At 35.3% G+C, this 57,671-nt stretch carries 57 protein-coding genes and 6 pseudogenes (2 of these 63 running past the window's edge); 37 read left to right on the forward strand and 26 right to left on the reverse strand.

All coding sequences use genetic code 11. The features are described from left to right. From ABWU72_RS01205 to ltrA, 7 genes are all read right to left on the reverse strand, one after another. A protein-coding gene (locus ABWU72_RS01205; RefSeq protein ID WP_155969448.1) for an NADH-quinone oxidoreductase subunit N crosses the window boundary here: on the reverse strand, positions 1-288 show its start. It extends 1,089 nt beyond the left edge of the window; the window shows 288 of its 1,377 coding nt (coding positions 1-288); the start codon lies at positions 286-288; its stop codon lies beyond the left edge, outside the window. Then, positions 285-1,727 carry a NuoM family protein gene (locus ABWU72_RS01210; RefSeq protein WP_353283808.1) on the reverse strand — a complete coding sequence of 481 codons (1,443 nt, stop codon included), beginning with the start codon at positions 1,725-1,727 and terminating at the stop codon, positions 285-287. The genes ABWU72_RS01205 and ABWU72_RS01210 overlap by 4 nt, the downstream gene beginning before the upstream one ends. A gap of 3 nt (positions 1,728-1,730) precedes the next feature. After that, complete coding sequence (gene nuoL / locus ABWU72_RS01215; protein ID WP_353283809.1) at positions 1,731-3,578, reverse strand: NADH-quinone oxidoreductase subunit L; 1,848 nt, start codon at positions 3,576-3,578, stop codon at positions 1,731-1,733. Positions 3,579-3,582: 4 nt separating this feature from the next. Beyond that, positions 3,583-3,891: an NADH-quinone oxidoreductase subunit NuoK gene (gene nuoK / locus ABWU72_RS01220; protein WP_006012916.1), complete on the reverse strand. Its 309-nt coding sequence runs from the start codon at positions 3,889-3,891 to the stop codon at positions 3,583-3,585. Next, positions 3,882-4,469, reverse strand: coding sequence for an NADH-quinone oxidoreductase subunit J (locus tag ABWU72_RS01225; RefSeq protein WP_006279581.1), 588 nt, complete (start codon positions 4,467-4,469; stop codon positions 3,882-3,884). Before ABWU72_RS01225 ends, nuoK begins: the two co-directional genes overlap by 10 nt. 73 nt (positions 4,470-4,542) lie before the next feature. Beyond that, positions 4,543-5,271, reverse strand: a complete 729-nt coding sequence (locus ABWU72_RS01230) for a hypothetical protein (protein WP_353283810.1) — start codon at positions 5,269-5,271, stop codon at positions 4,543-4,545. A 106-nt stretch (positions 5,272-5,377) separates the two neighbouring features. Next, entirely contained in the window at positions 5,378-6,682 is a 1,305-nt protein-coding gene (gene ltrA / locus ABWU72_RS01235) for a group II intron reverse transcriptase/maturase (protein ID WP_017531706.1), read from the reverse strand. Between the two features lie 822 nt (positions 6,683-7,504). On the opposite strand from ltrA, the pseudogene ABWU72_RS01240 reads away from it, so the two are divergent. From ABWU72_RS01240 to ABWU72_RS01260, 5 genes and pseudogenes are all read left to right on the forward strand, one after another. Continuing rightward, a pseudogene (locus tag ABWU72_RS01240) lies at positions 7,505-8,493 on the forward strand (IS630 family transposase). 73 nt (positions 8,494-8,566) lie between these two features. Beyond that, positions 8,567-8,896: a hypothetical protein gene (locus ABWU72_RS01245; RefSeq protein WP_246165590.1), complete on the forward strand. Its 330-nt coding sequence runs from the start codon at positions 8,567-8,569 to the stop codon at positions 8,894-8,896. Positions 8,897-8,973: 77 nt separating this feature from the next. Then, positions 8,974-9,321 (forward strand): IS630 transposase-related protein, encoded by a 348-nt coding sequence (locus tag ABWU72_RS01250; protein ID WP_155968342.1) that lies wholly within the window; start codon positions 8,974-8,976, stop codon positions 9,319-9,321. Positions 9,322-9,349: 28 nt separating this feature from the next. Next, positions 9,350-9,832, forward strand: a complete 483-nt coding sequence (locus tag ABWU72_RS01255) for an IS630 family transposase (RefSeq protein WP_231115908.1) — start codon at positions 9,350-9,352, stop codon at positions 9,830-9,832. 112 nt (positions 9,833-9,944) lie between these two features. Continuing rightward, the gene (locus ABWU72_RS01260) at positions 9,945-11,861 is read left to right on the forward strand and encodes an ATP-dependent helicase (RefSeq protein ID WP_155969319.1); all 1,917 of its coding nucleotides are present in this window, start codon (positions 9,945-9,947) and stop codon (positions 11,859-11,861) included. Positions 11,862-12,015: 154 nt separating this feature from the next. Here the strand turns inward: ABWU72_RS01260 and ABWU72_RS01265 are convergent, their stop codons facing one another. The 6 genes from ABWU72_RS01265 to ABWU72_RS01290 form a co-directional block, all read right to left on the reverse strand. Then, entirely contained in the window at positions 12,016-12,228 is a 213-nt protein-coding gene (locus ABWU72_RS01265; protein WP_065094389.1) for a hypothetical protein, read from the reverse strand. A 251-nt stretch (positions 12,229-12,479) separates the two neighbouring features. After that, complete coding sequence (locus ABWU72_RS01270) at positions 12,480-12,701, reverse strand: transposase (RefSeq protein WP_155969599.1); 222 nt, start codon at positions 12,699-12,701, stop codon at positions 12,480-12,482. Further along, entirely contained in the window at positions 12,644-12,772 is a 129-nt protein-coding gene (locus tag ABWU72_RS01275) for a hypothetical protein (RefSeq protein ID WP_255317429.1), read from the reverse strand. The genes ABWU72_RS01270 and ABWU72_RS01275 overlap by 58 nt, the downstream gene beginning before the upstream one ends. Before the next feature lie 33 nt (positions 12,773-12,805). Beyond that, on the reverse strand, positions 12,806-13,009 hold the full coding sequence (locus ABWU72_RS01280) for an IS5 family transposase (protein ID WP_007549940.1): 204 nt from the start codon (positions 13,007-13,009) through the stop codon (positions 12,806-12,808). A gap of 91 nt (positions 13,010-13,100) precedes the next feature. Next, a complete protein-coding gene (locus ABWU72_RS01285) occupies positions 13,101-14,267 on the reverse strand; it encodes an aspartate kinase (protein ID WP_155969028.1) in 1,167 nt (388 codons plus the stop codon). Positions 14,268-14,671: 404 nt separating this feature from the next. Beyond that, positions 14,672-16,117: a hypothetical protein gene (locus tag ABWU72_RS01290; RefSeq protein WP_155969030.1), complete on the reverse strand. Its 1,446-nt coding sequence runs from the start codon at positions 16,115-16,117 to the stop codon at positions 14,672-14,674. Between the two features lie 135 nt (positions 16,118-16,252). Between ABWU72_RS01290 and ABWU72_RS01295 the strand changes: the two genes are divergently transcribed. Next, entirely contained in the window at positions 16,253-17,527 is a 1,275-nt protein-coding gene (locus ABWU72_RS01295) for an APC family permease (RefSeq protein ID WP_010082345.1), read from the forward strand. 213 nt (positions 17,528-17,740) lie between these two features. On the opposite strand, the gene ABWU72_RS01300 is transcribed toward ABWU72_RS01295, so the two are convergent. Both ABWU72_RS01300 and ABWU72_RS01305 read right to left on the reverse strand, forming a co-directional pair. Then, positions 17,741-18,253, reverse strand: a complete 513-nt coding sequence (locus ABWU72_RS01300; RefSeq protein WP_353284053.1) for a transposase — start codon at positions 18,251-18,253, stop codon at positions 17,741-17,743. 21 nt (positions 18,254-18,274) lie between these two features. Continuing rightward, a pseudogene (locus ABWU72_RS01305) lies at positions 18,275-18,442 on the reverse strand (IS110 family transposase); the annotation flags it as partial. A 137-nt stretch (positions 18,443-18,579) separates the two neighbouring features. Here ABWU72_RS01305 and ABWU72_RS01310 point away from each other — a divergent pair. Beyond that, positions 18,580-18,927 carry an IS630 transposase-related protein gene (locus ABWU72_RS01310; protein ID WP_155968342.1) on the forward strand — a complete coding sequence of 116 codons (348 nt, stop codon included), beginning with the start codon at positions 18,580-18,582 and terminating at the stop codon, positions 18,925-18,927. Positions 18,928-18,955: 28 nt separating this feature from the next. Then, positions 18,956-19,438: an IS630 family transposase gene (locus ABWU72_RS01315; protein ID WP_231115908.1), complete on the forward strand. Its 483-nt coding sequence runs from the start codon at positions 18,956-18,958 to the stop codon at positions 19,436-19,438. A 510-nt stretch (positions 19,439-19,948) separates the two neighbouring features. Here ABWU72_RS01315 and ABWU72_RS01320 read toward each other — a convergent pair. Further along, a complete protein-coding gene (locus ABWU72_RS01320) occupies positions 19,949-20,401 on the reverse strand; it encodes a hypothetical protein (protein ID WP_015589289.1) in 453 nt (150 codons plus the stop codon). Between the two features lie 140 nt (positions 20,402-20,541). Here ABWU72_RS01320 and ABWU72_RS01325 point away from each other — a divergent pair, with 140 nt between their 5' ends. Then, positions 20,542-21,576 (forward strand): aspartate-semialdehyde dehydrogenase, encoded by a 1,035-nt coding sequence (locus ABWU72_RS01325; RefSeq protein WP_010962945.1) that lies wholly within the window; start codon positions 20,542-20,544, stop codon positions 21,574-21,576. A 401-nt stretch (positions 21,577-21,977) separates the two neighbouring features. Beyond that, positions 21,978-22,109 (forward strand): hypothetical protein, encoded by a 132-nt coding sequence (locus ABWU72_RS01330; protein WP_255356250.1) that lies wholly within the window; start codon positions 21,978-21,980, stop codon positions 22,107-22,109. A gap of 279 nt (positions 22,110-22,388) precedes the next feature. Here the strand turns inward: ABWU72_RS01330 and ABWU72_RS01335 are convergent, their stop codons facing one another. Further along, positions 22,389-22,883, reverse strand: a complete 495-nt coding sequence (locus ABWU72_RS01335; protein ID WP_155969325.1) for a Smr/MutS family protein — start codon at positions 22,881-22,883, stop codon at positions 22,389-22,391. A gap of 92 nt (positions 22,884-22,975) precedes the next feature. On the opposite strand from ABWU72_RS01335, the gene rlmB reads away from it, so the two are divergent. The 4 genes from rlmB to ABWU72_RS01355 all read left to right on the forward strand — a co-directional run bounded on the left by rlmB (position 22,976) and on the right by ABWU72_RS01355 (position 26,227). After that, complete coding sequence (gene rlmB, locus ABWU72_RS01340) at positions 22,976-23,740, forward strand: 23S rRNA (guanosine(2251)-2'-O)-methyltransferase RlmB (RefSeq protein ID WP_155969327.1); 765 nt, start codon at positions 22,976-22,978, stop codon at positions 23,738-23,740. 79 nt (positions 23,741-23,819) lie between these two features. Then, a complete protein-coding gene (locus ABWU72_RS01345; protein ID WP_155969329.1) occupies positions 23,820-24,542 on the forward strand; it encodes a Bax inhibitor-1/YccA family protein in 723 nt (240 codons plus the stop codon). Continuing rightward, on the forward strand, positions 24,543-25,079 hold the full coding sequence (locus ABWU72_RS01350) for a cytochrome c oxidase assembly protein (protein ID WP_006279376.1): 537 nt from the start codon (positions 24,543-24,545) through the stop codon (positions 25,077-25,079). Between the two features lie 170 nt (positions 25,080-25,249). After that, entirely contained in the window at positions 25,250-26,227 is a 978-nt protein-coding gene (locus ABWU72_RS01355) for a quinone oxidoreductase family protein (protein ID WP_264723920.1), read from the forward strand. Positions 26,228-26,575: 348 nt separating this feature from the next. Here the strand turns inward: ABWU72_RS01355 and ABWU72_RS01360 are convergent, their stop codons facing one another. Beyond that, the gene (locus ABWU72_RS01360; protein ID WP_196770142.1) at positions 26,576-26,983 is read right to left on the reverse strand and encodes a transposase; all 408 of its coding nucleotides are present in this window, start codon (positions 26,981-26,983) and stop codon (positions 26,576-26,578) included. Positions 26,984-27,308: 325 nt separating this feature from the next. Further along, positions 27,309-28,248, reverse strand: a pseudogene (locus ABWU72_RS01365) (IS110 family transposase). 216 nt (positions 28,249-28,464) lie between these two features. On the opposite strand from ABWU72_RS01365, the pseudogene ABWU72_RS01370 reads away from it, so the two are divergent. The 5 genes and pseudogenes from ABWU72_RS01370 to ABWU72_RS01390 all read left to right on the forward strand — a co-directional run. After that, positions 28,465-28,872 (forward strand): annotated as a pseudogene (locus ABWU72_RS01370) (IS4 family transposase); the annotation flags it as partial. A 156-nt stretch (positions 28,873-29,028) separates the two neighbouring features. Then, positions 29,029-30,642, forward strand: coding sequence for a hypothetical protein (locus ABWU72_RS01375; protein ID WP_155969333.1), 1,614 nt, complete (start codon positions 29,029-29,031; stop codon positions 30,640-30,642). A gap of 177 nt (positions 30,643-30,819) precedes the next feature. Further along, positions 30,820-30,921, forward strand: coding sequence for an IS630 transposase-related protein (locus ABWU72_RS01380; protein WP_353283811.1), 102 nt, complete (start codon positions 30,820-30,822; stop codon positions 30,919-30,921). Between the two features lie 49 nt (positions 30,922-30,970). Continuing rightward, a pseudogene (locus ABWU72_RS01385) lies at positions 30,971-31,159 on the forward strand (IS630 transposase-related protein); the annotation flags it as partial. A gap of 167 nt (positions 31,160-31,326) precedes the next feature. Then, positions 31,327-31,662, forward strand: a complete 336-nt coding sequence (locus tag ABWU72_RS01390; protein WP_049973597.1) for a transposase — start codon at positions 31,327-31,329, stop codon at positions 31,660-31,662. Positions 31,663-32,277: 615 nt separating this feature from the next. Here the strand turns inward: ABWU72_RS01390 and ubiB are convergent. Both ubiB and ABWU72_RS01400 read right to left on the reverse strand, forming a co-directional pair. Further along, positions 32,278-33,708 carry a 2-polyprenylphenol 6-hydroxylase gene (gene ubiB, locus ABWU72_RS01395; protein WP_155969335.1) on the reverse strand — a complete coding sequence of 477 codons (1,431 nt, stop codon included), beginning with the start codon at positions 33,706-33,708 and terminating at the stop codon, positions 32,278-32,280. Beyond that, on the reverse strand, positions 33,705-34,445 hold the full coding sequence (locus ABWU72_RS01400; RefSeq protein ID WP_155969337.1) for a metal ABC transporter ATP-binding protein: 741 nt from the start codon (positions 34,443-34,445) through the stop codon (positions 33,705-33,707). Before ABWU72_RS01400 ends, ubiB begins: the two co-directional genes overlap by 4 nt. On the opposite strand from ABWU72_RS01400, the gene ABWU72_RS01405 reads away from it, so the two are divergent. Then, positions 34,437-35,318: a zinc ABC transporter substrate-binding protein gene (locus ABWU72_RS01405; protein WP_353283812.1), complete on the forward strand. Its 882-nt coding sequence runs from the start codon at positions 34,437-34,439 to the stop codon at positions 35,316-35,318. The two genes, ABWU72_RS01400 and ABWU72_RS01405, sit on opposite strands and share 9 nt — an antisense overlap. Before the next feature lie 383 nt (positions 35,319-35,701). On the opposite strand, the gene ABWU72_RS01410 is transcribed toward ABWU72_RS01405, so the two are convergent. Then, on the reverse strand, positions 35,702-35,977 hold the full coding sequence (locus ABWU72_RS01410; protein WP_010082632.1) for a helix-turn-helix domain-containing protein: 276 nt from the start codon (positions 35,975-35,977) through the stop codon (positions 35,702-35,704). A 25-nt stretch (positions 35,978-36,002) separates the two neighbouring features. Beyond that, a complete protein-coding gene (gene rpmG / locus ABWU72_RS01415; RefSeq protein ID WP_010082633.1) occupies positions 36,003-36,203 on the reverse strand; it encodes a 50S ribosomal protein L33 in 201 nt (66 codons plus the stop codon). 149 nt (positions 36,204-36,352) lie between these two features. On the opposite strand from rpmG, the gene ABWU72_RS01420 reads away from it, so the two are divergent. The 14 genes and pseudogenes from ABWU72_RS01420 to ABWU72_RS01485 form a co-directional block, all read left to right on the forward strand. Beyond that, entirely contained in the window at positions 36,353-38,116 is a 1,764-nt protein-coding gene (locus ABWU72_RS01420; protein ID WP_155969341.1) for a ribonuclease E/G, read from the forward strand. A gap of 86 nt (positions 38,117-38,202) precedes the next feature. Further along, the gene (gene dnaK, locus ABWU72_RS01425) at positions 38,203-40,125 is read left to right on the forward strand and encodes a molecular chaperone DnaK (RefSeq protein ID WP_174515971.1); all 1,923 of its coding nucleotides are present in this window, start codon (positions 38,203-38,205) and stop codon (positions 40,123-40,125) included. 70 nt (positions 40,126-40,195) lie between these two features. Further along, positions 40,196-40,480 (forward strand): BolA family protein, encoded by a 285-nt coding sequence (locus tag ABWU72_RS01430; protein WP_155969345.1) that lies wholly within the window; start codon positions 40,196-40,198, stop codon positions 40,478-40,480. Between the two features lie 7 nt (positions 40,481-40,487). Further along, positions 40,488-41,729 carry a cystathionine beta-lyase gene (gene metC, locus ABWU72_RS01435; RefSeq protein ID WP_155969347.1) on the forward strand — a complete coding sequence of 414 codons (1,242 nt, stop codon included), beginning with the start codon at positions 40,488-40,490 and terminating at the stop codon, positions 41,727-41,729. Continuing rightward, positions 41,704-43,131 (forward strand): Mur ligase family protein, encoded by a 1,428-nt coding sequence (locus ABWU72_RS01440; protein ID WP_174515972.1) that lies wholly within the window; start codon positions 41,704-41,706, stop codon positions 43,129-43,131. The genes metC and ABWU72_RS01440 overlap by 26 nt, the downstream gene beginning before the upstream one ends. Before the next feature lie 165 nt (positions 43,132-43,296). Then, positions 43,297-43,626, forward strand: coding sequence for a transposase (locus tag ABWU72_RS01445; protein ID WP_007548762.1), 330 nt, complete (start codon positions 43,297-43,299; stop codon positions 43,624-43,626). 1 nt (position 43,627) lies between these two features. Further along, positions 43,628-43,810: a transposase gene (locus ABWU72_RS01450; protein ID WP_167347183.1), complete on the forward strand. Its 183-nt coding sequence runs from the start codon at positions 43,628-43,630 to the stop codon at positions 43,808-43,810. A 19-nt stretch (positions 43,811-43,829) separates the two neighbouring features. Next, positions 43,830-44,171 (forward strand): transposase, encoded by a 342-nt coding sequence (locus ABWU72_RS01455; RefSeq protein ID WP_353283813.1) that lies wholly within the window; start codon positions 43,830-43,832, stop codon positions 44,169-44,171. A 48-nt stretch (positions 44,172-44,219) separates the two neighbouring features. Then, positions 44,220-44,567: an IS630 transposase-related protein gene (locus tag ABWU72_RS01460; RefSeq protein ID WP_155968342.1), complete on the forward strand. Its 348-nt coding sequence runs from the start codon at positions 44,220-44,222 to the stop codon at positions 44,565-44,567. 28 nt (positions 44,568-44,595) lie between these two features. Then, positions 44,596-45,078 (forward strand): IS630 family transposase, encoded by a 483-nt coding sequence (locus ABWU72_RS01465; protein ID WP_231115908.1) that lies wholly within the window; start codon positions 44,596-44,598, stop codon positions 45,076-45,078. An 87-nt stretch (positions 45,079-45,165) separates the two neighbouring features. After that, positions 45,166-45,504: a hypothetical protein gene (locus tag ABWU72_RS01470; protein WP_231115842.1), complete on the forward strand. Its 339-nt coding sequence runs from the start codon at positions 45,166-45,168 to the stop codon at positions 45,502-45,504. A 12-nt stretch (positions 45,505-45,516) separates the two neighbouring features. Further along, a complete protein-coding gene (gene rpsO, locus ABWU72_RS01475; RefSeq protein ID WP_006279944.1) occupies positions 45,517-45,789 on the forward strand; it encodes a 30S ribosomal protein S15 in 273 nt (90 codons plus the stop codon). Between the two features lie 14 nt (positions 45,790-45,803). Next, complete coding sequence (gene pnp / locus ABWU72_RS01480; RefSeq protein ID WP_155969351.1) at positions 45,804-48,077, forward strand: polyribonucleotide nucleotidyltransferase; 2,274 nt, start codon at positions 45,804-45,806, stop codon at positions 48,075-48,077. Between the two features lie 205 nt (positions 48,078-48,282). Beyond that, positions 48,283-48,666, forward strand: a pseudogene (locus tag ABWU72_RS01485) (IS66 family transposase); the annotation flags it as partial. A gap of 28 nt (positions 48,667-48,694) precedes the next feature. Here ABWU72_RS01485 and ABWU72_RS01490 read toward each other — a convergent pair. Both ABWU72_RS01490 and ABWU72_RS01495 read right to left on the reverse strand, forming a co-directional pair. Continuing rightward, a protein-coding gene (locus ABWU72_RS01490) for an IS630 family transposase (RefSeq protein WP_353283814.1) occupies positions 48,695-49,554 on the reverse strand; the annotation gives its coding sequence in 2 pieces (ribosomal slippage) (positions 48,695-49,230 and positions 49,230-49,554; 861 coding nt in all). Between the two features lie 89 nt (positions 49,555-49,643). Beyond that, a protein-coding gene (locus ABWU72_RS01495; RefSeq protein ID WP_094189578.1) for an IS5-like element ISWpi1 family transposase occupies positions 49,644-50,476 on the reverse strand; the annotation gives its coding sequence in 2 pieces (ribosomal slippage) (positions 49,644-50,107 and positions 50,107-50,476; 834 coding nt in all). A gap of 257 nt (positions 50,477-50,733) precedes the next feature. Between ABWU72_RS01495 and ABWU72_RS01500 the strand changes: the two genes are divergently transcribed. After that, the gene (locus ABWU72_RS01500; RefSeq protein ID WP_196770142.1) at positions 50,734-51,141 is read left to right on the forward strand and encodes a transposase; all 408 of its coding nucleotides are present in this window, start codon (positions 50,734-50,736) and stop codon (positions 51,139-51,141) included. Between the two features lie 116 nt (positions 51,142-51,257). Here ABWU72_RS01500 and ABWU72_RS01505 read toward each other — a convergent pair whose 3' ends face one another. Continuing rightward, on the reverse strand, positions 51,258-54,056 hold the full coding sequence (locus ABWU72_RS01505) for a WPE palindromic element domain-containing protein (protein ID WP_353284054.1): 2,799 nt from the start codon (positions 54,054-54,056) through the stop codon (positions 51,258-51,260). 99 nt (positions 54,057-54,155) lie between these two features. Here ABWU72_RS01505 and ABWU72_RS01510 point away from each other — a divergent pair, with 99 nt between their 5' ends. Next, positions 54,156-57,251, forward strand: coding sequence for an AIR synthase-related protein (locus ABWU72_RS01510; RefSeq protein WP_155969433.1), 3,096 nt, complete (start codon positions 54,156-54,158; stop codon positions 57,249-57,251). A 95-nt stretch (positions 57,252-57,346) separates the two neighbouring features. Beyond that, a protein-coding gene (locus tag ABWU72_RS01515) for a hypothetical protein (protein WP_155969435.1) crosses the window boundary here: on the forward strand, positions 57,347-57,671 show its 5' portion. The gene runs 188 nt beyond the window's last position; only the first 325 of its 513 coding nucleotides appear in the window; its start codon is at positions 57,347-57,349; the stop codon falls past the right edge of the window.

Genomic DNA, 57,671 nt, shown 5'->3' on the forward strand with positions numbered 1-57,671 from the left:
TTCATATTTATAGTCATATTTTGATAAATTCAGCATCAAAAGTATTAAAATTCCTGTGCTGAGAATTAACCCTTGGGCTGACCTGATGTATAAATTGAGTTTTAACAACGAATTAAAGAGAAAAATTTCATTGTTTTCTGCCGAAATAATTAAAATAATCAAAGTTACCACTGTGCAGCCAAGTGCTAATAAGTTGATAGTTCGGCGGTTAAATATAATTCCAAGCAGTAGCAACACTAACGAGGAGATAATAGAGAACGTTTCCGGCAATATCTGTATATAATTCATAGCGCATTATATTTGACTAACAAATTTGCCATACATGGCTTCAAATAATTCAGTGCAAGGGTTGGGTAGAATCCAAGCAAAATAACAAACACTGCAAGCAGAATTAAGACAGAAAATTCTATGCTATCCAAGCGGTTATTTAATAATTTAGAATAGCTAACCCCCCATATTATTTGCTTACATAAATTCAGCATATAAACTGCGCTTAAAATAGTGCCAAGTGCGATAAATCCTGTAAAAAACCCTATGCTCTTAAACATTCCAACCATAGCCAAAAACTCACCTATGAATCCAGATGTTCCAGGTAGCCCTATTGAAGCCATTGAAAATAAAATGAATATAAAACCAAATTTTGGCATTGTGTTTACTATGCCAAAATATTTTGCAATCTCCAAAGTTCCAGTTCGAGTATATAGCATTCCAACACACAAAAATAAAGCAGCAGAAATAAGGCCATGACTAATCATTTGAAATATGCTACCCAGTACTCCTTCCTCACAAAATGAAAAGAGGCCAGCAGTAACGATCCCCATATGTGCTATTGAAGAATAAGCTATTAACTTCTTTATATCATCTTGAGCAAACGCAACTAGCGAAGCATATATCACCGCAATAATGCTCAGCACAACAACGAAATTTGAAAAATATAAACTTGCCTGAGGAAGCATTGGAATAGAAAACCTTAAAAATCCATATCCTCCCATTTTAATAAGCAAGCCAGCTAAAATCACAGATCCAGAAGTTGGTGATTGTACATGCGCATCAGGAAGCCAAGTGTGAAATGGAAACATCGGTACTTTTATTGCAAAAGAAATAAAAAATGCAATCCACAGCAATGACTGCACTTCAAGATCAAGGCTTGGCACTAATGTAGCTAATTTTTGTATATTAAACGTTCCAAAAATGTTATAGATGTAAACCAATCCAAGTAGAAATAATAATGAGCCAGTTAATGTATAAAGAAACAACTTAAACGTTGCATATACCCTGTGTTTTCCTCCCCAGATGCCAATAATAAAGAACATTGGTATTAAAACAGCTTCAAAAAACACATAAAAGCTTATAGCATTCAGTGAAACGAAAAAACCGACTACAAAACTCTCAAGCAGTAGAAATGATGCCATATATGGCCTAAGGGTTGTATAACTCATTTTGCAGTTGTAGAGTATACAAATTACAAACAAGAAAGTTGTAAGCAGAAGGAAAAGCAACGATATACCATCTATCCCTATTCCAACATTTCTAATTGGGTAGCTGACAAACTGAAAGTCCGCATCGTTATAATCAAATTCTATACAAGCTACAATGCTAAGCAAAAATGGAAGTACAGCAAAAAATAGAGCAAGGAATCTTAAGTGTATAGATTGATGATTAATCCTGATTAAGGATAAAATCAACGCTCCTATCAGTGGAAGCAAAAATATACTAAGTAACAACACCTTCTATTTAATTCCAATAATATATAAAGCACCGATTATTAAAGTAACAAACATAATAAATGCATAATCAAATATATAACCAGTTTGTAACTTTATAGAACTTTTTGAACATTCATTAACCAACCTTACAACACCATTTGGTCCAAATGAATCAATAGCCTTAACATCAAACTTCCATAGAAGCCTAGATATAAACCTTATCGGTGCAATTATAACAAACTCATACACCTCATCAAAGTACCATTTATTCTGCAAAAACTTAAGTAAAAATTTACTCTTAATTTGCCTAATTACTTGATATTGGTAAATTAGGTACGCAAGTGCTATTCCACTTAGGCTTGTTAAGGTTGGCAGTAGTTTTATAAAGAAATTATGAACTCCATGCTCATCAATCATCACTAAACTTGATTTCCAAAACGCATTACTAGTTATGTTCAAAATATTTGCTCCCCATATTCCAGAAAATACTGATCCAAAAGCGAGTATCAGTAATGGTATAAGCATAATCTTTGGTGCCTCATATATATTAATTTTACTTTGTTTTTGGCTGTGGAACACAAGAAGCAATAACCTCCAAGAGTAAAACGCTGTGAAGAATGCAACAACTAAGCTTATTACAAAAGCAAAGCTATCCGTGCTATAAGCATGTTCAATTATCAAATCCTTTGAATAAAAACCTGCAAATGGGAATATCCCAGAAAGCGCAAGAGATCCAATCCACATGAGAGCGTAAGTGCAAGGGATTTTCTTCCAGCAATTTCCCATTTTCTGAATGTTTTGCTCATGATGCATTGCATGAATCACATTGCCAGCACCAAGAAATAGTAGAGCTTTAAAAAAAGCGTGTGTCATTAAATGAAAAATAGCAACATTGTAAGCAGAAAGCCCACATGCCATGAACATATAACCAAGTTGACTGCAGGTTGAATAAGCAATTATTTTCTTTATATCGTTCTGAGTAATTGCAACGGTGGCTGCAAAAAAAGCAGTGAGTGCTCCAACGATAACTATTAATTCTCGTGCCACATTTGATAACTCAAACAATGGAGAACACTTTGCTACTAAAAATATACCTGCTGTTACCATCGTTGCTGCGTGAATAAGTGCAGAAACAGGAGTTGGCCCTTCCATTGCATCTGGCAACCAAACATGTAAACCAAGCTGTGCAGATTTACCCATACAGCCAATAAAAAGTAATATGCATATTATATGAGTTACTTTGAATTCACAGCAGAATGCCCTAATGTTCTGCGTGCCAAGAAGATCAGTTGTGTCAAAAACTTCAGTAAAATTCAAAGAGTGAAATGTATAATAAATAAGAAAGATTCCAATCAATAGTGCAAAGTCTCCTACCCTATTCACAACAAATGCTTTAATTGCTGCATTATTTGCAGAATATTTTTGGAACCAAAATCCTATGAGTAAATAAGAACATAGGCCAACCCCTTCCCAGCCAAAAAAAAGCTGCACGAAATTATCGCTTACAACCAGCACAATCATGCAAAACGTAAATAGCGATAGGTAAGAAAAAAACCTCGACTTCCCCTTATCACGCTCCATATAACCGATAGAGTAGAGATGTACTACCAGTGAAACGGTGGTAATAACAATAAGCATTAAGGATGAGAGAGCATCCACACTAATTGCCCAATTTACTTTTAAGATGCTCAATGAAAACAAAGGAAATAAACTCAAGTGATAATTTTCAGAGAAGGTGAGAAAAACATACCAAGATAAAACTGCAGATATTCCAATCCCTGCCGTTGTAACTAACTGACTTTTTCTAAAAAGTGCTGCAAATAGCGAACCAAAAAGTGGCAAAAATACTATTAATTTCAGTATATCCATCATACTTTCATTCTTTCATTAAATTTGCTTGTTCAACATCTATATTGCCACGGCTTCTATAATATACAACCAATATTGCAAGCCCAACTCCTGACTCTGCTGCCGCAACAGTCAACACAAACATCACAAAAATTTGCCCAACTATATCATTCATAAAGGCAGAAAAAGCAACTAAGTTGATATTAATTGCCAGCAATAATATTTCTATTGATAACAATATATTGATTATGCTCTTACGGTTGATGAAAATACCGCACACTCCAATAGTGAACAAAACAGCAGCAACTATCAAAAAGTGATTTAATCCTATTTCCATTCTACTCCTTTTCCAAATTTAGCCTTAATCAATTTTACAGATGAAGATTGTGTCAATTGCTTTAATACATTCTGTTTTTTAACTCCTTTTTTCTTGTCCTGCAAAGTAAGAGCAATTGCACCGACAATTGCAACAAGCAGCAGAATACCAGAAAGATGAAAAGCGTACATGTAGTCGGTATACAGCAAATTACCAATAGCTTTCACATTATTGGTATTATAGTTTATAACATTGCTTATATTCGGTGCTGAGCTGCGGATTACAAAGCTGATGACTAGAAAAAACACAACACACAACATAGCACCAAGAGTGCAATGCTTTGCAAAACCCTGGCGCAACCTTATGTAGTCAATATCGAGCATCATAACTACAAAGAGGAACAACACCGCAACCGCACCGATGTATACTATCATCACCATCATAGCAATGAACTCAGCTCCAAGGAGAATGAAAAGAACTGCAGAGTTAACGAAGGTGAAAATTAAAAATAATACTGCATGCACAGGATTTCTTACACTAATTACGCATACAGCAGATAAAATGCTGAGAATTGCAAAAAAATAAAAGAAAAAAGGCATTGATACTTTAACTGCAACAATAGTTACTAATTTAAAGTGACTATTGTTGTAAAGTCAATACTAAATGCCTACCTTATGGATGAACTTGCGATTGTGATTTTAAACACTCAGGAGTAAGGACATTCTTAATCACAGTACCTATGCTCATATGGCGATCCTTTTGCCTTTCTTCACTGACCTTTTCACAAGATTTTCCAATACCATAACCCACCAGTGCACCAACAACAGTGGCTGCAATAAATACTGCAACAGCAACAATAGCAGGAGCTAAAGTGGCAGCTCCTGCAAGGTATGCTATAGCTGCTCCAATAATTGCACCACCACTTAAAGCACAACAAGTTCTACAAGCGTTTGGCTTGCTTTTAGGATTTGAAATCTCTTCTATTATTTTAAGTTTTTCTGCTACTAAATCACTACCTTGTTGTTTTTCTTCATCATTTAACTTACCAAATTTATATAAAATCTTTGAAGTGCATTCTAAGTATTGTCCAACAGATTGCACATGTTCTTTTAGTGCATCTATTGTTACTCCTTCATTAAAGTGTTCTCTCAAAGTATCATGATCAAGACGATCAAGTTCCCACATAAATGAAGTATGTATCTCATTGATTTGCTTAATAAATTCCTCAAAGGGCTCCTTTATTTGTTCAACATAATAACTTATTATGTCAGTCGTTTTTTTAACTGATTCAACATTATGGATTCTTAAATTTTCCACAGATGTTAAAGACGTAATAACTATCCGTTCTTCAAGTGAAAGTTTTCTTTGCTCATCAGAATTAGTAGGTTTGGTAGAAGTCATAGTTTTAAATCCTCCTGATTAAGTTTTATCGCTATGACTCCCCCACCAGAACCGTGCTTGCAGCTTTCCCGCACACGGCTCCACAATGTAGTATTCACAGCATTTCCTATTTTGTATATAATGAGTAGCATATTCTTGGTTTTGGTAATGGATTAACTTGTAGATAGTGTATAAATTGCTTTGAATTCATACTCTTCTTCTGACTACGTCGGTTTATCCATTTATACGCTAGCTTGATTACCCGCCAGAAGAATTTATTCAACCACCGGTAATTTCCGCTAACTCCGAAGTAGTTATAGTGTCCTGTTAGTTTTGCTTTAAGTATTGACCACCAATCTTTAAGGTGAACTTTATTTCGGATCTTTTTCACCCATTCTTTGATTTCTTTAAGTTTTCTAGATAGATTTTCTTTCGAGGTTTTATGACCTACCATTACTCTACCTTTACGACTCCTTGTACCATAATGGGTGAATCCTAGAAAGTTGAAACTTTCCGTTTTTCGTTTCTCCCTTATTCCTTGTTGCCACTCCTTTTTGCCAAACTTTACTATTCTTGTTTTGTCTTCAGATATTTCCAGTCCAAATTTTCCTAGCCTTTGTTTCAGTGACTCTAAGAGTTCTCTAGCATCTTTTTCTCTTTCGCAGCAAATCAGGTGATCATCTGCATACCTAACTAGCTCCATATAACCTTTAGATCTTAGCTTGAATTTCTTTTCAAACCACAAATCCAGCACATAATGCAAGTATATATTAGCTAGTATAGGACTTACTATTCCCCCCTGAGGTGTGCCTAGTTCAGTTGCTTCATAATGTCCTGCTTCGACTACTCCTGCCTTAAGAAATCGTTTTACTAACCACAGTATGTTTGGGTCTGTTATCCGTTCTCTCAAGCATCTCATTAGCCATTTGTGCTGGACATTATCAAAGAATTTCTTGATATCAACTTCTACTACATAGTTAGTTGGTCTGTACATAACTGCTTTATTTAGTGCATTTACCGCTTGATGACAGCTTCTACCAGGACGAAAACCATATGAGTTATCCAGAAAGTTAGCTTCATAAATATTTTCTAATATCTTCTTCAGCATTATCTGGACTAACTTATCTTCTGTAGACGGTACTCCAAGCCCGCGTTTCTCTTTGCTTCCAGCTTTTGGTATATATACTCTTTTCACTGGTTGCGGTTGATATCGCTTTCTTTTCATACTATCCACCAGAGTGTTGAGCTTCTCTTCAAGATTTTCTCCATAAGCTTCTACTGTCACCTGGTCTATACCGCATGCTTTGTTATGCTTTAGCTCTTTATAACATTCAGCAAGATTCTCTGCGTTTATCAGATGAATTAACGATGTAAATTTCAATCGTTTATCTTGCCTGGCTCTTACTGCTATCTGATTTAGTTTTCTTTGCACGTTATTCCAACCTCCGTTGTATTGGCATAGCAATTCCTAAACCAGTCACTATATTGCTGACCGCTTCCCCTTGTATGTGGCTTTCCCACACTCTGAGTACTATCAATCAGTCCGACTTCCTTTATATCTTCCGTCAGTACTCGCCTTTGTTGACTTGTTCCAACGTACCTTAATAGGAATACAAAGGATCTCCCAAGTTTACGTAAACTCCATCTCAACACGTGATACGGCCTCAGATCCCGATAGAGTGAGTGATAACTTGCCCTATTGTTACCCTTCTTGCTGTCTTCCACTATATGCAACGTGTCGACCTCTATGACATCGAGAATTTCGGGACTCAATACCTTCACTTTCGTTGTACCCTGTGTTGTCCATTCCACTAGCTTTACTACGCTCGTTACCTTACGCAGCATAGTGGTTTGTTCCAGCCTGCTGGCTAGGCTTTGCCTGGGTTGGATTTTCACCAACTGGACTTTACGCACTTTGCTTGGCGCACGCATATTTTCTCCTATTTACTATACTTAACATACAATAATTTTAACTAATATTTTCACAATTGTCAAATTTAGGCGTCCATTTTTCTCAAAGTTCAAAGTACACAACAAAAACTTTACAGAGTGCAAGTAGTAAAATTCTTGACAACTTTAATTTATTAATGCATAATATATGTATATTAATAATCAGCGGTAGCTCAAAATGTACAACATATTTGGTTATTTCAAAAGCAACAATAGTTCTAATACCAATTCCCGCTACACAAGTAACGGATAGACAATAATAGAAAAAAAGCCATACTGAAGTAAGTAAAGTAGCGAGGTTTAAATGGCATTAAGATCAAAATTATTGGATGAAAAAGTGGTGGAATCAGCAAAAGAAATGCTGAAGAAAGTAAGAAATAACGCATATGTTGCAAAAAAACTAAATGCTGTAATTGCAGCAAAAAAGCACAGTATAACAGCCGTAGCAAAGATATGCTGCATTTCAAGAAAGGCACTTACTGCATGACCTAAAATTTGGCAGAGAAGAAAAATTATTTGCTCCGCCTCAACGCCGTAGAAAAACTATATTGAATCAAAGTCAACGTGAACAAGTTGAGGTGTGGATAGAGGAAAACCCCAATATTACTATAAAAGAAATGAAAATAAGAATTCAAGAAAAGTTTGGTTTGAATATCAGCAAATCTACAGTACACCGTAATATGCAAAGAATGAAATTCTCATATATCACACCAAGACCAGTGCATAACGGACAAGATAAAAGTAAACAAGAGGAATTTAAAAAAAAATCTTAATGAAACTATTGTCATGTATCCTGAAAAAGAGCTATTTTTCTTCGATGAATCGCGGTTTGGCACACATTCAAAGATTGGACACGGGTGGTTTAAAAAAGGCATTAGGACACAGGTTAAGGTAAAACTAGGTAGGCAAAATTTTTATCTCTATAGTGCAGTTAATCCCAGAAATGGAGAAAGTTCTAGCTCAAACGTCAATACTGATTGTATGAATATATTCCTTGAGCAGATGTCACAATATTTAGGAACAAGGGAGGCATTTCTTATCATGGATTGTGCTAGTTGGCATAAGTCAAAAAATTTAAAAGTACCTAAAAATATCGACATTATATACCTACCACCATACTCACCTGACCTCAATCCTGTTGAGAGGTTTTGGTTATATATAAAACAGAACATTTTGCGTAACAAAATCTACGACACAATTGCTTTGCTTGAGAGCGCTTTGTGCAAATTTATTACCTCTCTTTCTCACTCCACAATTAAAAAACTCTGCAATGCCGCTTATTTGATTCACTAGTAATGAGAATTGGTATAACGCACAAAGTAGCAGACTAGATGGAGAAAGTTATCAATACACCACAAGAGACTATATGACAATTTACTTTAATAACACACTAGCAAGTTTCAGTAGATCATTAAGAGAATTTAAAGAAAAAGCGTATGGATTTATGTATGATATCGGAACTTGGTTGAAAGAAACATATGAAAATCTCACTGAACGACCTGCAACGCATAATCGCTATACCCCAAAAGAAAAACCCCTTGTTGAAGTTGAAGAAATAGAAATGAAGGAACTAAACCGTACATATAAGCCATTCCAAACTCCACTTATCCACCCAACAAGCAGAAGTTCTGGTGCCAATACCTCAAATCAAGTTGTTGTTACTCGACATACACCTGAAACTACTAAAACAAAATAGATGTAAAACCTACGTTTAAATATGTATAGTACTTCCCAAAGTAAATGATAAAGGTATAATAAGCTATTTGAGTTATAATGGCGTATAGTGTGGATTTAAGGGAAAGGGCAGTATCGATGATAGAAAAAGGGAAGTCAAAGGTTGAGGTGGCAGAGCTTTTGGAGATAGGAATAGCAACTCTGTACCGCTGGTTAAGAAAGAAAGCCGCTGGTGAAAGCCTAAGGCCATCGAAAAACGGCAGCTTTATTCGAAAAATAGACCCAAAAATACTCGAAGAATATGTTAAAAAGAATCCAGATCATACGCTGGCAGAGATGAAACAAAATCTTGGATTTGGAATAAATTCAATTTGGTATAGGCTGAAACAGCTAAGAATTACTTTAAAAAAAAGTTACACTATATCAAGAGCGCAATCAAGAAGATAGGCAGCGATTTACCGATAAAATCTCAAAAATAGACCATTCCAGCATCTTATATATAGATGAAGCAGGAGTTGATAATAGGTTATACCGAGAGTATGGACGTGCTCCAATAGGAAAGAAAATTTATGCAGATATTCCAGGAAGAAAACGAGAGAGAATCAGTATAATAGGCGGGTGGATTGGAAAGAGATTTATTGCACCAATGACTTTCAAAGGTGGGTGTGACAAAGAGGTATTCAATACATGGTTAGAGAAGATGTTATTACCTAAATTGCCACATGGTACTACAATAGTTATGGACAATGCCACATTCCATAAAACTCCCAAAACAAAGGAGTTAATAGATAATGCTAGATGCCGTTTGCTCTATCTACCAACATATTCACCAGATTTGAACCCTATAGAGCATTGTTGGAATACCATCAAAAGCCGCCTCAGACCTTTAATGCATAAATATACAGACTTACAACTTTTGGTTGGTAATACCATAATGGAAATTTATCATTCATTTTAGAAAATACTATAGTACTTGAGTGAAGCATTCTTTAACTGTTCTATTCAATAAAACCTTTACAATATTTCAATCATAGGTTTAACTTTACGAAGTTATAATCTATAGGGCTACGATGAACGATTATCTCTCACTGCTAAATCCAGAACAACAATCAGCTGTAACTAACATAGATGGACCGGTTTTAATATTGGCAGGAGCCGGAACCGGAAAAACAAGAACGATTACTTCAAGAATAGCACACATAATTAGAAATGGTCACGCTTATTCTGATGAAATATTAGCTGTTACATTCACAAATAAAGCAGCAAATGAGATGGTATCAAGGGTACTTGAGCTAACGGGCACAAACATACCATGGCTTGGCACTTTCCATGCAATTGCAGCAAAAATTTTGCGCCTGCACGCAGAAATTGTGGGCTTAAACCCCAATTTTACAATCATTGGTGTGGATGACCAATTACAGGTAATAAAAAATATTATCAATGAAATAAGCCCTGATTACCTATCAGAAAAATGTAAGACCATTATGAATATTATTCAGCAATGGAAAGAGAAGTGCTTATTGCCATCTGAAGTGGAAGATATTCAATCATTTAGGCCAGTGTACGTAACTGCACTCAAAGTCTATCACCAGTATCAGGAAAGGTTGAGATTCCTTAACTCTGTCGATTTTGGTGACTTATTGCTATATAACATACAACTCTTTAATCAAAAGACCGAAGTTCTGTCCTACTACCAAAACAAGTTTAAATATGTCATGGTAGATGAATATCAAGATACAAATGCGATACAATATCTTTGGCTAAAATACCTTGCAAAAGAGCACTCAAATATTTGCTGTGTAGGAGATGATGACCAGTCGATATATAGTTGGCGTGGTGCAGAAGTTGAAAATATTTTGAAGTTTTCTGATGATTTTAAAAATGCAAAAACCGTTAAACTAGAGTGTAACTACAGGTCAACATCCCACATACTTGCAACTGCGTCATATGTTATCAATCACAATAAGACTCGCTTAGAAAAAAAATTGTGGACAACAAACATTGAAGGGGAAAAGGTAAATCTAATAAAATTATGGGACGGAAAAGCTGAAGCAAGGTTCATAAGCGAACAGATATTAAAGCTCAATAAATACAGATTTAGTGACATTGCAGTGCTGGTAAGGGCCACTTTTCAAACTAGAGTTCTCGAAGAGTATTTTATAAAATATTCAATTCCCTACAAGATTATAAGTGGCGTAAAATTCTACGAACGTCAGGAAGTCAGGGATATAATTGCATATTTAAGACTCGTTACAAACAATAACGATGACTTAGCTTTCGAAAGGATCGTAAACCGGCCAAAAAGAAGCATAGGAGCTACAACTCTAAAGAAAATATACACGACTGCTCAGGATAACAAAATTTCTTTTTTTGAGGCAGCAAAAATATTAGTTAATAGTAATCAAGTAACCGAAAGAATTAAACTCTCACTAAATGATTTTTTAAATAAAATTAAAGCTTGGGAAGAAATAGTAAGCGTAAAACCACTGCATGAATTCGTTAAAATCGTAGCAAACCAATCAGGGTATATTGAAATGCTTGAAAATGAGGAGGTAACAGGCTTAGCACGAATAGAAAATGTCAAGGAGCTCATCTCATCTTTAAAAAATTTCGATAATGCCACAACTTTCTTGGAGCACATAAGTTTGGTGATGGAAGTGGATAATATGAATAACGATGACACCGTATATGTTATGACTCTTCATGCAGCCAAAGGACTTGAATTCCCGTGCGTGTTTCTACCTGGTTGGGAAGAGGGATTATTTCCTCATCAAAGATCTTTTGATGACAAAAGTGGTAAAGCTTTAGAAGAAGAAAGGAGACTCGCATATGTTGGCATAACCAGAGCCAAAGAAAGGTTAATCATTTCATGTGCAGATAGGAGGGAAATTAACAACCAGTGGCAACCGATGCGCACTTCTCGGTTCATTAAAGAATTGCCAAGAGAAAATGTTGAGGTAATTAAAAGCAACATTGCCTACTGTTGAAGCTATAATTGCAGATAAACATATCTTACAAATCTGAATTACTTTAACTATATGTTTCTCCTGGCAAAAATTCTGTAACCGTTCACACTTAATTCTTCAATCTCATACCAATTTCTATTACATAACAAACAAATAGACAATAGAAGTGAGAAGGTTATACTAAGGCAGTATAATGATGGAGTTTTGGAATGGCATTGGTATCAGGTTGCAATTTTAGCTTACATTGTGCCAATCTTTCTTCAATTGCTGCTCGCATAAATTCTGCCTGTCTTTTAGTTCTGCAGTGCACTATCGCATCATCCACATATCTTTCAAATGGTACTGTTGGGTGATTTTGTTTCATCCATATATCAAATGCATGGTGCATAAATATGTTTGAAATGATTGGGCTTATTGAACCTCCTTGCGGAACTCCTTTTTTCCCTAACTACCTTACTGCCATCTGCTTGCTGAATAGGGGATTTCATCCACCTTTCAACATACAGTATGACCCATTTGCAGTCTGTGTGCTTCTTGATAGCCTGCAGTGCTAAATTGTGGTCCAGATTGTCGAAAAATCCTGTAACATCAACAGCTTTCTTGGTAATCGTATCCTGTCTCCAATAAACAGCGGTTTTGCTATGTATCCTTGATCAGCAAAAACTTACGTAAAGTTGGAGCCTTGTATTTAGCTTGAGTGAAAAGATTTAGAGCACCATCACGATCTTGAACACTTGCACTATGAACATCAGCCGCAATAATTAAGCCCACTGTATCTACAACAATATGACGTTTTCTACCCTTTATTTTTTTTTCAGCATCATATCCTCTGGATCCCCTTTTTGAGTGGTTTTTACTGATTGACTGTCAATTATTCCTACTGAAGGTGTTTCATTTTTACCAAACATTTTTCTTACCTCTTTTACTAGCATATTATGTATTTTTTCCAATTTGCCATTACTACGTCACCTGAGAAAATAGTCATACACCGTCTTCCATGGAGGAAAATCTTTCGGCAGCATTCTCCATTGACAACCACCTCTCATTATATACCTTATTGCATTAATAATTGTTCTGATATTGTGCTTTCTTGGCCTCCCTATCTTTCCTTGTGCAACATGTGGCTCCAAAATTTCCCATTCCTTATCACTTATATCACTTGGATACAATTTTCCCTCCTATTTTTTACTTACACTATCATATTTTTTTCCTCATTCCTTTTCAAGACATACTCTTAGACAACTGGACGTCAAGCCTATCCTAGTGCTGCATATCAAGCTCATACTCAGTATGTAAATCTTTGACTAAAGCTACAGCGCATTCTTTTTGAACAATTATACTGATTTTGATTTCAGATGTTGTGATAGCAAGTATTTCTATCTTTTTTTCGCTTAAAACCTTGAGTGTGCGGTGCATCACTTCAGTGTTAGACATAACACCAATACCAATTATTGAAATTTTAGCTACATTATCGTTTATAGCATAATTTTCATTCTTATTCAGTAACTTTTCCATTAAATCAATATCAAATTTGGAGATAACAAAACTTGACCCATGTATCATATCAATTTTAACGTTTGCTCCTGCTATATCTCTTAAAGTACGCAAGTTATTTGCAAGGTTAGTGAAAGTTACAAGAGCTTCATTAGTGCTATAAGTTATTCCAGTAATTAAGTATCTCTCTAGTACATCCCTTTTGTGTAGCACTGTGGTGCCTTCTACTTCCTTAAAAGTGGATAGCACTTGCACTTTAATGTTATGTTTCATTGCAAGTTGTACTGAACGATTATGCAGTATTTTAGCACCAGATGACGACATTTCCAACATTTCATCGTAAGAGATAAATTTGAGCTTGCGTGCCTTTGGAACAATTCTCGGGTCTGCTGTATATATTCCATCAATATCAGTAAAAATTTCGCAAATTCTAACACCAAAGGCTACCGCGAAGGCAACTGCTGATATATCAGAGCCTCCTCTTCCAAAAGTAGTGATTCTATCATCATTTATACCCTGAAAACCAGCAATGATCGCAGCAGTATAACCCTCAGCAAAAGATCTTTTCACACGGTCAATCTTTATTGTTTTTATTTTAGACTCAGAATAAAAATCATCAGTTACAATTGGTAACTGCCAGGCAAGCCACGATTTAGCATTAACTCCGATCGATTGGAGAGTGATAGCTAATAGACCGCAAGAGATTTGTTCTCCTGCTGAAAGCATAACGTCATACTCTGATAACTCTTGTCTGCAACTTAAATTTGAGATTTGCCTAGCCTGAAAAGCCATTTGGTCAGTAAATCCTGCAACAGCAGATACAACAACGATTACATTACAACCTTTCTCAATATCGTTTTTTATCAAATTTGCAACTCGGTTTAAATCAGTTAGCGAAGTCCCACCAAATTTTTTTATGATTATTTTGTCCATAGTTACAATATAACTCTCTTCTGAAGAAAAACATAGTTTTTGTAGAGATAGCAGCTTGCAAGCCATTCAGAAAAGGGAAGATAAAACTATAAAAAACCATAGGCGCCAGTTGGTTTTTAGCTAAAGTCAAGTGTCTGGAATTTTAGGCATAGAATCCCCCATATGAACAAGATTCAGAAAAAATGCAACGCACATTGGGCAGAGATTAAGTATGTGTGTGCACCCACATACACTGAAGAAGATACGCCACATTTTTAACTGAAATTTAAATGAAAAGTCTGCAGACGGAGACAAATTTTGAGCTCGAGAAACATCTCTAATTGTCATTATAATGAGGTTTCAAGTATGCGGAAGTAATTTTTTTAGCTAAAGTCAAAATTTTCTACCATGACATGAGCCCACCACTAAGCAGCAGGAGACCTTGCATGACCTCCAAAAAATGCTTTTACTCTTTCAAGATAAGTAGGTGGTTCTGCAGGGATTTCTATATTATACATTGAATAATACACTGCTTCCTTTATACTATCATCTGTAACTAATTCCCTTAATTTTTGCTTTATGGCACCTCTTTGAATACTTTTTCCATACTCTTCGTAAAATTTTATGTAAAGCTCTTTAAAGACAAATTCTCTTATTTCTATTATTGATTGGTTAATGTTGCTCTTCACCTCATCGCTTATATTATTTTTATCCGCATAATCTTCGGAGTAAAAATCTTCAAACTTGTCTACCAAAATTTTTAATTTTTTATAATTGCAATATTCTTTTAAAAATCTTTCAGTAAATTTAGGTGTTAATACGTTCACTGCTCCATTTATTTGAACCAAGAAATTATTTTTCGCTTCAAGACAACTAAGCGAATAAATAATACGATCGAACATTCCCAGAGTACATAAACCAAGTCCATCCTTTAAATTCATTAGTAATAGTGAATTCACATCTGATTTTTGATTCTTAGCAGCAGTTGAAACTAAGTTTGCAGCTTGTGTGAGAGTTAGTCCAGTTTTTGATTCTTGCCAAGCTGCTTCATTGGAACCATTAAAGTTAAGATAAAGTTTTAATTGCTCTTTTTGCTCAGTTGTAAGCTCATCTGAATTATTTATGTAGTCTTCAAACTCTTTATTGAGTACATTTGGTTGAGTTCCAAATTTCTGTTTTAGTTCTTCAGCGCAGTTTATGACACTTTCCTCAAAACTTCTAGTATGAACACTTTGACTACCAGTGCCCACATCACTTACATTAAACAAAAAGCTTAGCTGCTTTACATTCAAACCCAAAGGTGAAAAGAGTTTTACTGATGGATATTTTATTAACTCAAGAAGTGCTACTGGAATTAGCAGTGCATAATTTAACAATAATAAACCAAAATTAAATATAAGAAACCCACGTAGAGCTGATACCTTTGATGCAATATACAAAAATGGAAGCTGTAGGTAATATATCAAGTGTATACTGAAGAATAAGATTTTGTCCTTTAATTTTATTGTTGGATCTTTATAAACCTCAAACAACATGCTATTGCTATCAATATTGTTGTTTTTAAAGGAGGTATAGTTGTTTATGATCTTCTCTTGCAAGGGAAGAAGCATTTTATTCAGGCAAATAAACGCAGCAATAACAATAAAACCTGTAGCCAAAAATGCTAGTGCAGGGCTAGAAGTGCTTGTAGATAAATAGGCATAAAGACCATCAACAATTAAGTTTTTGTATAATCTTTCAAAGGGACGAACTAGAATCGGGTCAAGGATATAGTTAACAAGAAGATTTAAATAATACACGAGAAACAAAAGTGCAATCAAAAATGCAATAATACTACAAACAACCAAAAATGCTTTTAATCTCGGATTCATAACCCCCTCTTAATAATCTGTTAATATAATCTATTTTAGGAATAAATTGAAAAAAATGCAAGTTTTTATGTTAAAAGATCAATTGAAATTTCTGAGTTTAGGGTATATTGTTAATCTATTTAGATAAGAATTATTGTGTCAAATAAAATAGGTTTTTGGGCTATTTTTGCCTTAGTGATTAGCAGCCAAATTGGCTCTGGAATTTTTATGCTTCCAATTAGCCTTGCTCCATATGGCATGTATAGCCTTATAAGCTGGATAATATCAGGGCTTGGTGCTATATCTCTTGCTTTAGTTTTTGCCTCACTCTGCGCAAAATTTCCGGAAACGGGTGGCCCTCACGTCTATGTAAAGCATGCTTTTGGCCCTGCTGCAGCTTTTTTTGTTGGTTGGACGTATTGGGTGATCTCATGGGTTAGCACAACAGCCGTAATAGTTGTGGGTGTTGGTTATCTTACACCATTTTTCCATGAAGATATTCAAAACGTACATCTGTTTTTAGAGATGTTATTACTTACAATTATTACACTAATAAATTTTAGAGGAGTAGCTACTGCTGGACGTGTTGAGTTTTTATTGACGGTGATAAAAATTTCTGTATTGCTTGTAATACCTATAGCAGCATTGTTTTTTTTTGATAGAAATAACTTCATCATAAGTGAAGAAATATCAAATCTTACAACATCGCAGATTCTTGCCCGTTCTACACTTATTACTCTATGGGGTTTTATTGGAGTTGAATTGGCAACAGCACCTGCAGGGTCAGTTGATAATCCAGCTAGAACAATACCAAGAGCTGTGGTACTTGGAACAATCTCTGTTGCTGTTGTGTATTTTATCAACAATCTTGCAATTATGGGATTAATAAATGGCAATGATTTAGCAAGTTCAAGAGCACCATATGTTGACGCAATAAAAATTATGGCCTCTGGCAATTGGCACTTGATTATTTCTATAACTGCGTTCATTTTTTGTGTTGGTACTTTAAACGCTTGGGTACTAGCTAGTGGACAAGTGGCCCTTGGCCTTGCAAAAGATAAACTGATGCCACAGTTTTTTGCTCAAAGAAACAAGCACGGTTCTCCTTTCTGGGGCATAACAACTAGCTCAGTTGGAACTGCAACTTTACTAATCCTCACTTCAAGCAACAATTTTGCTAAGCAGATCACATCAATTATCGACTTTTCTGTAGTTTCATTTTTATTTGTTTACCTTGCATGCAGTCTTGCTTTTCTCAAAGTTATTGTGCAAGAAAAGAGTTGTTACAAATTTTTAATTGGCAGTATAGCAACAACCTTTTGCTGCTGGGTAATATTTGAAACTTCTGTGAATACCTTGCTGATCGCAAGCTTATTCACTGCAAGTGGCGTACCTCTTTATTTATTTTGGTATCGCAGAGTTTCTGTATAGCAAATGTTATGTATCTGTTCAGCAGAGTGGCAAAATAAGGTAGACGAGAAAAGACAACTATAGGAAGAAATGGGTGTCATGCCAGTGCGTGACACTGGCATCCAGTTCTTTCGCGCAGTTCCATCAAAAACGTTGTAAAGGATTAATCGCTTTCGTGTTTACCAACTTAGTGCCCAATCTGGATCCCAGATACTGTCTCTGCTGTCAAACAAATTATCCAACAAAATTACAATTAAATGGTTGATTATTTTTAAGAATACCAAAAAAGACATGCATTAATTTTCGCATTAACGCAAGAACTATGACTTTTGGACATTTGCCTTTACTTGCTAGACGCTGACAAAACTTTTGAAAATGATTATTATGGTTTTTGACTACTATAGCTGGCATATAAAGAGCTTTTCGAATACGCTCAGATCCTATTTTGCATATGCAACTTCTCTTACTTACTGACGATCCCGATTGATAATGTCCTGGATTTAGACCAGCAAAAGCTGTAAATTGTTTAGCATTGTCAAAGTTATCAACTGATGGCATTTCTGCGACAACAGCAACAGCAACAGCAGTAAGATATCCTATACCTTTTATAGTCTTAAGGTTTTCCACCATATTTTTTAGATGTGGATAGTTATTTATATGCTCATTAATTTCTTTTTCGAGAACAATAATTTGCTCCTCTATTGCCAAAATTACTTTAGATATAGCTTCTTTGCAACTGGAATGCATATTTTTGTTTTCCAAGCGATTTGTCTGTTGCACCTTATCATCTTTTAGCGATTGCATGCAACGGTAAAGCTCCCTCAAATGCCTCATTTCAGGTGCAATGGGCTTCCAAAGAGCAGGTTTGTTGGCGATACAAAATCTAGCTATCATAGCTGCATCTGATTTATCTGTCTTATTTCTGAGCAGCTCACTTTTGCCAAAAGCTTTCTGGGTTTACTATACTGACATTATGTCCTAAATCGTGCATAAAAGTAGCCAAATCTTCTCCATACCAACTATAGTACTTCCCAAAGTAAATGATAAAGGTATAATAAGCTATTTGAGTTATAATGGCGTATAGTGTGGATTTAAGGGAAAGGGCAGTATCGATGATAGAAAAAGGGAAGTCAAAGGTTGAGGTGGCAGAGCTTTTGGAGATAGGAATAGCAACTCTGTACCGCTGGTTAAGAAAGAAAGCCGCTGGTGAAAGCCTAAGGCCATCGAAAAACGGCAGCTTTATTCGAAAAATAGACCCAAAAATACTCGAAGAATATGTTAAAAAGAATCCAGATCATACGCTGGCAGAGATGAAACAAAATCTTGGATTTGGAATAAATTCAATTTGGTATAGGCTGAAACAGCTAAGAATTACTTTAAAAAAAAGTTACACTATATCAAGAGCGCAATCAAGAAGATAGGCAGCGATTTACCGATAAAATCTCAAAAATAGACCATTCCAGCATCTTATATATAGATGAAGCAGGAGTTGATAATAGGTTATACCGAGAGTATGGACGTGCTCCAATAGGAAAGAAAATTTATGCAGATATTCCAGGAAGAAAACGAGAGAGAATCAGTATAATAGGCGGGTGGATTGGAAAGAGATTTATTGCACCAATGACTTTCAAAGGTGGGTGTGACAAAGAGGTATTCAATACATGGTTAGAGAAGATGTTATTACCTAAATTGCCACATGGTACTACAATAGTTATGGACAATGCCACATTCCATAAAACTCCCAAAACAAAGGAGTTAATAGATAATGCTAGATGCCGTTTGCTCTATCTACCAACATATTCACCAGATTTGAACCCTATAGAGCATTGTTGGAATACCATCAAAAGCCGCCTCAGACCTTTAATGCATAAATATACAGACTTACAACTTTTGGTTGGTAATACCATAATGGAAATTTATCATTCATTTTAGAAAATACTATAGTTGCTTCAAGACATAAATGAGTAAGATTTGCTCCATGGCCATTGCACCAAACTACAAGTTTTGCAAAACCATCTTGATTATTTTGAAAGACTTTGTGTCGTTTTTTACTGTCCACTAACAAACAAACATCAAATTTCTTTTTTGAAATATCCACACCCAAAATAGCATTTACTTGCATAAAATTGCCTCCAAGACTATAAATAAACTGAGAGTTTAGACTAACCTTGTAATACGGGATATAATTCCAAAAGATACTGTTCAGTCTTTAACTCTATGGGAGGGAAGCAAAATCTGGCTTAATGGCATTAGTGTCGCATCAGCTTCACCCTCCCTGTGAGGTATTTTAGCTCTAATGCCTCACATCATAAAGATACAAGTGTCACGCACTGGGATGACGAGAAAGGAGCACTGGAATTTTTGTTTCAATATTTGTACATGAGCCATGCATCTGAACAGATACAATGTTATAACTAGAGATAATTTTTAAATGATTGATATTTATGAACTACGACTTTTCTTGTTGTCCACTTGTTCAACATTACCCTTCTCAAGTTTACTATCTACTTCTTTTGTGTGTTCATCATCTATACTAGTTTCATCTTTTATCTTACTAGGGTAATCTTCCTGCGATTTTTTATATGCTTCCATGTTGTCATATATAGGGTTACTGATGATTTCTATTTTTTCAGGTGTGAAAATCCTTGCTAAAAATCTCCTTATTATTGGTATTGACCTTAAGAGATCTCTTAGCTTTGAAGATTCTTGTCTTTTGTTTAGAGACTGTTGGTCTATTTTAGAGGTTTTTACACCATACTTTTTGTCATCAAAATTTATTGTAGGCTTTCTTTTATTCGAAAGAACACTTTGGGCCTTTGATCCATTGGTTCCTTCAGGCCCTTGAGGTGTAGACATTGCAGGTTTAACCTTAGTTTCATCGTATTCCTTACTCATCTTTCATTTCATTATGTAATATTACTAATATTGCATAATAATAGCTAAATTACAATTAATTGCAAGGTAAAAATATTAAAACAATTGTAAATTTTGTCAGTAAAAATATAATAGAACTTTAAAATTAGAGGTTCATCTATATGAGATACAAAATTGCTGTTATTGGAGCAACCGGAAGAGTAGGGCGTGAGGTATTAAGCACGCTTGCTGAATTTCAAGATGAGGCGATAGATTGCGTTATTGCACTTGCATCGAAAAAATCAGAAGGGAAGAAGGTGAGCTTTGGTGACAAAGAGTTAACAGTTTTATGCCTTGAGGATTATGACTTCGTTGGAACTAATGTAGCCATTTTCTGTGCTGGATCTCATGTTTCTGAAGAGTATGTACCAATTGCAACACAGGCTGGATGCATCGTGATAGATAACAGTTCCCATTTTAGAATGAAAGAGGGTGTGCCACTCATTATTCCAGAGATTAATAAAGAAAAAATTATGGAATATAAAAACCACAACATAATATCCAATCCAAACTGTACTACAATACAGATGCTGCTAGTACTACATCTATTACACCAAAAAGCAAAAATAAAGAGAATCGTTGCTTCAACTTATCAATCAACTTCTGGTGCAGGCAAAGCAGCAATGGATGAGCTCTATGACCAGACAAAAAAAATCTTTATGAACGAAGCTAAAAAACCCAAGATATTCTCTAAGCAAATAGCATTCAATTGCATTCCCCATGTAGGAGAATTCATGGAAAATGGCTCTACAGAAGAGGAATGGAAAATGCAAGAGGAGACAAAAAAAATTTTAGAGGAAGATATAAAAGTTACTGCAACTTGTGTAAGGGTACCCGTCTTTATCGGTCACGCTATGGCAGTAAATGTGGAATTTGATCAACATATCACTGAAGAACAAGCTCGTGAAGTGCTAAGTGAAGCCGAAGATAGTGGAGTTTTAGTGTACAACAGGCGTGAAGATAGTGAATACATAACTCAAATTGATGTTGTACAGGAGAATGCTGTATATGTATCGCGTATTAGAAGAGACAATACTGTTGAGCACGGATTAAATATGTGGATAGTGGCTGACAACCTGCGCAAAGGCGCAGCATTAAATATAGTGCAGATTCTTGAGATTTTGATAAGAGAGCATTTGTCAATCAAGTGCATATAGAGCGCACGTACGTTGTAATTCGAAGGAAATTGTATATCACATGGCAGCGCGTGACGCTGGAATGGCTTTGTTGCATCGCTACTTATGAAAGGCTAACTATAATTAGGATTATAAGCAACTTATTGAAAATCTTGTTTTTTTGCAATCAATCTGATCAAATTTAAGAATAGTAATTTGTTATTTATATTAATAAATTTAATTCTATTGAAAATAGCTAAAGCATTGAAATTCTTGAATTTTAGCCGGATTAGTGAGTGGTAGTGAAATTTCTTTTACTCAAATTTAGGTATTCACTGACCGTTCTTGTTATAAATACCAGAATAATAAGCTACTGATATTCTCCACCTTTTTTATCTTTAATCCATCATAGCTAGCGATGCAACAAAGCCGGCTGGATTCCAGTGTCAAGCACTGGAATGACACCATTTGCTGTGCAGTTTACCTTCAAAAATGAATGTTCGTACAGCTATGGAATAAATCGCGGTATGACGGTTCGCAGCGGTATAGTAACTCGTCACCCCGCTACTTGTTAGCGGCTGAGATACCGCGGCGGTATGACGTAGAAGCTATACTTTTATACTCACCAACTCAGTATCCAATCTGGATCCAAGTAGTCAAGCTATTCGGATGACACCCTCATAAAGTGAAATGAGATCCCGCTAACACGTAGCGGGATGACGGGAAAAGAGGTACTGGGAGACATCCTTCCTGGTAGACCCAAATCACAATGTTCGCACAGTTGTGCGTCACGCGCTGCCGAACACTGTATGGTTATACAAGAAAAATTAAGGCTTAAAAGGAAACTTAAGCAGCTAATAGGGCCTAAGCCTTCTTAATAAAACATAAAAAGCCCCTTTACCACCATGTTTTTTCGTAGCTTGTTGGTAGTATAGAACCATATGCTGGATTTTAGTGTCATTTAACCATTTATTTAAGTTACTCTTTATAGTGTCTGTTTTATTTGTTGCACTGCCGTATCCCGTAATTACCAATAAACATCTATTTCCTGCTCGATAATTTTTGATAATAAAATCTATCAATTTACAGTAAGCATCCTCTATACTATAGCCGTGCAAATCGAGCTTATCGCTTATAAAATATTTACCCCTATCAACTTTTGATTTTGTGTTTTTGTCAAGACAAAATGATGAGTGACCATTATTGGTATTAAGAAAATTCCTTTGTAAGTCGGAGGTACCTTTATCAACCATAGACTTTATATTTACTTTATGATCAACTTTCAAAGTAACTTTTCCACATTCTATTGGCTTAACATTTTTTTGCCAATCTAACTCATCGTCCGACATAAACGCATTAATCGAATTGTATAATTTTACAACAATATCCAAACATAGTAAAATGTTGCTTATTCTATAAAAACCCGATTTTCGATAATACGATGAAATCGTCAAAAACTAATGAGAATTTTTGGCTGTATGGAAAGCACACCTGCATGTCAGCACTGAAGAATAAAAATAGGCGGTGTATAGAACTGTTAGTAACAGAAAATTTCTATAGAGAACATGAAAAAGAAATTAGGCAATGTGTAAATAGTAAGGGCATTAAAGTTCGATTAGTAGAAAACAAAATACTTAATGACGTTTTATCTAAAGGTGCTAACCATCAAGGAATTGCTTTAAATGTTGCCCCTATTCTTTATAACTTAAGCATCGAAGAGGTAGCTGAAAGCTCAAACGACAGCTCTACTATAGTCATTTTAGATCAAGTCACTGACACGCACAATATTGGGTCAATTTTAAGAACTTCAGCTTGTTTTAATGTCGACGCATTGGTTTTACCACATAACCATTCACCGAGTGAAAATGCATCTATTGCAAAAGCAGCAAGTGGGGCTTTAGATATTGTTCCGCTAATATACGTTACAAATATAGTAAAAACTATGCAGTATTTAAAAAAGGTCGGCTACTGGTGTTACGGGTTTGATTGCAATGCTAAAGAAAATATAGATGAAATAAAGAGTCTTGAGAAAAAAAGAGTAATTATTTTTGGTTCTGAAGAGAAAGGAATGCGGAGGTTAGTTAAAGAAAATTGTGATTATCTTTTAAAGATCCCAATATCAAACGTAATTGACAGCTTAAATGTTTCAAATGCAGCAGCAATAGGCCTATATTCTATTTATATTAAAACAAATGCCAGCGCATAGCTGTTTATAATAAAAACACTTGATAAAAATGTGGTTTTATATTATAATGTGTTAAATAATGGACAAAAGGAGTTATATTATGTCTTATATGAGAAATGAACAGGATATTCGCTCTCAAGGCGTTTACTATAGCGCTGGGCTTAGAAGTTACCTAACTAAAGTATACAATTACATGGCTTTAGCTTTGGGCGTCACAGGGCTTGTTGCATTTTTAACAGTATTTTCTGGTCTTTTTCAAGTAATTTATTCTAATCCCGTTCTATCGCTTGTGGTAATGTTATCTCCGGTTGCATTGGTGTTCTACATGTCTTATAGAATTCAACACCTAAGTGCTCAGTCTGCCGTTACTATATTTTTCTCGTTCTCAGTGTTAATGGGGCTTTCCTTATCTTATGTTTTTATAGTTTATACTGCAGAAAATATAGCAAGGGCGTTTTTCATTACATCAATCATGTTTGGCTCTATGGCTTTATATGGCAATACTACAAAAAGAGATCTTACAAGTATGGGCTCTTTCTTGATTATGGGAGTTTGGGGGTTAATCATTGCGTCTATAGTAAATTTATTTCTTGGAAGTAGTCCTCTCCACTTTGCAATATCGTTCATATCAGTAATAGTCTTTACCTTAATGACTGCGTATGATGCTCAAAGAATCAAGGACGTTTATTATAAACATAATGACGGATCAGAAGTTGCTACTACTAAATTGGCAATACTCGGTGCAACTAATCTTTATTTTGACTTTATTAATATGTTTCTCAATCTACTCAGGTTACTTAACTTGTTCAACAATAGGGATTAGATGTTTTCCTTTTTAAGGAAAGGCAGTAAGAATTCTATAGTTTTCTTTTTAGTATCTTTAGTTGTGTCGATGATATGTCTTGCATATGCATCGGTACCTCTATATAGCATTTTCTGTAAAGCTACTGGGTATGGTGGCACAATAAGAAAAGTAACTAACACAACAACAAATATAACTAACCAAAAGATCAGGGTCCATTTCAATGCTGATATAATGTCCGATCTACCTTGGGAGTTTAAATCAGAAACTAACTACGTTGACGTAAACATAGGAGAACAAAGTTTAGCGTTTTATTACGCAAAAAATCTATCTGATCAGCCTTCATTTGGAATGGCGGTGTATAACGTTACGCCTTTCAAAGCAGGTAAGTATTTCAATAAAATTGCATGCTTTTGTTTTGAAGAACAAATGTTGCTACCAAAACAAAAAGCAGCTATGCCCGTATCTTTTTATATAGATCCTGAGATAATGCTTGATAACAATACAAAAGATTTGAGCGAAATAACACTGTCATACACGTTTTTTAAGCTTAAGTAACAGAATGTTTGCAAACCATGTCATTTCAGTAATCAATAGGGTGTCATCCAAGTAGCTGACACTGGAATGACAGGAGGTAACGCAAGAAGTCTATTGATTGTGAAAACAATAACTTTGCAAAATATTAATTGTTAGATAACATAATCAAAGTTTTTGTCTTAATATTCATCATGGTTAGAGCTATACAAATTAAAAAAACTGGGGGACCAGAAGTATTAGAATTTGTAGATAAGAGCATAGGTGAGCCAAAAGGCGAGGAAGTCTTAGTGCGTCACACAACTATCGGCTTAAATCGTTATGATTTAGAGCACAGAAAAGGTACACGCAAAATTAAAAATTTACCATCAGTGCTTGGAGTGGAAGCAGTGGGAGTTATTGAAAAGCTTGGTAAAAAAATCAGTGATGGGTTGAAGGTCGGAGATAGAGTTGGATATTGCACAGCTCCTCCAGGGGCATATTGTGAAAAGCGCATTATACACCAGAAATATCTGATAAAAATTCCAGATGACATATCTGATGAAGTTGCTGCTGCAGTGCTGTTTAAAGGTATGACAGCTCACTATTTAGTTAATCAATCTTATAAAATCAGGCCTGGTGCTTTCGTGCTAGTTCATGGGGCTAATGGTGGCTTAGGACAAATAATATGCCAATGGGCAAAGGATAAAAAAGGTGTAGTGATAGGTTCTGTAAGCTCTGATGAAAAAATGAAGATAGCTTTACAAAGTGGCTGCACATACGCAATAAACTACAATGATAAAGACTTCGTTTCTAAAATTATGGAGATTACGCAAAACAGAGGAGTAGGTGCAGTATATGACCCCATAGGTTACGCTACAAGCAAGCTCTCTTTTGAATCTTTAGGCAGGTTCGGCATATACGTTTCCTATGGGCAGATATCAGGTAACGCTCCTATTAGTTTTTCTTTACTTAGTTCACGTTCGTTATTTGCAACTGGAACCTCAATATACCATTATAAGCATGATAGATTCACATTAGTGCTTACCACAATGGAAATCTTCGAGATGATAAGAAAAAAACTTTTAACTGTACGGATCAATAAAAAATATAAATTTGATGAAATAATTCAAGCACATCGTGATATGGAAAATAGAAAAGCGAGTGGGTTAAATATTATCAAAATCTCTTAAATAAATTAGTAATTTAAACTAACCATTCATTAAGTCATATCAACTAGAACTTCACATATTTAATTCTCCTTTTGGGGGAATTAAAAGCATATAGCTAAACTGACTTAGATTTACCGACAACCGTCATCCCGCTACTTGTTAGCGGAATCTATACCGCGAATAGACTTCTTGCATAACCCAAATTAAGTAGAAAAAGGTATCATCCGAGTAACTGACACTGGTTCCTTTATGACGGTAGTAGCCCTCCTTCTCCTGTCATTCCAGTGCTCTCTTCTTGTCATCCCAGTGCCCAGACACTGGGATGGCTTTGTTGCATCACACTTTATGAGATGGTGATTTATGGTAAATTCATGTAACTATCTCAAATTTAGCCATACCAATATCAGTGAATTTATTAAGCAAATAGCATTTGATTAGCAGTTCTTTTTCTCGATTTATCTCAGATTTATTCCTAAAACTAAATCCGAATATTTGCTTTAATCTTGAGAAAAACCCTTCAATATAAGATCTTTTCCCATAATTTACTTCTTTTTTCCATTCTTTCATGCCATCTTCACCGTATAATTTTATTAACCTAATAGCAGCATTCCTGTTAGACATATAATCTATTTCTGGATGTTCTGCCGCATTGTTTATTGGTGGAATTTTTGTCTTTATATCATATTCGTTACACAACTTATAAAACTTGTGCCTATCACATGCTCTATCTGCATATAGTGCTTTTATGGCATGCTGAAAATCAACTTCTTTTAGCAAATCACAAGCTCCATAGTGATCAGCCGTTACTGTATTTTACAGCTATGGCTTTTTTGTTGTTTATATTCAACATTACGTGCAATTTTCTCGTTTGCTCATAGCCACGATATTTTCTGTCAGTGCTATCAACTATGTTTTTTAAAAATTTTTTTATTTGTGTAATTTTGCAAATTATATGGGCAATAAAAACCCGTTTGTCATAGAAATAGAATTTTATATCAAACAGCTACCACAGCAATTTCTGCTTAAGCTAATGAATATGTGCTTTAAGTCTGTGTGGACGCACATATTCATTAGCCAATTTCAGTTACCGTTGTGAAGATTTTTAAGTATGCAAATTAATTGCTTCTTTAAGTCTTGTATTAGCAATTACTATAATTTTACGCATTAGGGCTGTTATAGCCACCATCTTCTTCTTACCACTTTCAACAAGCTTAGAATAAAAGGCGCCAAGTATAGATTTCGACCTTGTAGCAGCCATAGCGGCTGTAAAGAGCTTTGAACGAACGTTACTTCTACCACCTGTAATCCTTCGGTAACCAACAGCTTTACCACTTTCTTTTGGATGCGGTGCAACTCCGGCAAGACTTGCTACTTCTTTTCTGTTTAAGTAACCAAGCTCTGGCATTAAACACAAAAAATCTTGTGATAACTTTTTACCTATTCCAGGAACTGTTTTAAGAATTTTTTGGCGTTGTTGTAATTCGCGGCTTTCATCAATAATCTTTTGTATAGTATCATTGAGTTCGTTTATTTGACTATCGAAAAACTCAATGGTCTTTTGACAGCTTTCTTTTATATGATCATTTTCCGGTGCTTCAAGTCTGCATTTTTCTTGAGTTCTCATTTGCGTAATATCATCACGACGTTGACAAAGTGCAGCCAAAGTTGATTGTTCTGTAGAGGTAGGTACAAATAGAGAGATAGTTCTATGGCGTTCAAATCCATATTGAGCAAGAGCTCTTGCATCTAGACTTTGCTAAAGTTCCGTGAGATAAAATAAAGCTTTTTACTTTACGAGTATTAGCTCGATGCACGGCAATATTTTTGTCGGTAAGAAAATGTGATAAGCCAAGCTCATATTTCCCTGTATTTTCTAAAGTCACTAAAGCATTAGGTAGAATATCTGAAAACTCTTGAAATAATTGTTGCCAACCAGAAGCATTATTATCAAATTCGACAGCATTCTTCTGTTTGTGAATTGCAACGACATTTTTAAATTTTCCGATGTCAATGCCAATAAAATTTTGATAAGATGTAACCATAATAAACCTCGATAGTTTTAGTTAATTTAAGATTGTAAACGGGTGCATATATATGTCCCAAGCAACTATTCAAACGTATCGAGAGATAGGGCTAGCGTACCTTGATACCAACGGTTGTAATACCAATTTCCTTTCGGTCGCGCACGCCCGCTATTCCTAGTGAGCAGGGTTATCTTTCTCTCTTATCTCTTTTATATCACGTTTTTAACTTACAATTGCCTTAGATGGAAAATAGAGATATTACATAAAATTTTAAATTCGGTCTCAAAGTTGAAGAATGTAGGCTTGGAATAGCAGAAAGACTAATGAGATATCTAACAGTTATGAGTATTATTGCTTGGAGGATCTTCTTTATTACATCAATTGCAAGAGCTAACCCAACATTACCATGTACTACCTTATTAGCTGAAGAGGAATGGAAAGTTTTATACGTTAAAATACACAGAAAACCATGTCCAAGTGTAGTTCCCAACATAAAAGAAGCTGTTTCATGAACTTGGAGGCCATTTAGCAAGAAAAAATGACCCAGAACCAGGACCTTATGTTCTTTGGAAAGGATATAAACGTCTCTTTGATTTAGCAGAAGGATGGCGACTTGCTCACGAACCTCATATTTGTGGGTAATAGTAAGTTGTTAGCGGGATCTGGAGATACCGCGGCGGTATGACGTAGGGAATCTTACTTATTATAGCTATAGTTCTACATGAATTACAAAAGTAATATTTACTAGATCTTAATATTTTAGATCTATATTTTAATAAATAATGAGCTGTAATTAGTATGAATAATCCATTTAAAAGTGAGAACTATAAAAAAAATCTCGATTCTCTGATCAAAGCTGTAAAGCTAGGAAATGCAGAGAAACAATATAACAAAACGTTAAGGGATTTATCTCATGCATTAGAAGGTTTTACAGGTGAGGCAAAAGGTATAGCTGAGTTTGTTATATATACTGACTTGAACAATTATGTAGAACAGCCATTAGGTCTTTTTAAAACATTAATGAATAGAATTTTGGGAAAAAATTTTCCAACCAAGAACAGTAGTATAAGTAATTTTGTAAATGATGAGTTGTCAAGTTTCACTTTAGAAACAGCAGCTAAGTATACAAGAATTTTAAAAAAAATTGATCTCTTGGAACAATTAGAAAAAGATTTCAGAAAAAATAATATTTTAAAAGATTCTTTAAATTTAGAACAAAGTGAAAAGAGTCAAGGAAAAGATAGATCACACGAAGTGAGTTTGGAAGGTAGAAAGCAAAAGGAAGGTACTTTTGAGCTGCGAAAAGAAGAACAGCCGAAAGAAAAATTAGGTGGTAATCGCATGAGGCAAATAAAGCGACCAACAACAGCACCTCCGGCTGCTCCAGATTCGAGGAAGGTACGCTTTAAATCAGAAATATCCTCAGATGGAGAAAGCAAGGCAAAGTCTACATCTTCTTTACTAAAAGGAGCTAATAGTTTTAGTATGCCTGATGCTAAGGAAAATCCTTCTGAGGATTCAGGCTATGAAAGTTCATTAGATCAGGGGTCTGAATATGAAGACATATCAAATTATCAAGAGAAAAAGCAAAAGGAAAATCCTTTATATGAGCAGAGAGAAGATTCAGGCTATGGAAGTTCATTAAATGAAGAGTCTGTATACAAAGAGATATCAAATTATCAAGAGAAGAAGAGTAAAATTTTAATAGAAAATTCGCAGAGTTCAAAATCGCCCAAAGAAGAGCCAATTTATGCAACAGTTCCTAAAGAACATATAGAAGCAAAAAGAGAACGTAAGCAGAAACAACAACCTCAATCCCTCGTACCACCAAAACCACCGCAAGTGCCAAAAAAAATGTTTACTACTGGTCAAGAAGTTAGACAAGAATCGAAAGTGGTAATCAAAGATAAACCTGCAGTACCGCCAAAGCCTAAAAATCTAAGCCGTGCTAATCAAAAAGTAAGCACAGAGCCAAAAGTAGTAGGAGTAATTCTTAAAAAATCAGCTGAAAGAGTACCACTAAAATCTGAAAATCAAGACAATAGGAAATCAGCACAAAAAGCTGCTGGTAAGGCGATACCAAAAGTAGCAGCAGCTACTATGAAAGGAGGAGCTAATCGCGAGATGGGCAGTAAAGTAAAGGCATTAAAAGAAAAATTTGAGCAAAATCAAGCAAAAGGAAATGCTAATGTACAGCTTGCTGAAAGCAAAACCACTCCAGCAGCACAAGCGGATATCGGTGTGAAGAAAAAACAATCTCATTCATTTCTAACAGAGAATAAAAGATCTGCAACGAAACACGTAACAGCAAAATCTGATCCAAAATCTCATATCAGCAAAAATTCCCTTCTCACGCATGCAAATGTAAAGGAAATGGTTGCACAAATTGAGAAAGGAAAAGGAGGAAGATAGTAACATTTGGGAAAAAAACATATGTGTCAAGTCAAGAGATTGTGAGCAAATTTAGGAAATTATAGCTAAACTGACTTAGATTTACCGACAATTTGAAAAACCGTCATTCCGCTAACTATAGTATTTTCAAAAGCGAATGATAAAGGTATAATATGTTTTTTTAAAGTAGGGAAAGCGATGTTATATAGTGTAGATTTAAGGGAAAAAGCAGTGTCTTTGGTAGAAAAAGGAAAGTCAAAGGTTGAAGTTGCAGAGGTTTTTGAGATAGACACTATATAGATGGCTAAAAAAGAAAGCTACTGGCCAAGGTCTCAAAGCGGTAAAAAGTACTGGTTTTATTCGAAAAATAGATCCAGAAATACTCAAAGAATATGTCAAAAAACACCCAGATCACACACTAGCAGAAATGAAACAAAACCTTGGCTTTGGGATAAGTGCAATTTGGTATAGATTAAGACAGCTAAAAATAACCTTTAAAAAAAGTCACATTCTATCAAGAGCGCAATCAAGAAGATAGGCAGCAATTTATCGATAAAGTCTCAAAAATAGACCACTGTAGCATTTTATATATAGATGAAGCAGGAGTTGATAATAGACTATACCGAGAATATGCACGAGCTCCAAGAGGAGAAAAAATATATGCTGATGTTCCAGGAAAAAAGCGGGAAAGAGTGAGTATAATAGGTGGATGAGAAGTTTATTGCACCAATGACCTTCACAGGAGGGTGTAATAAAGATATATTTAATGTATGGTTAGAGCGAAGATTACTTCCACAATTACAGCGTGATACAACCATAGTTATGGATAATGCTACATTCCATAAAACTCCCAAAACAAAGTCATTAATAGAGTCTTTTGGCTGTCATTTGCTTTATCTTCCAACATATTCACCTGATCTAAATCCGATAGAGCATTGTTGGCACACCATCAAAAGTTGCCTCAGACCTCTAATGCATCAATGTACAGACTTACACCTTTTAGTTGGTAATACCATTTTAGACGTTTATCATTCGTTTTAGAAAATACTATAGTTGAAATAGCGCAGTTACTCACCCCATAAATTTGGTGCTCTCTTTCAATCAAAGGTGTCTTGCTGCTTGAAATGTTTTCTTTGTAAAAATTTGGCTTATCTTTATATCATCTCATTCAAACAGCATTAACATAACTTATGCCTTTTTTGGATGTAGAAATTTTCTAGGAATTGTCTTTTTGAATTCTATGGTATTTTGTTTAACATTGAAACAAGAGGCCAGTGTCACGCACTGGCATGACACCCATTTGTTCCTATAGTTGTCTTTTCTCGTCTACCTTATTTTGCCACTCTGCTGAACAGATACATAAAGAAAGTGGAAAATTGGACATTCTCAACTCGGCTCCTGCAGATTAAAAATTAATAGGAATTGTCTTTTTGAATTCTATGGTATTTTGTTTAACATTGAAACAAGAGGCCAGTGTCACGCACTGGCCTGACACCCATTTGTTCCTATAGTTGTCTTTTCTCGTCTACCTTATTTTGCCACTCTGCTGAACAGATACATAAAGAAAGTGGAAAATTGGACATTCTCAACTCGGCTCCTGCAGATTAAAAATTAAGTTGAATAAAAATTGGATTTGACGCAGTTTTTTCCCATAGTTTAAGAAATTAAAAGTTTAACGATTAGAATTATAATTACAAACCACAATAAAAAATAGACTTTTCCATTTGATTTATTTTTAATTTGGATGTTTTCTAATTTTTTATCAGCTATTAGGTTTAATTTTTCTATAAGGCTAAATATCCCTTGGATTGTTTTTACAGGATAAGAACTTCTAATTTTTTCCCTATACCCTATTTTACTTTCATGTTGACTGCTTATCCACGCTTCAACTACTTTCCACATATTGATTTCTGGGTAGATCTTTCTACATGTCCCTTCCAGTAAAATCATAGTTTTCTGCAGCAATAACAATTGTGTTTGAACTTTCATATCAAAATCACCAGTTATTTTTAATAGCTGAGCAAGTAAACTAGCAAATGAAATCTTCTGTATAGGCTGCCCAATAATGGGTTCACCTATTGCCCTGCAAGCTGTGACAAAATTTCTATGCTGTGATGAAACGTAACCAGCTTTAAAGTGCATTTTTGCAACGTGATCATAATCCCGATTTAAAAAGCCTTTGAGTATCTCTATAACGTAATAGCATGTCTCACGATCTATTCTACCCATGATTCCACAATCCAGAGCAATAATATTGTTATTACTATCAACCATTAGATTTCCAGGATGCATATCAGCATGAAAAAAACAATCCCTGTATACCTGATTACAAAACGATTCTATAAGATTGATAGCTATTTGCTTATGATTATTCAGTTTTTCAACTTCGTATATTGGCGTTGCTTCTATCCATTCTAATGTTAAAACCTTTTTCGAAGTTCTATTCCAATCTACTTCAGGTACGTAAAAACCTCTGTCATTTTTTGTGTTTTCCTTTAGTTCCGAAGAGTGAGCAGCTTCAAAACGTAGATCTAACTCTAATCGGCAAATTTCAGCAAAAGTTTTAACTAATTCAATTGGCCTCAGCCTTTTTGATTGTTCGCTAAATTTTTCTGCAATTTCTGCGAGCCAAGAAAGCATTTTTATATCCCTTGAGAATGTTTTCTCAATATTTGGCCTTAAAACCTTCACAGCAACTTCCTTACCCTCAGTTGTAACCGCTCTATGCACCTGAGAAATCGATGCTGCTGCAATTGGCTTTTCAGAAAAGCTTGAAAAAATGTCGCTCAATTTACAATTAAACTCACTTTCTATAGTTTTAACTGCTATTTTATGTGAAAACGATGGCAATCTATCACATATCAATAACAAGTTATTTGTTATATCTTCATTTAAAACATCAGTACGTGATGAGATAGACTGCCCAAACTTAATGAACACCGGACCTAATTTTTCAAGAGCACACTTTAGCTTGTGGCCTTGTATTTTATTTATTGATTTTTTTGATGGTGGAAGTAAATAAGGTAATATATTGTAACGCGTCAGCACCGTAGTTATGTGCAGAAGACGCAAAATATTTTGAATCATTTCGCTGCGTAACTGCTAAATATTTCATTTAGGGTTCTATTTTTCATAATCTCATCAGGCTTGCCTTGGCAATAGATAGTATTATTTATACAAATTATGTAATCTGAGGATGGTAGAGCAGAGTTAAGATCATGAGAAGTCATAAGAATCGATACCAATCGTTTTTTTGCTATTTTATTTATAATATCATAAAATTTAGCCCGCGCGTTAATATCCATTGCACTAACTGGTTCATCTAGAATGATCAAGTCAGGCTCTGCAATTAAACAACGTGCAAGTAGCAATAATTGTGTTTGCCCTGCAGAAATTTCTAACACTTGATTCTTCAAAATGTTACCGATACCAACCAACTCTATCGTTTCTGTAATAATGGATTGATTTTTCTTTAGTCTTTTCAAGGAGCTATTTAAAAGAAAATATTCAACTGTTATTGGCATCAAATTACTAATACTAAAATTTTGCGGCATGTAGCTAATTTTTGTGTTCTCAGCTAACACAATATTTCCAGTATAATTTTTATTTATACCAGCAATTGCTTTCACTAAAGAGGTTTTACCTCCACCATTTGGACCAAGTATTGTAATTATGTCTCCTCTTTCCATGAACATATTGATATTGTCAAGGATTCTTTTACCATCATATGCGAGAGCAAGATTTTCTATTTTTAGAACACGATTATTGACATTATTCAATTTATTGACAAAATTTAACTTCTTCTCAACGTTTATATGAGACATTTACTGACTTTTTTTCTATTACTTTCATTTACACTATACTATAATATCGCCTTTTCATCCAATTTAAAAGTTGTAGCTACAATCAAACCTATCCACTCACTTGTAGCTTCTGTTACAGAAGGGATTTTAGAACCGGAATTGCTTGGCTATGCAACATCTGCACATAATTATATATTAAAGCCATCTGATGCGAGTAATTTAGAATCAAGTGACGTTATATTTTATGTTGACGATAACTTAGAGACGTTTGTTCAAACTTTCGCCAAAAATAATAAAGAACTAGTGCAATTGTCAAAGGCAATCAACCTACTTCCTACTCGGCCACATTCATTTTCTAGAAAAATCACTCACATTCAAGATGAAAAAGATTTACACATGTGGCTGAGTCCCGAAAATGCAAAGAGCATGATACTTTCTATAAGTGCAACATTGTCTGACATAGATAAAGGAAATTCCCATCGATACAGTTCTAATGCAACAAAAGCTATAAAAAAAATAGACCAAGAAGTAAAAGAAATCATGAAAGAACTGAATGATTTTAAAAATCAAAAATACATCGTTACTCATGATGCTTATCAATATTTTGAAAAATATTTCGGTCTAAATCATCCAAGCGCTATTCTTTCCATAGAAGAGGATTCTTACATAGGTATGAAGAGTTTAATGAAGCTAAAAAAGATAATGAAGGAAGAAAACGTTAAATGTATATTTGCTCATTCACAGGAAGATAGCATAAAGCCTAACGCCTTTTCTAATGACGCAAAAATGGTAGTTCTTGATCCTATTGGATCAGACATAGAGCCTGGAAAAGATGCATATCTAGCTATAATCAATAGCATTGCACAAAATTTTAAGTCTTGTTTTGTTGAGTAATAAGTTCCCTTTTAGCTTACTGTTTTATTGTTCTACAAATCAAGAAGAAGTGAGTTTACAACAAATGGTGTCATTCCAGTCTGGAATCCAGCTTTTTCATAATCATCAAAACGTTGTATTTTAACATAAAACGGCTACTTTTATGCTTACTAACTTAATAAAATTCCTGGATCCCAGACTGGGATGACATCGTAGGGGTGCTGGCCTGATAACCGTCATCCCGCTACTTGTTAGCGGGATCTAGAGATACCGCGAATGAATCGCGGTATGACGGTTCGCGGCGGCATGACGATAAGGTTTATACCTTGTCATCCCAGTGCTTGACACCGGGGTTGATTTATCTTGTCTACCTTATTTTGCCACTCCGCTGAACGGATACCATATTATGCAGGTTTAGAATTATGCTTTATTCTTACGTTTATGTCTTGGCCCAATACAATCAATAAGTTAAGCAAGTATTCTAAGGAGAACCCTTCGATTTTTGACCTATTGATTTGAGATACTTTAGGTTGATCAATCTTTAGAGCGTTTGCTGCTTTTTTCTGTGTTGTGTACTTCTTACTTATTAATTGTGCAATGACCTTTATTAATTTCAGTTTTGTATCTTTCACATCCCCCAACTCTACTATTATAGGATAACTTAATTGTAAATTTTGCATAATAATAAAATTCCTTATAAAAAAATTACTTTAGTTTTTCTTCTTTAAATAACACATGCCTTCTGACTACTGGGTCATACTTCCTAAACTCCAGTTTTTTGGTGAGCTTTTTTGGATTACGCTTTTTTACATAAAAATAGCCAGTTGATTTTTCTTCACCAGTTTTTGTTATCTTGATTGCAGTGCTGACTAACTTAACGAGCAAAGAAGCATTTTTTTTCGCCATACTTATAATGATATAATAAATTCTATGCGAGTTTATTACGCAAAATACTAAAAGTCAATCGAATAATGCAGATTGCAAAATCCTTGACAATCAACAGTGCATTAAGTAGCATAAAGTTAACTTCAGAATAAAAAGCAAACGGTAAATAAGTGACAAATAGTGGTAAAAGGGTATTATTGATAGAAAATTCTATCTGTTCTAATGAGGTAAGGGTTGCCTTGTCAATTAATAACAAGGTTGTAGAATTTGAACAAGAATTCAAGGAAAAAAAACAATTAAGAGGTAATATATACGTTGCTTATATAAAGCGTATAGAGCCTTCTTTGCAAGCCGTATTTATTGAATATGGGAAAAATAAGCAAGGTTTTTTGTCTTTTTCCGAGATATCTCTAGATTACTTCAACATTCCAGAAAAAGAAAAGGAAACTATCTTTGAGGGCTACTCAAATGACGATTGTATAGAAGAAGCCTCAGCAAATGTTTCTTCAGATTCTGCAGCTAGTAAGAATGTCAACGGATCAGGTAGTGGTTTTGTAAGAGAGGTACCTTTATATAAAAAATACAAATTACAAGATGTTATTTCAGTAAATCAAAAAGTATTGGTCCAGCTAACTAAAGAGGAACGAGGCAATAAAGGAGCTTCATTTACAACATACATAACTTTAGTGGGTAGATACTGTGTTTTCATGCCAAATTCCATGAGTAAAGGTGGAGTGTCTCGCAGAATTGAAGATGCTAATGTCAGAAAGCAGTTAAAGGAGATACTGAGTTCAATAAACTTGCCAAAAAGATCAGGTTTAATAGTAAGAACTGTTGGTTCAGGAAAAAATAAGAAAGAAATTGAGCAGGATTACAATTACTTATCCTCATTATGGCAGAGCATTCAAAAAAATGCCTTCTCTGTAAACGTTCCATCATTAATTTACAATGAAGCAGATGTAATTATGAGATCTGTTCGTGATTTTTGTAGCGATGGTATAGAAGTTATAGTGTCTGGAAAGGAAGCTTTTGAGGCAGTTAGGCAATATGCTAACAATGCACTAAAAGGTAGTAAGTTGCGCTATAGATTGTATAGAGGTTATGCTCCGATCTTTACTTACTACGGAATCGAAGATCAAATTTCTGGGTTATATAGCAATAGAGTAGAATTGCCATCTGGTGGGTCTTTGATAATAACTTTAACTGAGGCGTTTGTTTCAATAGACGTAAATTCAGGAAAGATGACAGGAGAAGATAGCATAGAAGAAACAGCTTATAGAACCAACATGGAAGCAGTACCTGAAATATCAAGACAGGTGAATCTTAGGGGCCTATCAGGATTAATAGTAGTCGATTTTATTGATATGTTGAAATATCAGTATTGCAGAGCTGTTGAGTCTGCTATAAAGCAAGCGTTTAAAGATGATAAAGCTAAAGTTCAATTTAGCTACATAAATGACTTTGGTTTAATGGTATTTTCAAGACAAAGAATTAAACCAAACATACAAGAAATTAATACTACAGAGTGTTTACACTGCAAAGGTACTGGAAGAGTAAAATCAAACGAAGTAATTGTTTCATCAATACTAAGGGATTTACAACATATTGCTAACAAGAATCGAAATAAGTCTTTTGATTTAGTAGCACACAGTGCAGTTATAGCGCACATTTTTAATAACAAACGCAATACAGTTTCTACAATCGAAAAAGAGTTTAATATTACATTGAACGTTAGTATTGATAACAGTTTAGATGTAAATACATTTGTTTTAAAACAAGGAGATGATGTTAATTTAAACGGTTATAAGCCATTACAGAACTCTGGATACCAAATTGGGGATAGCAGCAATGAAGAAGCTGATAATTCAAATAAACTACGAGGCAATTTTTGGCTGACTAAGTGGCTTTCGCGCCTTTTAAGTTCTAATAACTAATTAGAAACCTAAATTGGGCTTGTAATTAATGAGCCCTATACTTATATATTCTTATATCAGATAATATTTACAATGGGGTACTCATTATGGGAAGAGCAATAGGCATAGATCTCGGAACAACAAATTCTTGTGTTGCAATAATGCAGGGCAAGGATACAAAGGTAATAGAAAATAAAGAAGGGGCAAGAACTACTCCATCTATAGTTGCATTGACTTCTTCAGGAGAAAGGTTGATTGGTGCTCCAGCAAAAAGGCAAGCAACCACCAATGCAAGTAATACCTTTTTTGCTACTAAGAGATTAATAGGCCGTCAATATAGTGATCCTGAGATGAAAAATCTAAGTGTACCATACAAAGTATTTGCAGCAAAAAGTGGTGATGCATGGGTTAAAACAACTGATAATAAAGAATATTCTCCTAGTCAAATTGGTGCATTTATACTACAAAACATGAAAGAGGCAGCAGAAGCTTATCTTGGAGAGGAAGTAAAAGATGCTGTGATAACAGTGCCAGCATACTTCAACGACTCTCAACGTCAAGCAACAAAAGATGCAGGAAAAATTGCCGGATTAAATGTACTCAGAATAGTAAATGAACCGACTGCTGCAGCACTTGCTTATGGTCTTGATAAGAAACATGGGCACACAATAGTAGTATATGACCTTGGTGGTGGTACATTTGACGTTTCAATACTTGAAATAGGTGATGGAGTTTTCGAAGTGAAAGCAACAAACGGTGATACCCATCTTGGAGGTGAAGACTTTGATAATGGAGTAGTGAGTTATTTACTAGATGAATTCAAGAAAAGTAATGGCATTGATTTGAAAAATGATCCAATGGCTATGCAAAGAATCAAAGAAGCTGCTGAAAAAGCGAAAATTGAATTATCAAGTGCAATGGAAACGGAAATAAATCTACCGTTTATTACAGCTGATGCAAGTGGTCCAAAACACTTAAATATGAAATTAACGAGAGCAAAACTTGAAAGCTTAGTGAATGATTTAATCGAAAGAACTATAGCTCCTTGTAAAAAAGCTCTTGAGGATGCTGGTTTGTCTGCTAGTCAAATTGGCGAAGTGGTTCTTGTTGGTGGCATGACTCGTATGCCAAAAGTCATAGAGAAAGTTAAAGAATTCTTTGGCAAAGATCCACATAGAGGAGTTAACCCTGATGAAGTTGTAGCAATTGGAGCTGCAATACAGGCGGGGATCATTCAAGGTGATGTAAGAGATGTGTTACTACTTGATGTGACCCCACTTTCTCTTGGTATTGAAACTCTAGGAGGAGTATTCACTCCACTTATTGAGCGTAATACTACAATTCCTACTAAAAAATCTCAGGTGTTTTCAACTGCAGAAGATAACCAAACAGCTGTTACAATTAAGGTGCATCAGGGTGAAAGAAAACTGGCAGTTGATAATAAGCTACTCGGTCAGTTTAGTTTGGAAGGGATACCTCCTGCTCCGCGCGGAAGGCCACAAATTGAAGTGACATTTGATATAGATGCAAATGGAATAGCACACGTTTCTGCAAAAGATAAAGCTACTGGAAAAGAGCAAAAAATACGCATTCAATCTTCAGGTGGTTTATCTGATGATGAAATAAATCGCATGGTAAAAGAAGCTGAAGAAAAAGCGCAAGAAGATGAAAAGCGCAAAAAGTTTATTGAAGTGAAGAATCAAGCGGATAGCTTAGTCCATTCTACAGAAAAGTCTCTGACAGAGTATGGTGATAAAGTTTCACCAGAAGATAGATCTGCTATTGAAAATGCAGTTAACGAATTAAAAGAAGTTAGTAAATCTGATAACATTGATGACGCTGATTCAATACAGCAGAAAGTTACTAATCTTTCTCAATTATCTATGAAACTTGGAGAAGCTATGTATCAAGCATCTCAACAAAATAGTGCTGAAAATGGCTTTTCATCAGAAGGAAATCCAAATGATAAAGAGGAAAAAGTAGTAGATTCTGATTATCAAGACATAGATAATAAAGAAGAGAATAAGTAATTGCGATTGTCATCCAAGTAGCTGATACTGGGATGACAAGAGGAGCATATTGTTGCTTAAAGAAACCATTATGGATATTATTAAAACAATAGAAGAAAAGATACGCGATTCGATAGATGTAATTGATATCAACATTATCGATGAATCAGCAAAGCATGCTGATCATTATTTTGCTTCATCTTCAACACTACCTTCACATATCAAGCTAATATTGATATCTGACAGCTTTATCGGAATGAACACTCTCAAAAGGCATAAATTGATCTATGAATTATTAAAGAGTGAGATAGAGCTAATACATGCAATTTCTCTTCACTTGTATACGCAAAACGAGTACAATTTAAAAAATAAATAATAAAAATGTGAAGGAAGAGTCTTTATTAGTTAAAGCAGGAAGAAAATTTAAGGACTATAAAGGTTCTATGAACCCGCCAGTTTATCATTCTTCTACCATATTATTCCCTACTTACAAGGACTACTTAAATGCAGCAAATGGAGAAAGTATATACGATGTAATCAACGATGATGTTGCAAGAGATTACAGCTATAGTAATGTTGGTACTCCCACTGTTCATTATTTTTCAAATGCACTGGCTGAAATTGAAGGGAGTGGACAAGCGCTTATTTTTCCTTCCGGACTATTTGCACTTACTTTTGCTATTTTGACTTTCACTAAAGCAGGCTCGCACGTTTTAATTCAAGATAATAGTTATTACCGACTTAGGAGGTTTGCAGAAAATGAGCTACCAAAAAGAGGAACAGAAGTAACTTTTTATGATCCAACACAGGATATAACTGATTTAATTCAGAGTAATACTTTATTGATAATGATCGAGACTCCTGGTTCTGTAACGTTTGAGATTTCGAATATAGAGCATATAGTAAAAGTTGCTAAGGAACATAAAATTGTGACCGTTTGTGACAATTCATGGGCCACTCCTTTGTTATTTAAGCCGCTTGATTATGGAGTTGATGTTGCACTATATGCGGTAACAAAGTATCTAGCCGGTCACTCGGATTTATTGATGGGGGCTGTTATTGCAGAAGGTGAAATTTTTAAATTGCTTTATGAGAGCTATAAAAACTATGGAGTGACCGTTCAATCGCACGACTGTTATCTTGCACATAGGGGGCTAAGAACACTGCACACACGTATGAAAAGGCACCAGAATACAGCAATGGAAGTGGCAAAATGGCTAGAAAAACATTCAAAAATCAAAAAAGTTTTGTATCCAGCACTTCCCTCCCATCCTCAACACGAATTATGGAAAAGTTACTTTAAAGGAGCAAGCGGCGTATTCAGTATAGTATTGGGTAGAGAATATTCATGTGAAGAACTAAGCTGCATGGTTGATCACATGAAAATTTTTGGTATCGGTGCTTCTTGGGGAGGGTGCGACAGTTTGATATTACCAATAGATCGTAGAGCTATGTCAAGATCTGTAATGAATTCAGATTATGGTGGAAGTTTCGTGCGAATATTTTGTGGACTGGAAGATCCTGAAGATTTAATCTCTGATTTAAATGCTGCACTAGCAAGGTTGCCATGTTCGGACATTAAAACTGACGAAGTAGAACGTGAAACTGAGAGAATTACTGCATAGTATCATTGATGTTAACTTTGATATTGAAATCAAAGGCGTCACATGTAATCCCAAGAAAATCAAGGAAGGTTATCTTTTTGTTTGTGTGTCAGAAAGGGATAGGATTTACATAGATCAGATATTATCTTGTGGAGCTAAAGCGATAATTGCAAGTGATTGCATAACAGAAGCTTCAAGCCTTGGTATCATTCCAACGCGTGATGCTGGAATCTGTATCTTCCACCCAAACCCTCAAGAAATATACAGCGAAATAGTCAGCAGGTTTTATCAATTCAAACAGCCAAAATATGTTGCTGCTGTAACAGGCACAAATGGCAAGACTTCAGTAGTAGAATTTTGCCGCCAGATCTGGCAAAACTCTGGCTACAATGCTGCGTCTATTGGAACACTTGGAACATGCATCAATAATGGTAGAAAAGGTAATAGCAACAGTCTTACCACTCCAGGTGCAGAAGACCTTTACGCAACATTGCGTGGTATAAGTGTAGAACACTTAGTGTTGGAATCATCAAGTCATGGGATTGATCAATACAGAATCCATGGATTAAAGTTGAGTGCTGCAGCTTTTACTAATTTCTCGCAAGATCATTTAGATTACCATAAAAGTCTTGGTGGATATTTAGAAACTAAAAAAAGGTTATTTTACGAAGTATTACCAGAAGGAAAAACAGCGATTTTAAATGCGGATATAGATGAATACGGCGCATTGCTTAAAATAGCTGAAAAACGCAGTAATAAAGTTGTGACTTATGGAAAAAAAGGCTCTGATATTACTTTATTAGAGCAAACATCAACCCCTAATGGTCAACATCTTACAGTAAAAATTGATAACCAAATTTACAATACATTTTTCCCAGTTTTAGGAAAATTTCAAGCATATAATCTGCTATGTGCAATTGGTATATCTGGATTAAATTACAGAGAAATATGCGTAGAAAAACTCGTTTCTCCACCAGGAAGAATGGAAAAAGTGAAACCTTTTGCATTCGTGGATTACGCTCATACTCCAAGTGCGCTTAAACAAGCCCTATTGTCTTTAAAATGGCATATCAACAAAAAAATAATTCTAGTTTTTGGATGCGGTGGAAATCGCGATCAGACGAAACGTTCAGAAATGGGCAAAATAGCACAAATGTATGCAGATAAAGTAATAATTACAGATGATAATTCGCGTGATGAAGATCCGGCAAAAATTCGCCACGATATTTTGCTACATTGCCCTGATGCACTGGAGATAGGAGGTAGGAGAGAAGCTATAGAGAAAGGCGTAGATATTGCCTATAACGAGGGTATGATTCTGCTAGTTGCAGGAAAGGGAAATGAGAAATTTCAAATTATAGGCAACCAAACTTTTGAATTTAGCGATGTTGAGGTTATTAAAAATCATGCCTTAACATACTGATTTTCGCAATGGGCTTACCTCCGCTAATGTGCGAATATTGAAGCAAAAGTGATGTCATCCCAGTGCTTGACACTGGGATGGCTTTGTTGCATAGCAACTGAAAAAATCTGGTGGCTACTGACAAAATTCATTATAAAATAGCCATTTAACCTTGAAAGAAAAAATATGCCACAAAAAATGAGGGTCAGTAACCATAGCGAATATAACAAATTTCTAGAAAAAAGAGGAAATATTTTTCATTATATCAACGAAGCCATAGAAAAGTGGTACGAGAATGGTCCAAAAATACCAGGTGGCAACAATATTTATAGCGATAAAGTTGTAATTTTGGTGCACATAATAACTTGTTTATTTAGAATAGGCCTGAGGCAAACAGTTGGGTTTATAGCAGGATACCTTGAGCAAATTGGGAAAAATTTGCAAGTTATCAGCTATTCACAATCATCAAGAAGGTTTAAGAAACTCAATATTAAGATCAATGATTGCAGAAAATAATATGGAAGATATCGAAATTGCTATAGACAGTACAGGAATTAGTATATACAACAACACTCCTGGTCATAGCAAAGAAAATAGCGAAGATAGAAAGTATCGCAGCTATGAACAGACAAGAAAATTGCATGTAATGTTGAATACAAACAGCAAAAAAGCCATAGCTGTAAAATACAGTAACGGCTGATCACTATGGAGCTTGTGATTTGCTAAAAGAAGTCGATTTTCAGTATGTCATAAAAGTACTATATGCAGATAGGGCATATGACAGAGAAAAGCTCTATAAGCTGTGTAATCAATATGGTATAAAAACGAAAATTCCTCCGAAAAACAACGCAGCAGAGCATCCAAAGTTAGACTATATGGCTGAGAGAAATTCTGCAGTCAAGCTCATAAAGTCATATGATGAAGATGGTATAAAGAAGTGGAAAAAAGAGATGAGTTATGGAAAAAGATCTTATATAGAAGGTTTTTTCTCGCGACTGAAACAAACATTCGGGTTTAGTTTTAGGAATAAATCTGAGACAAATAGAGAGAAGGAACTATAGTACTTCCCAAAGTAAATGATAAAGGTATAATAAGCTATTTGAGTTATAATGGCGTATAGTGTGGATTTAAGGGAAAGGGCAGTATCGATGATAGAAAAAGGGAAGTCAAAGGTTGAGGTGGCAGAGCTTTTGGAGATAGGAATAGCAACTCTGTACCGCTGGTTAAGAAAGAAAGCCGCTGGTGAAAGCCTAAGGCCATCGAAAAACGGCAGCTTTATTCGAAAAATAGACCCAAAAATACTCGAAGAATATGTTAAAAAGAATCCAGATCATACGCTGGCAGAGATGAAACAAAATCTTGGATTTGGAATAAATTCAATTTGGTATAGGCTGAAACAGCTAAGAATTACTTTAAAAAAAAGTTACACTATATCAAGAGCGCAATCAAGAAGATAGGCAGCGATTTACCGATAAAATCTCAAAAATAGACCATTCCAGCATCTTATATATAGATGAAGCAGGAGTTGATAATAGGTTATACCGAGAGTATGGACGTGCTCCAATAGGAAAGAAAATTTATGCAGATATTCCAGGAAGAAAACGAGAGAGAATCAGTATAATAGGCGGGTGGATTGGAAAGAGATTTATTGCACCAATGACTTTCAAAGGTGGGTGTGACAAAGAGGTATTCAATACATGGTTAGAGAAGATGTTATTACCTAAATTGCCACATGGTACTACAATAGTTATGGACAATGCCACATTCCATAAAACTCCCAAAACAAAGGAGTTAATAGATAATGCTAGATGCCGTTTGCTCTATCTACCAACATATTCACCAGATTTGAACCCTATAGAGCATTGTTGGAATACCATCAAAAGCCGCCTCAGACCTTTAATGCATAAATATACAGACTTACAACTTTTGGTTGGTAATACCATAATGGAAATTTATCACTCATTTTAGAAAATACTATACTTGTTAAATGCTATTTGCTCAATAAGTTCACTGATATTGGTATGGCTAAATTTGAGATAGCTTCATAAATTTATTGTGCGTTACCTACTATCCGAAGAGCGATGCAACAAAGCCATCCCAGTGTCAGCTACTTGGATGACAGAGGGGGGTGGGATGACAGAAGATGATGGAGTGACAGGGAGTAATACAAAAAGTTTCGTCATCCCCATTGAATCGGCTTTAAAATCGATGTTCAAAGTTGAAATTTCCCTAGAAGATGCGGGGAAAATCAGAAAAGGTCAGGAAGTTGTATTAAATAACTTGCGTAATTTAAAGAATCATGATATTTGTTGTACGGTGGTGGGTAGTGTACCTATTGCAATCTGCAGTTTTATTTATGGTTGTGTGAAACCTATTCGTGTTTTTAATATTTAAAATGAGGTTTAGATGTCGATAACATCCGAAAAGAAAAAGAGTTTGATAAATATATACGCAATTAAAGAAGATGATACAGGCTCATCTTTTGTACAATGTGCAATTTTGACCGAGAGGATCAGTAACTTAACTGAGCATTTTAAAGTGCACAAGCATGACCATCACTCTAAGCGTGGTTTACTTATATTGATAGGTAGAAGACGCAAGCACTTAAATTATATAAAGCGTAAATTTGGTAATGAAGCCTATCAGGAATTAATAGAGAAGTTAGGCATTAGAAAATAATCGAGGAATTTAATATGTTTAAAATTATAAAAAAATCTATAGAGTGGGGTGGTCGTGCCTTATCTTTAGAAACAGGAAAAATAGCACGCCAAGCTCATGGTTCAGTAGTTGTAAATTACGGTGATACTTCTGTTTTAGTAACTGTTGTACGTAAAAAGAAGGAAGAAAGCGTTGATTTCCTACCTTTAAATGTGCAGTTTATCGCAAAAAGCTATGCCATGGGTAAGATCCCTGGCGGGTTTTTTAAAAGAGAAGGCAAGCCATCTGATAGAGAAACTTTAATCTCAAGAGTAATAGATAGAAGTATAAGACCACTATTCCCAGAAGGATTTCATGATGAAATTAGTGTGGTGTGCAATCTATTAACTTATGATACAGTCAATCCTCCTGAAGTGCCAGCATTGATTGGTGCTGTTGCAGCTCTTGCAATTTCTGGTGTTCCCTTTCACTTTACTATAGCTGGAGTGATGGTTGGTTGTGATGAAAATAATAACTATATACTCAACCCTTCTGTTCAAGAGATGAAAGCAAGCAGCTTGGATCTGTTTTTGTCTGGTGATGAAAATTCAATTTTAATGGTTGAATCAGAAGTGAAAGAGCTCTCTGAAGAAAATGTTTTTAATGCAATAAAATTTGGCCATGAACACCTTAAGCCTGTCATTAAGCTCATAAAAGAGTTTGCTGATACAATTGGCAATAAACCTGAGAGCTTTGCCCCTATTGATGCATCAGATATAACACAAGAGCTCGAAAAATACGGTAAAGATTTTGAAAAAGCATATTCGCAAACAGTAAAACAAGAGCGAGTTCAAGCTCTAGAAGCGATCAGAGAGAATATATTGAATACTCTTAAAGAAACTGGAAAAGACGAAAAGTTAATTACGTATGCAGTAAAAAACTTTGAAAGATCTTTAGTACGTGAAATAATTAGGAAGAAAAGTGTAAGGATAGACAGTCGTAAGCATGATGAGATACGTCAGATAGAAGTTGAAGTTGATATTCTGTCCAAAACTCACGGTTCTGCACTATTTACAAGAGGCAATACTCAGGCACTGGTTGTTACTGCTCTTGGCACCACTCAAGATGAGCAAATTGTGGATGATATTGAAGGGGATAGACGTGAGCATTTCATGTTGCATTATAACTTTCCCTCATTTGCTGTTGGAGAAACTTCTGCTGCGCGTGCACCAGGAAGAAGAGAAATCGGTCATGGCAAACTTGCTTGGAAAGCAATTCATCCTGTTTTACCCGATAAGTCTGAATTTCCTTATACAATAAGAGTAGTGTCCGAAATTTTGGAGTCTGATGGTTCTTCTTCTATGGCAACAGTTTGTGGGACTTCTCTTGCTTTAATGGATACGGGTGTGCCAATAAAGGCCCCTGTTGCTGGAATTGCTATGGGTCTCATCAAAGATAAAGACGAGTATGTAATACTTTCCGATATACTTGGTGATGAAGATTATCTTGGTGATATGGACTTTAAAGTAGCAGGAACTAGTGAAGGGGTTACGGCGCTACAAATGGACATGAAAATTTCTGGTATAAGCTTTGAAATTGTTGAAAAATCTTTAGAACAGGCAAAAGCTGGAAGATTACATATTTTAGAAAAAATGAATGCAGTGATTTCAGAACACAGTGATGATGTCAAAGACCATGCACCAAGGATGTTATCATTTTACATAGATAAAGACAAAATTTCTGCTGCTATAGGTTCTAAGGGGAAAAATATACGCAGTGTGTGTGAAAGAAGTAATGCAAAAATTGAAATAGGAGATGATGGTAAAGTTTCTGTTTTTGCTACGAGTGGCACTGAAGCTGAAATTGCAAAGAGTATGATGATTGATTCAATAACAGAACTAGAACAAGGTTCTATAGTTGATGTCAAGGTTGTAAGAATAGAGAAGTCTATTGTAGAGCTTGAATTTCTTAATGGCAGAAAAGGAAAAATGCACATAAGTGAAGTAGCTAATGAACATATAGATTCTATAGAGAGCGTACTTAAACAAGATGATACTTTCAAAGCACTAGTAATTGACTTCGAAAAAGGTGGGTGTCCAAAGTTGTCAAGACGTCGGGTTGACCAAGAGACGGGAGAGTTTTTTGAAGGTGAGCTTTACAACGAGGAAAGGAAAGATGGTCCAAATGACAGGGATAATTATTACAATAATTCATTTAGTAGAAAACCTGGAGGAAGTCACCATAAGAGGCCTCCTCGTCCTCGTTCTGGTTTCAGCAACAGAAATAGGCCGAAATTTGGTAATAATGATTCATCATCAGGTTTTTATTAAGAGTAAACTTCTTGCGTTACCTCTCGTCATTCCAGTGCTTAACACTGGAATGACACCCTTTCTGGTGAAGGTTGTTCTCAAATCACAATGTTAGTACAATTGTGGTGTTAGCTATAGCTAACCCAAGGTATCCGTTCAGCGGAGTGGTAGAATAAGGTAGACAAAGTGATCTAAAAAGATAATCATAGAGCAAAAGTGAGGTAATGTGGTAAACCTTTTAGAACTTTGCAAAAATTTACAGCAAAAAATAGAAAAACTGAAAGCAGAGATAGAAAACTTAAAAGCAGAAAATAAAGCTTTAAAGATAGAGAACGCTGAATTAAAGGAAAGGCTTGGTTTAAACTCGAAAAATTCATCTCTACCGAGCTCTAAAGAATTGTACAAAACAAAAAAGGATAAGCCAAAAAGCGAAAGGAATGTTGGCGATCAGGTTGGGCATAAAGGAAATTTTCATGCTACAATGGAAGCGGATAAAGTAGTAAAAATAGAGTTGCCTAATATTTGCGAATGCGGAGGAGAGCTTGTAATATGCGAAAAACCTTATGTTCACCAAAAAGTTGATCTTCCGGAAATTAGGCCTTATGTAGTATAGCATTTCTCATAATAGTCCGAACAGGTCATAGGAAGGCAGAATCAACAGCACGACGAAAGGATTCGAATAGAGGAATGTTTTTCCTGGCTCTGTTTTTTATAGCAAACCAATGATGCTCAATTTTGTTGAAATCTGGAGAATAAGGCGGCAGATACAAAATTTCTGCACCAACCCCTTTAGCAAGCTCGATAATCTTATCAGACTTATGAAAAGTAGCATTGTCAAGAATGACAGTCTGTCCAGGTTCCAAGATCGGTGTCAAAAATTGCTCAACCCATCCATTAAAAACATCCATATTACAGTGGCCTTCAAAGGTTAACGGAACAACTATCTTTCTTCCACTTAAGGCTGCAACCATACTGATTCGTTGAGTTTTCTTTCCAGATTTTAAGGCATAAAACCGCTGTCCTTTCTGGCAATATCCGTAGGGGTAGTCTTCGGTGTTATCAATGCCAGACTCATCTATATACACTAAGTTTTTAGGTTCTTTTGTCGCTATAATTTTCAAAAATTCAGCACGTTTTTCTTCGTTTCTTTCCTTGTATCCATATGTCTTTTTTTGCGCGTAAATCCAATTTTTTTAAGGGCTCGATAGATCGTTTGGATACTAACGTTGTTCCAAAGTTTAGCCATTTCCGATAGAGTCTTTCCTCCGTGTTCTCTGGCAAATTTGGCAAAGGTATCCCAGTCGGTAATTTTGTGATTGTAACCCCCATTTCCAAGTTTTTTTGATTGAAAGTCTCCTGTTTCTTTTCTTCTTTGCTGCCACTCCCATAAAGTAGTTCGTCCAATCTTAAATCTTGCTGCCACTGTTTCTCTGCTTTCTCCTTCGTCTAGCGCTTCCATTGCTTTTTTTCTTAAATCATAACTATATGCTGCTGGCATTCAACCTCCTTATCATCATCTACCCTTATCCTATCACATCCGGACTTTTATGGAAAGAGCTATAAGAGGTTGTCCGGAAACTAGTAAATTCAAGCATATTCCCTCTTTAACATAACCCTACTCATAGCTAGGTATATGAAATTCTCAGTGGATGTTGTGAGTAAATCATACTCCTTCGATAGCCTTCTATTCCTATTAACCCAAGCAAAAGTCCTTTCTACAACCCATCTTCTTGGCTGTACTTTAAACCCTTGTTCTCTTGTTGGTAGTAGCTCAGGTGGCGTATCTTTGTGCACCCAAAATCTACATGGAGGCCTTTTAACAATTTCAATATCTATGTCATATTCTTCCTTTATGTGATTCTTTAAATTTCTTCCTTGGTATCCCATGTCAGCCCACATTTTTTTAACTTTAGTATATTTTGTTCTCATATTGTTTAATGCTATTTTAATACCATCTCTATCATTTTCGTTAGCAGCGCCTACGTAACAACCTAGTATAAAACCCTGAGTGTCTGTAATTATATGCCTTTTTCTACCCTTTACTTTTTTACTTCCATCATAGCCTTTGATCCCCCCTTTTCTGTAGTCTTTACAGATTGACTATCTACTATACAGGCACTCGGCTGCTCATTCCTTCCTATTTTTCTTCTACTATATTTTGTAATTTCATAATTCATTTTCTCAAAAATTCCCTGCTTCTTCCATTGCCTGAACTGCTCATACACAGTCTTCCATAGCGGAAAATCATTTGGTAAATACCGCCATTGACACCCTGTACGCAATACATAGAAAATTGCTTCTAATATTTCTCTTTTGCTATACTTTGGCGGCCTTCCTCCTTTCTTGTATGATACTCTGAAGTGTTTTTCTATTCTTGCCCATTCCCTTTCGCTTAGATCTGTTGGATACTTTTTTCTCATCTTTACCCCGTACTAAAATTTCAGATATTATAGCCTTTTACTTGTTTCCGGACAACCTCTAATATGGAAGATATCGAAATTGCTATAGACAGTACAGGAATTAGTATATACAACAACACACAGCAAGGAAAATAGCACTGACAGAAAATATCGTGGCTATGAGCAAACGAGAAAATTGCACGTAATGTTGAATATAAACAACAAAAAAGCCATAGCTGTAAAATACAGTAACGGCTGATCACTATGGAGCTTGTGATTTGCTAAAAGAAGTTGATTTTCAGCATGCCATAAAAGCACTATATGCAGATAGAGCATGTGATAGGCACAAGTTTTATAAGTTGTGTAACGAATATGATATAAAGACAAAAATTCCACCAATAAACAATGCGGCAGAACATCCAGAAATAGATTATATGTCTAACAGGAATGCTGCTATTAGGTTAATAAAATTATACGGTGAAGATGGCATGAAAGAATGGAAAAAAGAAGTAAATTATGGGAAAAGATCTTATATTGAAGGGTTTTTCTCAAGATTAAAGCAAATATTCGGATTTAGTTTTAGGAATAAATCTGAGATAAATCGAGAAAAAGAACTGCTAATCAAATGCTATTTGCTTAATAAATTCACTGATATTGGTATGGCTAAATTTGAGATAGTTACATGAATTTACCATAAATCACCATCTCATAAAGTGTGATGCAACAAAGCCATCCCAGTGTCAAGCACTGGGATGACACCCTTTTGGATGGAAACCAGTGTCAGGTACTCGGATGACACCATTTACAACCACTCTCCTACCCTTTCTAGCTGTTTATAGCTGTTAAATCTCAGGAATTTATCAAAATATGGAGAGGCAATAAAGGGTGTGGAATTACTTAAATAGTTAGATAAAAAACCAGGCAGATCATTTTTTAATTCTTGCATTTTGTATCTATAATTTTGTATAGAAATAACTTTTATTTTATCATAATCAAGTTTCCAATAAGCAAGTTCTGAGACTTCTCTTTTTGTTATATGTTCTACCGCTAAGGCTTGTAAAATTAATTGCGGAAAAAATCCCGACATTACTTCTTCATTGGAAGGTGGTGTACCAAGCTTATAGTCTATAATTGCCACTTGCCCACTTGGTAGATACTCAACTCTATCACATCTTGCTATCAGTGAAATTTCTTGTGGCTTATTTGTCATCCAAGCAGTTTCATACTGATCACAAGAACCAGTGTCACGCGCTGGAATATGAAATATCGGACAGGAAAAGTTCTTTTCCAACTCAACATAATTGCTTCGAGTTTCATCAAATTCGACAAAAGATTGAATTATCTTTTGTAGTCTTACCCACCACATATTTGAAAAATTAAACTGACTAGTCGAAAATGCTTCTCGTGCAATGCTCATTGGAGATTTTTTGTTGCGTAAATATCTTGCAAGAATGTTGTGTACCATAGTGCCAAATTCCAATATCGATGGCTTAAAATTCAAGTCTCTTAATTGTTTAAGACCCAGTATATATTCAACGTAAAATGAATAAGGATTACGAATTAGCTTTTCTATTGCACTGCAAGACATCACCTGCATTTTTTCTTTTCTAACTTCGGTTTGAGGTTTTGGCATAGGCTGAGTACATGGAACAATACATTCAGGCGTATTTAATATCCTTAGCCAATCACGATACGGCTGCTTCCCCTCCTTGAGCAGAATTTCCAAACGCTGCAATAGAATTGGCTTTCTATGGCTTAGCGATCTTGTAATATAAACCTTACTTGCACAAAACAAATTGTGTAAAGTATAAAAAAAATACCCCTGCTCTTCTTGCACGGCAGGAAGATTAAATTTTTCTCTCGTAAATGCATTCAAAAGCGGATTTTGAAAGCTTGGCGCTTCATTAAATCCAGCAAGTATTACAACTTTGTTGTGATATAAGCTGAATTTATTCAAGTCACTTGCTACAGAGAAAAACTCTTTCTCTAAAAATAAGGTCAGAATTTGGCTATATAACTCTAAGGAGCACTTAATTTCTACACCCTCACATGCATTCAAGAAATTACAGGTGAAATTACCTATTTCACTATTTAGCTCTGAAAAATTTATACCAGATAATATATTAATACACTGCAAATGAGTTGCTACCACATCAGAAATAGAGTAATTTATAGAATTAAGCAAAGGATTAAATATAGCCTCTAACTTATTGATAATAAGTAATATATCTTCTTTATGTTTTAGCTTTTTATGGGCATTGATAGCATTTATAATATCGCTCAGGCCATTTGTACTAAAGTTGCGTAATATCTCTATTTCAAATTCAGATAAAATCCGAGTGTACTCTTCTTGAGTGTAACCAAAAGTCACTAGCCTATGTTTAAGGAGCGAAAGTAATGACACACTGCTCCAATTTGAGGTCAAAACTTCGATACTATAAAGCAGAAGCGTTATATAAGGGTAATTTTCCGGTATGGCACTGTGTTGCCTTGATAAACATGCTATACGAGCTGCAAGTAATTTATCAAAGACGACCAAAGAAATGTTTTCATAACCTTCATTTTCTATAATTAATGATGTCACTTGTGCTTCTTCCTCTCTGGAATCACAAGTGATGACTTCAATATTGCCAACATGTCCACTACTAACTTTGCTTAGATCGGCAGTTGTATCAAAGACGTAATCTAGATATTCCTCAGGACTTCCTGTTATCCCCGCCCTTTCTTCTGTCATCCCAGTGCTTGACACTGGGATCCAGTTTTCATTATACAGCCACCTGGTGCGCTCATTTAAAGTTAAGTTTTCTGGATCCCAGTGTCTGGGCACTGGAGAACACGCTTCTGGCAGAAAACTTACATCCTCTCTGCCTATACTTAAATAACCTAGCAGATCTTTCAGACAATATTGATAGTGTTTTTTATCAAGCAATTTCCAGTCTTTCTCTTTAATTTTCAAATTCAGGTTAGGCAAAATTATTTCTCCAAACGGCAGGTCATATATAGCCTTAATTAACGACTTATCCTTTCCAATTCCAACAAAGATTATATGTTGGTCTTTTTGTAAAGAGATTATCATATTGTTTATGTAATCACTCTTATGTTTTAATATATCTACTACTTCTAAATCTTTTAAAGTTTTACTCCAAGTCTCAGTGAGTAAGCTTATGAAATTCTCTATTTTTTTTGAATGTTCATCAAATTGATAACAATCCGTTGTTTGGGTAGATTGAATTTTATCAAGCAGTGATGGCAGGCTATAAGCTAAATCAATTGGAAAATTATCATTATTTTTTCTATTCCACTCCAATATGAATTGAATGAGTAGCAGTGTCCTTTTTGTTGGCTTGATAACTTTAACCCTATCAAGATTTAATATTAAATCTTCCTCATCAATATTCTCTAGCGAAACTATCTCTGGCAAAATTATGCATTTTTTAGCGTTATGATTCTTGAATGCACTCAGCAGCGCTATCACATCCCTCTTGCAAGGAAGTATGATTTTTACTTCAGGAATTTTTTCTCTTTCATATTCAGAAAATATGTGCTGAACCAGCACATCAAAAAGAGATTCATCCACATTAACGGTAAAAACTCTTCCCACTAACAGTAACAATTAATACAATATTTTATTGTATAGAAATTATTCAAAATATAAACGTGCTTGTATGCTATTATATATTAAAATTTTTTATAACATTACATGGCAAACATTAGAATAGAAGTTTTAAATAAATGCGAGCAAATTGGCCGCAGATGGTTAGTCAACGTTTACTCGATTTACATACGCAAAGGATTACCATCCAAATTATATGAAGAAATTTGCGGGCTATTTTATAATAAAGTCATACAAGACTGCCGTTATTATTCCTACAATGAAAACCTTGAAGAAGTTCCGTATGATTTCATAGAACCACAAGCAAAGTGGGGCTTGGAAATAAGCTTCTTACCTGGCATGACCGATAATGTAGGCAACACAGTGAAACAAATTGTTAGAGAATATTTAATAAACAAGGACTACATTGATGAAAATGTTTGTATAAAAGCAAGAAGTTCAAAATTGATTCTAAGTCAAGCAACTGAAGATGATATAAAACAAGAATTTAATCCTATCACTGAGTATTGCATTCTTGTTTATAAAGAAAACGGCAATTGCTATTGGAGGCATTACGGTAAATTAAAAGGTGTCATCCCAGTGCCCAGACACTGGGATCCAGAAAACTTCAAGCAATTGTATAATGAAAACTGGATTCCAGTGTCAAGCACTGGAATGACAGAGGGGGAAACAGGAATGACAGAAGGGAGAGCTGGAGATACCCACTCCGGTGTCATTCCAGCGCGTGACCAGGAAAAAAAAGAATGGATCCCAGTGTCAAGCACTGGGATGACAGAAGAGAGCACTGGGATGACATCAAGTAGTAATGGGGCTAAGTCTGTTGACCTCAATGTAAGTGACCAAGAGCTTGAAAAAATTAGTAGAGATGGAATCGATGGCAATGGCACTTTAGGTCTCTCCCTTGCAGCAATGAAGGATATAAAGGATTACTTCAATAAACTTGGCAGAAATCCATATGATATCGAACTTGAGTCTCTGGCACAGACTTGGTCTGAACATTGTAAACACAATATTTTTTGCTCCCCTATTGATGAAATAAAAGACGGTCTATATGCTCACTATATTAAGCGTGCAACGCGTGAGATAAATTCTGACATATGTGTGTCAGTTTTCTCTGACAACGCAGGAGGAATAATTTTTGATGACGATTACTTGATTGTAGATAAAGTTGAAACCCACAATAGCCCTTCAGCTCTTGATCCATTTGGTGGAGCAATGACTGGGGTACTTGGAGTAAATCGTGATATAGTTGGTTTCGGGAAAGGCGCGGAGCCTATAATGAATACCTATTACTTTTGCTTTGCCAAAGAAGCAAAAGGCAAATTTTATAGGGATAAAGAGCGCACTGATGAGATCTTACCGCCAAAATATATAATGAAAAAAGTGATCCATGGTGTTAATGTTGCTGGTAATTGCTCTGGTATTCCAACACAACTTGGATCGGTATATTTTGACGATAGATTTTGTGGCAAGCCGCTGGTTTTTGTTGGCAGTGTCGGAATTATTCCGCGCAACATAAATAACGCACCTTCTCACATTAAAGGACCAAAAAATGGCGATAAAATCGTAATTATTGGTGGAAGAGTTGGAAGGGACGGAATTCACGGCGCAACGTTTTCCTCAGAGGCTTTGTCGGGAAACAGCCCTTCAACGATTGTGCAAATTGGTGACCCTATAACACAAAAAAAACTATCCAATGCCGTCATAAAAGCAAGAGATCTTGGTCTTTATAATGCAATAACGGACAATGGAGCAGGTGGGCTGTCGTCGTCTATTGGTGAAATGGGAAAAGACGGATTTGAAGTTGATTTGAGCAAGGTTCTCCTTAAAAACGATGGTATGGCTCCGTGGGAAATATGGATATCAGAATCACAAGAGAGAATGACCTTAGCAGTGCCAGAAGAAAATCTCCCTATGTTTAAGCAAATCATGAAAAAACATGATGTGGAGGTTTGTGTGATTGGAGAGTTTAATGAGAGTGGTAAAGCCGTTGTTAAATGTCCTAAAGGGACAGTAATAATGGATATCGGAACTGAATTTCTGCATGATGGTAATCCTAAAATGCATTTACAGACAAAGCCGTGGTCTAAGGGGCTTCCAGCGCCACGCGCTGGAATGACAACAAGTTCGCCTTCTTTAGAAATTGAATTAAAAGAAATGTTAAGCAGACCAAACATTTGCAGTAAAGAGTTCATAGTGGTGCAATATGATCATGAGGTTCAAGGATCGTCAGTGTTAAAACCACTGCAAGGCAAGGGAAGAATGTGCAGCGAAGCTATTGTCTCAAGGCCTGTTCTTTCTTCAAATAAAGGTGTTGTAAAATCGCAAGGATTTGGCTCAAGTTATGGAGAAATTGACACCTACCACATGGCAGCATGTGCAATTGACACCGCGATACGCAACTATGTAGCCGCAGGAGGAAATATAAATCATCTAGCGTTGCTCGACAATTTTTGCTGGTGTGATGCTTATAATCCAGAAAGGTTGTGGCAACTAAAGAAAGCTGCAGAGGCTTGTTACGACTTCGCAACTGCATTTAAAACACCATTCATATCCGGAAAAGACAGTATGTTCAATGACTTCAAGGGATATGATGAAAATGGCGAGAAAGTGATAATCTCTGCACCACCTTCATTACTCATCTCAGCAATTGGAATTATAGAAAATATTGAAAATGCGGTATCGCTTGATGTAAAAATGCCAGGGGACTTGATATATGTGCTTGGAGAAACACTTGATGAACTTGGTAGATCTGAATATCAGTTATATAGTGGAATAGGTAATAACAACGTACCAAAAGTTGATGCAAAGAGCGCTAGGAAGTTGTATGAGCGTTACAACCAGGCAATAAAAGATGGCATAATTGCCTCTGCAATTGCACCAAACTTAGGCGGATTAGTTATTGCTCTGGCAAAATCGCTAATTGCAGGAGACCTTGGTGCTGAAATCGATCTTTCACTAGTGCCAATAGGAAAAATACAAAATACAGACATAATAAACAAGATAATAATGTTTTCTGAATCGCAAAGTAGAATTTTGGTTACTATTGCACCACAAAATCAGAAGAGGTTTGAAGAATTGTTTGAAGGTGCAGTTTATTCATGTATTGGCAAAGTAACAGAGAAAAAGGTGCTAAACATAAAGGATGTTTTAAAAGTAGATCTGAAAGATGTGGCATGCTAATATAAAATATTTTTCTTATTATGCTAAATAACTCTTTTACTATATGTAATGTTTATTTAGAATGAATGTATGTTATTAATTTTGGGTAGGTAATTATGTCTATTTTATCGATACTCCTGTTTATCAGTCTTTCTTTACTCAACACTGCAAATAAATTGATGATATGTGCTGCCTTATTTGTGGGAGCTGCTTTAGTTGTAAATTCAATGGTTGAATTTTATGGCAGAAGCAAAGCTACGTACAGCTTAATGGTGTGTACAACGCTATGTTGTGTTTTTAAATTGCAAAGTTTTAATTTGATGATATTGATTTCATATACTGCAATTTTAGTATCTCTTCTCTCAAGCATAATTATTTTTGAAAAATTGAAGTCCAAGTTGAATTTTCATATGGCAAATTTCATTACTTTAATTATAGCAT

The sequence above is a fragment of the Wolbachia endosymbiont (group A) of Lypha dubia genome, assembly GCF_964028575.1.
Classification (GTDB): Bacteria; Pseudomonadota; Alphaproteobacteria; order Rickettsiales; family Anaplasmataceae; genus Wolbachia; species Wolbachia pipientis.

Excerpts from the sequence above, each read along its gene's own strand:
- ABWU72_RS01285 (WP_155969028.1), bottom strand. The coding sequence starts at position 14,267 with ATGGACAAAATAATCATAAAAAAATTTGGTGGGACTTCGCTAACTGAT.
- ABWU72_RS01275 (WP_255317429.1), bottom strand. The coding sequence starts at position 12,772 with ATGCTAGTAAAAGAGGTAAGAAAAATGTTTGGTAAAAATGAAACACCT.
- ABWU72_RS01345 (WP_155969329.1), top strand. The coding sequence starts at position 23,820 with ATGTCTTATATGAGAAATGAACAGGATATTCGCTCTCAAGGCGTTTAC.
- ABWU72_RS01460 (WP_155968342.1), top strand. The coding sequence starts at position 44,220 with ATGGCGTATAGTGTGGATTTAAGGGAAAGGGCAGTATCGATGATAGAA.
- ubiB (WP_155969335.1), bottom strand. The coding sequence starts at position 33,708 with ATGATTCAAAATATTTTGCGTCTTCTGCACATAACTACGGTGCTGACG.
- ABWU72_RS01225 (WP_006279581.1), bottom strand. The coding sequence starts at position 4,469 with ATGCCTTTTTTCTTTTATTTTTTTGCAATTCTCAGCATTTTATCTGCT.
- ABWU72_RS01430 (WP_155969345.1), top strand. The coding sequence starts at position 40,196 with ATGGATATTATTAAAACAATAGAAGAAAAGATACGCGATTCGATAGAT.
- nuoK (WP_006012916.1), bottom strand. The coding sequence starts at position 3,891 with ATGGAAATAGGATTAAATCACTTTTTGATAGTTGCTGCTGTTTTGTTC.
- ABWU72_RS01355 (WP_264723920.1), top strand. The coding sequence starts at position 25,250 with ATGGTTAGAGCTATACAAATTAAAAAAACTGGGGGACCAGAAGTATTA.
- pnp (WP_155969351.1), top strand. The coding sequence starts at position 45,804 with ATGTTTAAAATTATAAAAAAATCTATAGAGTGGGGTGGTCGTGCCTTA.
- ABWU72_RS01380 (WP_353283811.1), top strand. The coding sequence starts at position 30,820 with ATGTTATATAGTGTAGATTTAAGGGAAAAAGCAGTGTCTTTGGTAGAA.
- ABWU72_RS01410 (WP_010082632.1), bottom strand. The coding sequence starts at position 35,977 with ATGCAAAATTTACAATTAAGTTATCCTATAATAGTAGAGTTGGGGGAT.
- ABWU72_RS01290 (WP_155969030.1), bottom strand. The coding sequence starts at position 16,117 with ATGAATCCGAGATTAAAAGCATTTTTGGTTGTTTGTAGTATTATTGCA.
- ABWU72_RS01310 (WP_155968342.1), top strand. The coding sequence starts at position 18,580 with ATGGCGTATAGTGTGGATTTAAGGGAAAGGGCAGTATCGATGATAGAA.
- ABWU72_RS01405 (WP_353283812.1), top strand. The coding sequence starts at position 34,437 with ATGAGACATTTACTGACTTTTTTTCTATTACTTTCATTTACACTATAC.
- ABWU72_RS01250 (WP_155968342.1), top strand. The coding sequence starts at position 8,974 with ATGGCGTATAGTGTGGATTTAAGGGAAAGGGCAGTATCGATGATAGAA.
- ABWU72_RS01260 (WP_155969319.1), top strand. The coding sequence starts at position 9,945 with ATGAACGATTATCTCTCACTGCTAAATCCAGAACAACAATCAGCTGTA.
- ABWU72_RS01335 (WP_155969325.1), bottom strand. The coding sequence starts at position 22,883 with ATGTCGGACGATGAGTTAGATTGGCAAAAAAATGTTAAGCCAATAGAA.
- ABWU72_RS01350 (WP_006279376.1), top strand. The coding sequence starts at position 24,543 with ATGTTTTCCTTTTTAAGGAAAGGCAGTAAGAATTCTATAGTTTTCTTT.
- rpmG (WP_010082633.1), bottom strand. The coding sequence starts at position 36,203 with ATGGCGAAAAAAAATGCTTCTTTGCTCGTTAAGTTAGTCAGCACTGCA.
- ABWU72_RS01265 (WP_065094389.1), bottom strand. The coding sequence starts at position 12,228 with ATGCACCATGCATTTGATATATGGATGAAACAAAATCACCCAACAGTA.
- ABWU72_RS01320 (WP_015589289.1), bottom strand. The coding sequence starts at position 20,401 with ATGAGTAAGGAATACGATGAAACTAAGGTTAAACCTGCAATGTCTACA.
- rpsO (WP_006279944.1), top strand. The coding sequence starts at position 45,517 with ATGTCGATAACATCCGAAAAGAAAAAGAGTTTGATAAATATATACGCA.
- ABWU72_RS01445 (WP_007548762.1), top strand. The coding sequence starts at position 43,297 with ATGCCACAAAAAATGAGGGTCAGTAACCATAGCGAATATAACAAATTT.
- ABWU72_RS01325 (WP_010962945.1), top strand. The coding sequence starts at position 20,542 with ATGAGATACAAAATTGCTGTTATTGGAGCAACCGGAAGAGTAGGGCGT.
- dnaK (WP_174515971.1), top strand. The coding sequence starts at position 38,203 with ATGGGAAGAGCAATAGGCATAGATCTCGGAACAACAAATTCTTGTGTT.
- ABWU72_RS01375 (WP_155969333.1), top strand. The coding sequence starts at position 29,029 with ATGAATAATCCATTTAAAAGTGAGAACTATAAAAAAAATCTCGATTCT.
- ABWU72_RS01400 (WP_155969337.1), bottom strand. The coding sequence starts at position 34,445 with ATGTCTCATATAAACGTTGAGAAGAAGTTAAATTTTGTCAATAAATTG.
- ABWU72_RS01300 (WP_353284053.1), bottom strand. The coding sequence starts at position 18,253 with ATGCATTCCAGTTGCAAAGAAGCTATATCTAAAGTAATTTTGGCAATA.
- ABWU72_RS01510 (WP_155969433.1), top strand. The coding sequence starts at position 54,156 with ATGGCAAACATTAGAATAGAAGTTTTAAATAAATGCGAGCAAATTGGC.
- rlmB (WP_155969327.1), top strand. The coding sequence starts at position 22,976 with ATGAAATCGTCAAAAACTAATGAGAATTTTTGGCTGTATGGAAAGCAC.
- ABWU72_RS01450 (WP_167347183.1), top strand. The coding sequence starts at position 43,628 with ATGGAAGATATCGAAATTGCTATAGACAGTACAGGAATTAGTATATAC.
- ABWU72_RS01245 (WP_246165590.1), top strand. The coding sequence starts at position 8,567 with ATGACAATTTACTTTAATAACACACTAGCAAGTTTCAGTAGATCATTA.
- nuoL (WP_353283809.1), bottom strand. The coding sequence starts at position 3,578 with ATGATGGATATACTGAAATTAATAGTATTTTTGCCACTTTTTGGTTCG.
- ABWU72_RS01230 (WP_353283810.1), bottom strand. The coding sequence starts at position 5,271 with ATGACTTCTACCAAACCTACTAATTCTGATGAGCAAAGAAAACTTTCA.